A 57,671-nucleotide genomic window follows, 5' to 3' on the forward strand; every position below is an offset into this window, starting at 1 on the left:
GCCCCAGATGCCCCCTTGGAGCTTATACTGCCAACTGCGGTTCTCTCTTGTTCAATATCTACCTGATGAATCATAAATGCCCTGAGCACTTCCATATCTTTGGGTAAAATGATTTTCCCCTTATGAAGCAGCACATTGCCGCGCAAAGTCTGCACATCACTTCCCAATTTCAATCCTGGCTTGACTTCTGACAGGGTGATTAATCCCATATTGATTCCCCTCACTCACCGTTCTTCTTAAGATGATGACAATACAAGACCATAGTCCCGGTTTCTCATGTTATTTCCCATTATATTACTCAGAAAACAGGCTGTACATCTTAGATTTTGAGGCAATTCATCATTTCTTTATAGATATCAAAAAGACTCCCACTAAGGGAGCCTTCTGCATCCTGTTTTCCATCTTCTTAACCATGGGATAAACAACGATGTTTATATTATTCTTCTGAGCCTGAATCTTCATTTTGATCATCCGTTTCAACTTCAGACGCCATACCTTCTTCCAGACTTGACTCTGTACCAGGTAATACGCCGTTTTCGGATGTTTCAACACTATCTTCATCTGGTTCTTCTTCATTTTTATCAATTCGGCTAACGGTAGCCACAGCATCGTCCTCACGAATATGAATCAGTTTCACACCCTGTGTATATCGACCCATGGTAGAGATGCCGTCCATACTCATCCGAATCAATGTACCACTGGACGTGATAATCATGAGATCCTCTTCGGTTTTAACCATTTTGAGACTGACGACTGCACCGTTCTTCTCGGTAACATTGATCGTCTTGATCCCTTTACCACCACGGGTCTGCATCCGATAGTCACTGACCGGTGTACGTTTACCGTACCCTTTGGCCGTAACGATCAGAACATCCAGATCAGCATCTACAACGTCCATACCGATAACTGCATCCTGATCATCAAGTGTGATACCTTTAACCCCGGTAGCGCTGCGTCCCATAGAACGTACATTGCCTTCGGAGAAACGGATGGACATCCCATGAGCTGTACCCATGATAATCTCCTGCTGCCCATCCGTCAGCTTCACATCGATCAGGCTGTCATCATCACGCAGAGAAATACCGATGAGACCGCCCTTACGGATGTTCGTGTAATCCTCAAGCGGCGTCTTCTTCACCACGCCCTGACGTGTTGCAAAGAACAGATACTTGTCGCTCTCGAATTCCTGCACTGGAATTACGGCATTGACGGATTCTCCCTGCTCAATCTGAATCAGATTGATAATCGGTGTTCCACGTGCTGTCCGTCCAAGCTCAGGAATCTCGTAAGCTTTCAACCGGTATACCTTACCTTTATCCGTGAAGAACATCAGGTAATTGTGAGAATTGGTTACAAAAAGATGCTCGACAAAGTCGGTATCCTTCGTGTCCATCCCTACAACGCCGCGTCCTCCGCGTTTCTGGCTGCGGTATGTTGATACAGGAAGACGTTTCACGTAACCCGTATGGGTAATCGTAATGATAACCTCTTCACGTGGAATCAGATCCTCATCCAGAATGCTTTCTTCTCCCACCGTGATCTCGGTCCGGCGATCATCACCAAAACGCTCACGAATTTCCTGCAGCTCCGTACTGATAATCTCAAGTACAAGATGTTCATTAGCCAAAATTTCACGATACTCGCGGATTTTGACCATCAATTCATTGTATTCGTTCTCGATCCGTTCACGCTCCAGACCTGTCAGGCGCTGCAAACGCATATCCAGAATAGCCTGAGCCTGATCATGGCTGAGTGAGAAGCGCTCAATCAAACCTTCTCTAGCTGCATCTGTATTACTGGATGAACGGATTAATGCAATGATCTCATCGATGTGATCCAGAGCAATACGCAGACCTTCCAAAATGTGAGCACGAGCTTCCGCTTTCTTCAGCTCAAACTGAGTACGACGACGAATGACCTCAATCTGATGCTGCAGATAGTGATAGAGCACTTCACGCAGATTCAGAATCTTCGGTTCTTTATTCACAATCGCCAGCATGTTAATACCGAACGTAGACTGCATCGATGTATGCTTGTACAAATTATTCAGCACTACGCCTGGGTTAACATCACGGCGAAGCTCAATTACAATTCGCATACCATTTCGGTCAGATTCATCACGCAGGTCGGTGATACCGTCGATCTTTTTGTCACGAACCAGTTCAGCAATCTTCTCTACGAGCCTTGCCTTGTTCACCTGATACGGAAGTTCTGTAACGACGATACGTGCTTTGTTGTTGTTCTCTTCGATATTCGTTCTGGCACGCATCGTTACCGAGCCGCGTCCAGTCTGGTACGCTTGGCGGATGCCTGAACGGCCCAGAATATATCCGGATGTAGGGAAGTCTGGTCCCTGAATATAATCCATCAGTTCCATGGATGTAATGTCTGGATTTTTGATCATAGCCTGTACGCCGTCAATAACTTCTCCCAAATTATGAGGAGGAATATTGGTAGCCATACCTACGGCAATCCCGCCGACACCATTAACAAGCAAGTTAGGAAAACGAGACGGCAGAACAACCGGTTCATTCTCTTCACCATCGTAGTTCGGTTGGAAATCAATCGTATCCTTGTTGATATCTCTGAGCATTTCCATCGCAATTTTGGACAAACGTGCCTCGGTATAACGCATCGCTGCAGCCATGTCACCATCGACTGAACCGAAGTTACCATGACCATCCACATGCATATAACGCAGGGAGAAGTCTTGAGCCATCCGTACCATCGTCTCGTATACCGCAGAGTCACCATGAGGGTGATACTTACCGATAACTTCGCCGACGATTCTGGCTGATTTTTTATGTGGTTTATCAGGTGTCATGCCAAGCTCCGACATTGCATACAGAATGCGCCGGTGAACCGGCTTCAATCCATCACGCACATCCGGCAGGGCACGGCTCACAATGATGCTCATCGCATAATCCATAAACGATTCGCGCATCTCGACGCCAATATCCCGATCTTTAATCTGCGAGTTCATTTCTTCCGCCATGCTGGACCTCCTTCTTGTCCTTCAACAAACGTTCCCATTCAATCATTTCGAAAAAATTAATATATGTGAAAAGCCTAACAAGGCTAAAACCGCGCAAGAACGCTACTCTTTATTATATTACTTTCACAAAAGTTACACAATTAAACGTCCTCTGGGCAATAGCCTTTCTTCCGGGAACTTAAGCGTATCTGGGGATTCGCCCTGCCTTCCTCTCCAGTTGTACATACAATGCTATAAAAGCGGCATATGTACCTGTCCAATTAAGGCTAGAGCCGTTCCCGCCGGGCAATCAAACTACAGCCTTAACAGCTGGCAGCACAAATCGCCATATTCCTCTATTATACCACTGAAATCGTCTCTTGTCCTTTGATTTTCTACGTGCAGCCTCTCAGAATAAGCGATCAAATCAAGAAAGGACTGATGCATATTGGGTATCCAGCGCGTCTCCAGCAAATGGGCCAAAACAGCTGTTTTACAGCGCAGTCGCCATGTAAATGAATATATACCTGTGACCCGAAAGTACAGCCGGCAAACGCTGGAGCGAATGACCGAGTTATTCCCAGCGAATTATATCAAGCCGGACCGGGGAACGTATGGTAATGGAGTGATGCGGGTAAAAACAAATCGAACCACGCTTGCAGCTCCTCCATCTGAAGATACGCCCACAGATGCACAGAGTGATGAAGGGTCCGAAGGAGCAGCCTCATCCGATTCTGGCAAATCAGAACAAAATCATCCGGTTATGCTCGAAATTACGACCTATCATCTTCAACAAGGAACGGAAGAACGAGTCTTTCATTCGCTCGATGAACTTGAAAACGTATTGAACGAACGCATTGGGAAACGTGACTACATCATTCAACAAGGCATTCCACTGATGAAGCATGAGAACCTACCTTTTGACCTGCGTGTATTAACCCAGAAGAACCTGCAGAACAACTGGGAAACCACAGGTATCGTAGGACGGGTTGCTGCGCCGGGAAAAATTATCACCAATATTCACGGAGGCGGCCGTCTGGCGACATTCGAAGAACTTGTACTCCCGCATTTGAAAAGGGATGAATATAAGAAGCTAAAACATGAACTTTATCGCCTCGGCATTCATACTGCAGTGCAGCTGCAAAGCTCATTTCCAAGACTTAAAGAAATCGGGCTCGATATTGCTCTGGATGAACAAGGACGCCCCTGGATCTTGGAGGTGAATACACTGCCAGGCATCTATGCTTTCGGCCTGCTCCCGGATAAAGATGCCTACCGCAAGATCAAACGTTATGCCATTGCTTATGGGCGCCTGCCCTCCAAAAAAAGAAAATCGAAAAAAACAACTTCGAAAGTGCGTGCTTCTACAGCTAAACGCAGGACTGCCAAGTGATATCCAGCTGCAGACTCCCTAGCCTATAATATAAAAAGGCGCCCTCGCAGGCGCCTCTTCGCAACTCAATTAAATATCGAGGTTTTTCACGTATTTTGCATTTTCCTGAATAAAGTCACGGCGAGGTTCGACGTTATCTCCCATCAGTGTATCAAACATGGCATCTGCCAGCATCGCATCACTGATCGATACCTGCAGCATCGTGCGGCTTTCCGGATCCATAGTTGTTTCCCACAGCTGTCCGGCATTCATCTCGCCAAGACCTTTGTACCTCTGAATATTGAACTTGGCATTCTCACCCAGAGAAGCAATGATCTCGTCACGCTCTTTCTCGGAGCCTGCATAACGGATGACTTTGTTACGCTCAATCTTGAAGAGCGGCGGCTGTGCAATGTACACATAACCTGCTTCAATAATTTTGCGCATGTACCGATACAGGAATGTCAGCAGCAGTGTCCGAATGTGGGCACCATCGACATCGGCATCAGTCATCAGAATAATTTTGTGATAACGTGCTTTGGAAATATCGAAGTCATCGCCGATTCCTGTTCCCATCGCTGTGATGATCGCACGAATCTCGGCATTGCCGAGAATACGGTCAAGGCGTGCCTTTTCTACGTTCAGGATCTTACCCCGAAGCGGCAAAATTGCCTGGAAGTGACGATCACGACCCTGTTTGGCTGAACCGCCGGCAGAGTCCCCTTCGACGATGTATAGTTCACTGATCGAAGCATCCTTGGATGAACAGTCTGCCAGTTTCCCCGGGAGGGAGCTGACTTCAAGCGCACCTTTACGGCGTGTCAGTTCACGGGCTTTACGAGCTGCTTCACGAGCACGGGCAGCCTGAAGGCCTTTTTCCAAAATACGACGAGATACGGAAGGATTCTCTTCCAGGAACTCCTGCAGCTTCTCTGCAAACAAAGATTCCACAATACCGCGTACTTCACTGTTCCCCAGCTTCGTTTTGGTCTGTCCTTCGAATTGCGGTTCTGGAATTTTGACCGAAATAATAGCTGTTAATCCTTCCCGTACATCGTCACCAGACAGGTTGCCGGTACTATCCTTGATTACACCAGCTTTACGGGCATAGTCATTAATAATCCGTGTAAGTGCACTCTTGAAACCGGACTCGTGCGTTCCACCTTCGTGGGTATTAATGTTGTTGGCAAAAGAATAAATATTCTCGGTGTAGTTATCATTGTACTGCAGTGCAACCTCCACCTGAATATTATCCCTTGAACCTTCAACGTAGATCGGATTCTCATGCAGCACTTCACGCTTCTGGTTCAGGAAGGAAACATACTCAATGATCCCGCCTTCGTACATGAAGGAGTTGGTAGCACCTGTACGCTCATCCGTCAGAGTCAGGCCAATGCCCTTGTTCAGGAACGCCAGCTCGCGAACACGTGTCAGCAGTGTCTCGTAATCATATACTTTTGTTTCTGTAAAGATTTCGGGATCGGGATGGAACGTCACGGTTGTCCCTGTCTCATCGGTTGTACCGATCACTTTCAGGTCATACTGCGGAACACCACGGCGGTATTCCTGCTGGTGAATATGACCGTCCCGTTTAACGGTAACCACTACTTTTTCAGAAAGCGCGTTAACTACAGACACACCTACACCGTGCAAACCGCCGGATACCTTGTATCCGCCACCGCCAAATTTACCCCCTGCATGGAGAACAGTCATAACGACTTCCAGAGCTGGACGTTTCATTTTGGCATGTTCGCCAACCGGAATACCGCGTCCATTATCCACAACGGTTACACTGTTGTCTTCATGAATGCTGATCTCAATATGATCACAGTAACCCGCCAGCGCTTCATCGATACTGTTGTCCACTACTTCCCAGACCAGATGATGCAGACCTTTGGCACTGGTGGAACCGATGTACATCCCCGGACGTTTACGTACGGCTTCCAGTCCTTCAAGGACCTGAATTTCATTCGCATCATATGACGGTTGATTCATAGACATGCCTTTCACCTACTTCTATAGATTCAATATCTTGAATATGCGTTAACTTAAGAATATGAGCAGACATCGAAGTTCTCTCTTGACGTTCCGCTACAAATCAGGGAAATGGTGAGCCCGCTTCTTCAGCGTGGCCGAGGAAATGGGTGAATAATACACGATGTTTTTCGTCACCACGATGGACTTTGCTTCCTCTTCACCGATATGTTCGACTGTTTTTTCCTGTTCTGCATGTGTAACATACTGCTTGGATATTTTAGAGGATTTTTCAATCGATATATCAAAAATAGCAACTAACTCGGAAGAACGGATGATCTTCTCACCGCCCAGATGAATGTACATAAGCCCTCACTCCTTAGCGTTCCACCTGTCCGGCATGAACGTGATAGATACTGGCGTCTTTAAGCTTGTCAACGTTCAGGCTCTCAATTCCCGTAGCGGTAATAAAGGTTTGTACCTTGCTTTGGAATGTTTCAATCAGCTGGGTCTGACGAAAAGGGTCAAGTTCGGATAATACGTCATCCAGCAGCAGCACCGGATATTCTCCGATCTCTTCATGAATCAGTTCGATCTCCGCAAGCTTAAGAGACAACGCCGTTGTGCGCTGCTGCCCCTGAGAGCCATACGTTTGTACTTCCCGTTCGTTAATGAAAAAGGACAGGTCATCCCGATGCGGCCCACTCAGCGTTGTGCCTCGGCGAATCTCCTGCTCTTTCATTTGTGATAATTTTATCATAAATTGCTCCATTAAGACAGCTTCATCTTCCTCAGCGGCTTCGCTGAACGAGGGAAGATAGGCCAGGCGCAGGACTTCTCCGCCTCCGGTAATGCCCTGATGGATCGTTTCGGCCCACTTTTGCAGTTTCTTTATGAATTGTTTCCTTTTTTTGACGATTTTAACACCGTGTTCTGCAAGCTGCTCGTTCCAGATCTCCAGCATTGCTTGGGATGAATCTCCTTTTCCCCACAGCTGCTTGAGCAGATTATTCCGCTGCACCAGTACTTTCTGATACTGCTGCAGATGATAAAGATAACCCGGAGCTACCTGTCCGATCTCCATGTCAAGAAACCGGCGGCGAACCCCCGGTGTGCCTTTGACAATCTCCAAATCCTCGGGGGCAAACATCACCACATTGAGCGATCCGACAAAATCACTTAATTTTCGCTGCTCCAGGCCGTTAATCTTGGCTTTTTTGCCCTGCTGCGACAAGGATAGTTCCAGCTTGACCGCTCCGTACTTTTTGTCGACTTCGGCCATAAGCCTTGACCGTTCTTCACCAAAGTGAATCAATTCCTTATCTCGGGAGGTGCGGTGGCTCTTGGTGAGTGCAAGCACAAAAATAGCCTCGGCCAGATTGGTCTTGCCTTGTGCATTTTGTCCAATCAACAGATTGACAGGACCAAATGAATCCAGCTTCAGATGTTCATAATTGCGGAATTGCTGCAGCTCTATGCTGTTTACAAACACGCGGTAACCTCCCTTTTATCCCGTTCGTCAGGAGGCAGCAGGACTGCACCTTGGTTTTCTACTCTGCAACCACTTCAAACGTGCCTTCTCCGTCTACCTCAACGATATCCCCAGGGTATAACTTTCTTCCACGGCGTTCCTCAGACTCTTTATTCACACGTACAAGCCCTTCTTGCAGGATGGCTTTGGCCATACCTCCAGTAGGGATGCAGTCTGCCAGTTTCAAAAATTGGTCAAGCTTAATATATTCCGTACGAATCGATACTTGCTTCATCGTATGATCTTCCTTTCGTTAGTTGGTCGTCCGGTAAGGCAGGATGACGTACAGGCTGTGGCTGTCGTCCAGCGGTTTCAGAATGATCGGGCTCATAACGCCGGTAAAAGCAATCATCAGCTGCTCACTTTCCACCACTTTCAGCACATCCAGCATGTATTTGGAGTTAAACGAGATCTTGAGCGGATCACCTGTAAATTCAGCTGGCTCAATCTCTTCTCTAACTTTACCCAGTTCGGAGGAACTGGAGGATATTTCAATCGTGCCGGAGTCCATCGTCTGCATACGCACAATATTTGTTTTTTCCTCACGCGACAGCAAATAAGCCCGGTCAATCGATTCACTTAATTTTTTAGTGTCCAAAACAAGTTCTGTTTTGTATGACGTCGGAATAATTCTAGAAGTATCCGGATATGTCCCATCCAAAATACGAGAGTAAAACAACACCCGGTCTATTTTGAACAATACCTGATTGTCTGCGACTACGATATCCACAAGTGTATTTTGATCGGGAACAATTTTGCTTAATTCGTTCAGCGTTTTACCAGAGATAACAACGTTGTTGAAACGAATACCCTCTGCATTATCCAGCATTGCCGAACGAGTAGCAAGACGGTGGCGGTCCGTTGCCACAAATTTCAACTCATTATCTGCAAGGCTCCACAGTACACCTGTCAGAATTGGTGTCGTTTCATGAGTGGAAATGGAGAACACCGTTTGTTTAATCATATTTTTCAGTAAATCTCCTGGAATGGAGACCGTTTGATTCTCTTCAATGCTTGGCAGTACCGGAAACTCTTCCGGATCCAGACCAACCAGTTGGATTTCCGTTGCACCTGCGGAGATAAAGGTGTTGAAGTTCTCTTTAACCTCCATGTGCACTTCCTGCGAAGGCAGTTTCTTGATGATCTCCACGAAAAACTTGGCTGGCAGAACAACACTGCCTGGCTGATCGATCTGCACAACACTTTTATCTCCCTCTTCAAGCGGGATAAAGGATTGAATGGAAATATCGGTGTCACTTGCTGTCAACGTCACACCTTGGTGATTCACGTCGAACTTGATACCGCTCAGAATGGGAATCGTCGTACGACTGGAAATGGCTTTGGATACTTGCTGAATGGATTCGTTGAGATAACTTTTCATTATGCTGATTTTCATGATTTCACTCCTAGCGGATTTTTTGGACGTTCACTGGTTTGGATATGGTATTCAAAAGGTGTTTTTAGAAAGGCCGAAGGCTGAGCTTTGCAACGGCTTTTTGGAGAAGATATCTTTAGATCTTTATAGTAATAATAGTAATAGGGGCACTGAATATGTGGATAACTGGGGTTAAACCCATAAAATTAAGCCTATCCACATGTGTACACGTTGTGCATAGGCTTGGGACTTGTTCAGGTTGGATTCTTAATTTTTTCGGTTAAGTTGTTGATAACTTTATAGAGATCCTGATCGTTTTTGATCGCTTGGGAGATTTTTTCATGGGCATGAATGACCGTGGTATGATCTCGTCCTCCAAAAGCATCCCCGATCTTGGGCAGAGAAAAGTCTGTCAGTTCACGAGAGAGATACATGGCAATCTGTCTCGGAAAAGCAACAGCCTTTGTCCGTTTCCGTGCTTTGAAATCTTCAAGCTTCAAGCTGTAGTACTCGCCGACCTTTTGTTGGATGTCTTGAATCGTGATCATTTTGGGACGGCTGGAAGGAATGATATCCTTCAGAGCTTCAGCAGCCAGATGAGAACTTACGTCCTGATTGGTCAGTGAAGAATAAGCAACGACACGAATCAGGGCCCCTTCGAGTTCCCGAATGTTTGTATCGATCTGGTTTGCGATATACATCATCGCTTCATTCGGAATATCCAGGTTCTCCGCACGCGCCTTTTTACGCAAAATCGCGATCCGCGTCTCCAGATCCGGAGGCTGAATATCCGTAATTAATCCCCATTCAAACCGGGAGCGCAGTCGCTCCTCCAGGGTTGGAATTTCCTTTGGTGGTCTATCGCTGGAGATGATGATCTGCTTCCGTTCCTCATGCAGCGCATTAAACGTATGGAAAAATTCCTCTTGTGTTGATTCTTTTCCGGCCAGGAACTGAATATCATCAATTAGCAGAATATCTACGCTCCGGTATTTATTGCGAAAACTTTCCCCGCGATTATCACGAATGGAGTTGATAAATTCGTTCGTGAATTTCTCAGATGACAAATAAACAACCTTGCTGCTCGGATTATGTTCCAAAATGTAATGTCCGATCGCATGCATCAAGTGGGTCTTGCCGAGTCCTACGCCTCCATATAGAAAAAGAGGGTTGTAGGCTTTGGCGGGCGCTTCAGCGACCGCCAGCGATGCGGCATGGGCAAAACGGTTGCCCGGCCCGATGACAAAGGTATCGAACGTATATTTTGGATTCAGCATGCTGAGCACGGCTTCTTCCTGAACGACCGTCGGCGTCGGCGCCGGCAGCTGCGGGTCAGGCTCTACAGGTTTGTTCTCCTCAATGACAAATTTCACATCGACCTGTTTGCCAAGCAGCTCATAGACCGTCGAACCGACCAGTTTGGTGTAACGGCTCTCCAGCCATTCGACGGCAAACGTGGTTGGGGCGGAGATGACGATGGTCTGATCATTCAGCTTGGTTGCCTTGGTTGCTTTGAACCAGGTGTCGAAGCTGGGTTTGCTGAGTTTGTTTTGTATGATTGATAAAATTTGCTGCCATAAATCAGAAGTATGGCTGTCCACAGACTGTCACTCCTTTTACATGTTCCAAGTGTGGCTTAAGCCATGATGCAGTGTCGAAATTCGAGATATATTGCCGGAATTTATCCCCAAACCCCCGCAGTTCAAAAACAAAAAAAGAAGGAACAACGGAAAATTGTTCACAACTTTATCCACAGGCTGTTGATAATATTATGGGTCAGATCACATATTCACATCCAAAAGTAATACAATCATAGCAAAAGAAGCCCCGCATTTCAACGTATGGCGAGATTTTATCCACAAATTCAATAACTTGTGTATAATTTTTAGTCACAACACAATATATTGTTTATAAATTGTTTAATTTTCGACAGCATGACCTAAGGGGGCCAAATATTTTATACACAGGATATCCGTCGAAAGCTGCTAAATTGTGTGCAAAAGTGATCCCGGAATGTGAATAACCTTGCTGTGGATAACAGAAACTGAAATCAAAGTAGATAGGTGGAGAAATGAGCAGATGCAAGGGATGGGTATCTACCTCATGAGGTGCTGCGGTGTAGTAGAGGGAGATTGATTTTACAGGGTGCTGTTCTTGCGAGCTTCATCATAATAGGTTGAGGAATAGGAATGAATAGGTGGCGTGGAAGTGTCAGAGGTGCTTATATAGAAGCAGATGTGTCTTTGTACATACAGTTAGACGGGAAATGTGATCAAAAAGAGGAAGGCCCCGCAGCCGATTTTGGGCTGCGGGGCCTTCCTCTGCTTACAGAAGATGTTTAGACACTTTACGTTGGAAAGCTGCGATATCAGCATATTCCTCTTCCAGTTTGCGTGAAATACGAATGTAGATCGGCAGCAGTTCCTGGTAGAGGGTGGCATGTCCTTTGACTGGTTTATGCCGATGAGTTGTACCTACCATAGAAGAAACAGCATCAAGGGACTTGATTCGTCCTGTGGCATAAAGACCCAGAACTACCGCGCCGAGACAAGAGCTTTCGAAGCTTTCAGGCACAACTACTTCCTGATTAAAGATATCGGACATCATCTGCCGCCATAACGGTGAGCGTGCAAAACCACCCGTAGCTTGAATGGAGGTGGGCTGTCCGATCTGTTCTTCCATTGCGAGCAGAACGGTATAAAGATTGAAAATAACCCCTTCAAGTACTGCACGAATCATGTGTTCCTTCTTGTGGTGAAGGGTCAGGCCAAAAAAGGACCCGCGTGCATCCGGATTCCAGAGAGGAGCACGTTCGCCCGAAAGGTACGGATGGAACAGCAGCCCTTCCGAACCGGGCGGAACACGTTCGGCTATTTTGGTCAATACATCATAGGAGTTGATGCCAAGGCGCTTGGCTGTTTCCACTTCGGAAGCCGCGAACTCATCCCGGACCCAGCGGAAAAGCATGCCGCCGTTATTGACAGGTCCGCCGACGACCCAGAGTTTTTCGGTCAGCGCGTAACAAAACGTTCGTCCTTTCGGGTCTGTTATCGGTCGATCAACCACGGTACGAATAGCTCCGCTGGTACCGATGGTTGCTGCAACAACACCTGGCTGGATGGCGTTAACACCAAGGTTGGACAGCACCCCGTCACTTGCGCCGATCACAAAGGGCGTAGAAGGGGAGAGTGCCATTTTTTCAGCCCATTCGGGATGCATTCCCTCTATTGTATAAGTAGTCGGTACAAGCTTCGACAATTGATTCGGTGTAATGCCTGCAATGTCCAGCGCTTCCTCATCCCAGTCCAGCTTTTCGAGATTGAGCAGCCCAGTGCAGGAAGCAATGGAATGATCGACAACATATTGTCCAAATAGACGGAAGAACAGGTACTCTTTAATCGAAATAAATTTAGCCGTGCGCTGAAACAGTTCAGGTTCGTCATGGCGCATCCACATCAATTTGGTCAGGGGTGACATGGGATGAATGGGGGTGCCTGTTCGCAGGTAGATCCGATGGCCGACACCGTTTTCCTGCAGTTTAGCTGACCAGGGAGCACTTCGATTGTCTGCCCAAGTGATACAGCGCGTAAGCGGATGGCCCTGTTGATCCATGGCAATGACACTGTGCATGGCTGAGCTGCAGGAGACAAAGAGAATCTGGTCAGCGGAAACTCCACTCTGAATCATTACTCCGTATACAGAGCGTACGGCTGCTTGTAAAATCTCTTCGGGGTCTTGTTCTGCAACATCCGGTGCAGGAGTATAGAGCGGATATTCCTGAGTAGATGTGGTGATTACTTCGCCCTGCTCTGTGAATAACACGGATTTGGTACTGGTTGTGCCGATATCGATTCCAATCATATAGTTGGCCATTACATCGATCCTTCTTTCTTTAACACTTTTTTATCATGAGAAAATGATGAGAGCTTTCATTTATACGACTGTACTCAACAGCAAAATAAAAATCAGTCCGACCACAGAAAGTAGTGTTTCCATAACGGTCCACGTCTTGAGGGTCTGTGCCACACTCATATTGAAAAATTCCTTGATCATCCAGAAGCCCGCATCGTTCACATGAGACAGAACAAGTGACCCTGCGCCTGTAGCAAGTACAACCAGCTCAATGTTAGCTCCTGGTGTAAGAGCGAGTACCGGAGCAACGATTCCAGCAGCTGTAGTCATGGCAACCGTAGCTGAACCCGTGGCAACACGAATGAGGGCAGCTACAAGCCAAGCAAACAGAATGACGTTAATGTGTGCATTTGTGGCGAATGCTGCAATGGCATCACCAACCCCGCTGTTAATCAGCACCTGCTTGAAAGCTCCACCGCCACCAATAATGAGAATAATGGTAGCTGTAGGTGCCAAACACTCGCTGGTGAAGCGGGAAATATCATGTTTGGTGAACCCACGGGCAAAGCCGAGTGAAAAGAGGGCAAAGACAACAGAGATCAAGAGCGCAATAATCTCATTGCCGATAAATGCACTAAAGACAGTAAAGCCACTTACTGCATCAGGATCAACAATGTTCGCAATCGAGCCGATCAGCATCAGAATGACTGGCAGCAGAATAGTAAACAGCGTAATACCAAATCCGGGCAAACTGCTGTTTTTCGCAGCCGAGAACTGTTCAGCGAGTTCAGCTGGTGGTTCGGTGTGAATTCTTTTGCCAATAAATTTACCAAATACAGGTCCAGCAATAATTGCAGTAGGGATACCTACAACTAAAGAGTACAGAATTGTTTTCCCCAGATCCGCGTTGAAGGCTTCAATCGCAATCATCGGTGCCGGATGCGGCGGAACAAGTCCATGTACCGTTGATAAACCAGCCAGAATAGGTATTCCAATCTGTAGTAAGGACATGTTGGTTTTACGGGCCACGGTAAAAATAATGGGAATCATGAGGATAACGCCTACTTCGAAGAACACGGGTATACCCACAATAAATCCAACAATCATCATCGCCCAGTGCACTCGCTTCACACCAAACCGGTCTACAAGGGTGGTTGCAATTTGCTCCGCTCCTCCAGATTCAGCCATCATTTTACCAAGCATGGTACCTAGTCCGATGACGATGGCGATCGTGCCTAATGTGCCGCCTAATCCGCTGGTAATAGATGAAATCACATCAGCAGGTTTCATTCCAGCAAGTAAACCAAGCATTAATGCAGATAATAAAAGGGTAATGAACGGGTTCCACTTATATTTGGAGATTAATAGGATCAGGAAGATGATGGTGATCAATGTCCAAACCAGCAGTGAGGTATTATGGGATAATCCGAAAATAGTGCTCATGATGTAATTACTCCTTTTTGATGGATATAAACGCTTACATGTAATAGAAAATTTAAGATTTCCGTACTGCATGCAGCTCTCAGCACGCAGTGTCCTGCTTCAACAATGGTGGTCTGCTTATCAAGACTGTAGACTAACATGAAATAGGAGAAATCAGCTTTAGCTTGCCCCAAAATAAAAGAAATCGCATTTTGTATACTTGTCGACAAGTTGGACGGCAATCATTCACTCTGGATTGATTGCGAGCTGTATGGTCACCAAACTGCTGCTTCAAATTATAAACCTGATGCCGGCTAAGGGCTGCAATTTCAACTCCACTTCACAGGCTGTCAGCAGTGATGTGCTCATTTACATGACTTCTTCAGAGCTCAAAGCTTTCATGCAGCGTCTGACCCGAGTCTTTAAAATAGGTACGTACACCGGCTTGGATCAGAAGCTTATCGCCCGATTGCAGGGCTGCAGCAAGTGAGCGATGCTTATCGATTACAGCGCTTACTTTAGAATCACCTTGAGCGAACACTCTGCGTGTGGTGAGCAGCATAACCGTCATGACTACATATCGAATGCTCTTCCATAGATGCGATATGCGGGAATGTCCTGCTGCCTCGACGATCGTCTCATGAAACGTGAGATCCTGATAGGCGAATTCGACAGCGTCCTGATGTTTCCCCGCAAGCTGCATTTTGTCGATAATATTGCCCAGCTGTGTGATTAACAATGGAGGCACATCAGCCGCCAGCCGCTGCTGCACGAAGCTCTCAATAAGAAAACGGACATCATAGAGTTCTTCGACATCCTTCATATTCAGGCCAAGGATCACAACACCCATCCGTTCAAGGCGAATCAGCCCTTCATTAGACAATGTTCTTAGCGCTTCGCGAACAGGCGAGCGACTGCTGTCGAAATCGGCAGCAATTCGATTTTCGGACAATATTTCTCCAGGCTTGAGTGTCCCGTTAATAATTCTCAGCCTTAACTCGCATGCGATGGCTTCACCGCGAGATGCCCCTTGAAGCCAGGAAGATGGAAACTGCATATGGCTAACGCTCCTAATTAAATATTCCTTACAGTATGATCATAGCATAATGTTTGTCAGCCCAGCACTGCCGCCTATTCATTGCAGTATCAGATCTGTATCAGGATGCGGCTGAAGCTTAAGCGCTGCGCTCAGGTTCAAGTTTACAACTTGATGTTGTGACCAGTTCATCGACGAATCGTGTTCTATTCTTGATACGATTAAGCCCAATAGTTACTTAAGTACACTGTACGAAAATAAAGACAAGGTCCATAAATGCAGTAGGTATACTTGTATACAAGATATTTTTCATCCTACACCTTTCTTAAAATCTTGTAAACCTTCACATTAAAGCGGATACAATGCCCAGCGTTTTTTACTAAACCTAATCTAATATTTTTTATCCACATGTGAATAACTTCAAACAGATATAGAAGAATTACAGTCTGATGCCCGAATGTGGATAACCCGAAATGGATGAATGGAACAAGAGTGAATTGAAAAATTGGGGATAACTTTTTTGTTTTTTTGGGTCGTGTCGGGGAGAAAAGAGCCGTGCTGGATCAGGATTAATGTAGGACGCTGGAAAGCATATGAAAAAGAGGGAGAGTGGCGGAGCTTTACAGTTGACTTTTCCAAATGAACATGATTAAATATATAAAGGTGTTTTCTGTGAAGATGAAAAGGATTCATCACATAAGTATTTCCTTGTAAGGAGGTGCAATACATTGAGACCTACATTCAAACCGAACGTTAGCAAACGTAAAAAAGTTCATGGTTTCCGTAAAAGAATGAGCACGAAAAACGGCCGTAAAGTTTTGGCTGCACGTCGCCTGAAAGGCCGTAAAGTCCTGAGTGCTTAATGCATCTGAAGACCACCGAGGTGGTCTTTTTTTTCTTAAGTCGGGATGATTCAAACTTTTTACTGTGCGATTCATCCCTAGTCAGGCTCTAAAGAAGCTGGTCAGCCAGCCAGTCGTTAGTGTTGATGATGTTTCCCTTTTTCGGAAACTTACCTTATATATATTTGTCAGCCGGGCGGTTTACCGTCGATCAAGAAAGTCTATACTAAATCAGTAATGAGGCCTCCGTCAACTACGTGGATGGGGGACAGCAAGGAGAAGCGCCGTGTATAAAAGATTGCGTCTGCGAAACCGGGCGGATTTTAGCCGCGTATATCGGTATGGAAAATCGTTTGCCAATCATCAATTCGTGGTGTATGGCTGCCGCCGTAAAGATACGGAACAATTCCGGGTGGGCGTATCATGCAGCAAAAAAATCGGAAACGCTGTCGTGCGTAACCGGATGAGACGCATGATCAAGGAAATTGTACGTCATCATGAGCAGGAGATTGTTACGCAGATGGATTTAATTTTCATTGTTCGCAAAGGGGCACTCAACATGTCCTATAAGGAAATGGAAAAAAGTCTGCTGCATGTGCTGCGTAAAGCCTCACTTTTGAAGTCGTGCAAGCGGTAAGCTTCGGTTTATTTGTCCTCCTAATTATGGTATGATTTACGGTGGAATGGAATGGTTAAGAGAGGGGTTATGAAGTGTCGCGATTGAAGACATCTAAGGGGAAGTGGATTCTCCTCATTGCAATCCTTGCAATGGTCACTGTACTCGCCGGGTGTACTCCGCAAGGTGCCGGGGTTACAACGGAAGATCTGAAGAATAGTGATTCTTTTTGGCAGGCCAATGTTGTGTACTGGTTCTCACTGGCGCTCGATACATTTGCCAATTGGTTTAGCGGTGAATATGGACTAGCTGTCCTTGTGATGGTGCTTATTGTCCGGACTTTGATTTTGCCACTAACAATGAAACAGGTCCGCAGCTCCAAAGCAATGCAGGCCATTCAGCCGCAGCTGAAGGAGATTCAAGCCAAGTATAAAGATACACCTGAGAAAGTCCAGCAAGAAACGATGAAGCTGTTTCAGGAGAACAAAGTTAATCCGATGGCGGGTTGTCTGCCGCTTCTGATTCAGATGCCGATTTACATCGCACTTTATAACTCCATTTACGGAAACTCCAGTCTAAGAACCCATGATTTCTTATGGCTTCAGCTTGGAGCACCGGACCACCTGTTTATTTTGCCAGTGCTGGCCGCCATCACAACATTTATCCAAACGTGGATGATGATGCGTATGAATCCTTCACAGCAAATTGGTCCAATGCAGTTCATGCTGTGGGTGTATCCGATTTTGATTTTCGTTATGTCGTATCAGTTCCCATCAGCCCTGCCGCTTTACTGGTTCTACAGTAATATCTACACGATCGTGCAAAACTATTTCCTTTACCGGAATAATGATAAAGTTGTGGCCGAGGTCAACGTGAAGCAGAGCAGCTCTTCCAAAAATGGAGCTAAACGCAAAAACGGTGGCAGAGCAACTGTCTCTGGGAAAGGGTCGAAAGGGGCCAAAAAATCGAAATGACCAAAGTCATTACGTCAGGAAAAACCGTTGAAGATGCTGTAAACCAAGGATTGGCTGAGCTTGGCGTAAGCCGGGACAAGGTCGAGATACAAGTGTTAGAGCAGCCGTCAAAAGGATTCCTGGGTTTGTTCGGGGTGAAGGCTGCCAAAGTTGAAGTAAAGCTGCTGCCAGTACCTGAAGCTGTAATACAGCCGATCAAACCAGCCGCACCTGAAGCCGAGATTGATGCAGTACTTGAGGGTGCAGCAGTCCATAATCCCTATGAAGAAGCGGCTGCATTTTTGAAAGAAGTTGCGGCAGGTATGGGGTTGGATGTAGAAGTGCATATCAAAAAGCAGCGGGATGGCCATCTTTTCAATATTTCCGGAGAAGACCTCGGTATGATTATTGGACGACGTGGACAAACGCTGGATGCTCTTCAATATCTGACCAATATCGTGGCTAACCGCTACTCGGAAAGCTTCGTACGCATCGTACTTGACGCCGAAAATTTCCGTCAGCGCCGGCGGAAAACGCTGGAGGATTTAGCTGAACGATTAGCTGGACAAGCCATCCGCACAGGCAAGGAAGTTGTTCTTGAACCGATGCCGCCGCTTGAACGTAAAGTGATTCATGCCAAGCTGCAAAATCACCCGCAGATTAAGACATTAAGTAAGGGCGAGGAGCCCAATCGGCGTGTGGTTATTACGTTGAAATAACACGCAATTGAAGACGCAATGGCTTCCTGCACGATGCAGAAGCCATTGCTTTTTTCGTACAGAAGCTAAGTTTCTACATTATATTTGTTGTTCCTTAACATTTGACACAAGTCATAATTATAAAAAAACGATGAAAGAATCATCTGTACCTTTAACTAGAGATAATGGATTTCAATGAATAAATGCAGGTTAGGATTAAGCTGAAAATTTTAAATTTAATTTGCTGCTGTCCTATTAGAATTGAATACATGTTGGCATTCGCCAGAACAAAGGCTGGATGACCATTGATTATAGAGAAGTCAGGAGAGATCATAATGATTAGCGATACGATTACCGCGATATCTACAGCGGTCGGTGAAGCCGGCATTGCTGTTATTCGGGTCAGCGGGCCGGATGCAGTAGCAGAGACGGAGAAAATTTTTCGCAGCAAAACACCGTTGAGCCAGGCATCATCCCATACAGTCCATTACGGCCACATTATCGATCCCGTCAGTGGAGAAAAAGTAGAAGAGGTGCTGGTAACGGTGATGCGTGCGCCTCGTTCATTCACCACAGAGGATGTAGTCGAGATTAGTGCACATGGTGGGGTCGTATCCGTTAAACGGGTAATGGACCTGCTGCTGCAGCTCAATATCCGTCTCGCTGAACCGGGTGAATTCACCAAGCGGGCCTTTCTGAATGGGCGAATTGACTTGTCTCAGGCGGAAGGCGTCATGGATCTTATTCGTTCAAAATCGGATCGTGCATTCTCGGTAGCGCTGAAGCAGGTAGAAGGCAAGCTCTCCTCCAAACTGCGTGATCTGAGACATACACTGGTTGAGACGCTGGCTCACATTGAAGTCAATATCGATTACCCCGAACATGATGTGGAATCCTTGACATCCGATTTTATTAAGGAAAAATCCAGCGAAGTTATGACTGAAATCGATAAATTGCTGACGACGGCGGAACAAGGTAAAATCTTACGCGAAGGTATTACAACTGCTATTGTCGGAAGGCCTAATGTCGGTAAATCTTCTCTAATGAATACACTTGCACAAGATAATCGGGCCATTGTCACGGATATTCCGGGCACAACGCGGGATGTTATCGAAGAGTTTATTACCATTAACAATATCCCTTTGAAGCTGCTCGATACTGCAGGTATTCGGGAGACGATGGACGTCGTTGAGAAGATCGGGGTAGAACGTTCGCGCTCTGCTGTGAACGATGCAGATTTAATTCTGATGGTCGTCAATGCGGCTGAGCCGCTCCACCAGGATGAGATCGAATTACTGGAACAAATCCGCGGTAGACAATCAATTATCATTATGAATAAAATGGACTTAACGCCTCAGATTGACCGAGACATCCTGCTTCGTTATGTTCCTGAGGAGCGGCTTGTTCCGATGTCAGTAAAGGATGATCAGGGTGTTGATCGATTGGAAGAAGCCATCTCAACACTGTTCTTCAGTGGAAAGTTGGAATCTGCAGATTTGACATATGTCAGCAATGTTCGTCATATAGCCCTGCTGAAGAAGGCGAAGCAATCACTGATCGATGCGTATGAAGCAGCCGATCAGTTTGTTCCGATTGATATGATTCAGATTGATGTTCGGTTGGCATGGGAGCAGCTGGGAGAGATTGTGGGAGATACAGCTCATGATGCTTTAATTGATCAAATTTTCTCCCAGTTCTGTCTAGGAAAGTAAATCATATACCGTACAATCATGGGATTTGTCGTGTATGATGGAAAGGTACAATTTCTGCCCGTTGTCAAAGGATGGAATGATGTTGTTGCCAGGAAGTTTGGTTTTATATAGATAAAAGCAAAATAAGGAGGAAATAAACATGGCTTTTGATGGCGGCAGTTATGATGTCATCGTCGTTGGTGCAGGACACGCCGGTGTAGAGTCGGCGCTTGCAGCAGCCCGGATGGGCTCCAAGACGCTGATGATTACGATCAACCTTGACATGGTGGCATTCATGCCTTGTAACCCATCCATAGGGGGACCGGCAAAAGGACACGTTGTACGGGAAATTGATGCACTTGGCGGAGAAATGGGACGGAATATCGATAAAACGTTTATCCAGATGCGAATGCTGAATACGGGGAAAGGACCCGCAGTTCATGCACTGCGTGCACAGGCTGACAAATTCTCTTATCAGCATACAATGAAGGAAACGATGGAGAAAGAACCAAATCTGACAATGCGTCAGGGCATGGTGGATCGCCTCCTTGTTGAAAATGATCAGTGCGTTGGTGTTGTTACCCAAACAGGTACAGAGTATCGTGCCAAAGCAGTAGTTCTGACAACCGGCACATACCTGCGGGGTAAAGTCATTATGGGTGAGCTGATGTACGAGAGCGGACCTAATAATCAGCAGCCATCGCTTAAATTGTCGGAGCATCTGCGTGAGCTGGGCTTCGAGCTTGTGCGTTTCAAAACAGGCACACCCCCGCGTGTGCATAAGGATACGATTGATTTTAGCAAAACCGAAATCCAGCCCGGCGATGACGAGCCGAAATTCTTTTCCTATGAGACAAAATCCTCCACGAATGAGCAGCTACCCTGCTGGCTGACCTATACTTCAGTAGAGACACATCAGATTATTAATGATAACCTGCATCGTGCGCCGATGTTCTCTGGGGTGATCGAAGGAACAGGGCCGCGTTACTGCCCATCCATTGAGGACAAAATTGTGCGTTTCAGCGATAAGCCGAAACATCAAATCTTCCTGGAGCCGGAAGGCAAAAATACATCCGAGTATTATGTACAAGGTCTATCTACAAGTCTGCCAGAGGACGTACAGCTTGCTGTTCTTCGCTCAATTCCAGGTATGGAGAAGGTCGAAATGATGCGTAATGGTTACGCGATCGAATATGATGCGATGGTTCCCACGCAGCTGTGGCCATCTCTCGAGACTAAACGCCTGCCAGGACTGTTCACAGCAGGTCAGATTAATGGTACATCGGGATATGAGGAAGCAGCGGGTCAAGGGGTCATGGCTGGTATCAATGCAGCACGTAAAGTACAGGGCAAAGAGGCTATTGTGCTTGATCGTTCCCAAGGTTACATTGGTGTACTCATCGATGATCTCGTTACAAAAGGTACGAATGAACCGTATCGTCTGCTGACATCTCGCGCCGAGTATCGTCTGCTGCTCCGTCACGACAATGCAGATATGCGTCTTACAGAGATTGGTCATGACATTGGACTGATTACCGAAGAACGTTATGCGGCTTTCCTGGATAAAAAAGCAAAAGTGGAGCAGGAGATTGTACGTCTCAAAGAGGCAAAGGTTCGCCCTGTTGAGGTTAACGCCAAACTGGAGGAGATCGGTTCAACTCCGATTCAGGACGGAAGCACACTTCTCAATCTGATGCGCCGCCCGGAGATCGGCTATGACTGGATCGAGCAGGTATCTCCTTCCGAAGTGGAACTGACTGCGGATATGAAGGAACAAGTTGAGATTCAAATTAAATATGCCGGTTATATCGAGAAACAGTTGATCCACGTGGAACGTTTGCTGAAAATGGAGAAAAAGAAAATTCCAGATACGATCGTATACGATGAGATTCATGGACTTGCGATGGAAGCCAAGCAGAAGCTGGCAAAGATTCGCCCGATTTCAATTGGTCAGGCATCCCGTATTGCAGGCGTTACACCAGCGGATATCTCCATTTTGCTCGTCTATCTGGAGCATTATAATCGCGTTACCGCAGCAAGGGGACAATAATGGACGATATTCAACAGCAGCTGCAGCTGCGCTTGAAGGAGCATGGTTTGGAAGTTGGCGAGCTCCAACTGGAACAGTTCGAACTGTATTATAAAGAGCTGGTATCCTGGAATGAAAAAATGAATCTTACCGGTATCACCGATCGTGAGCAGGTTTATACGAAGCATTTTTATGATTCGGTATCGCTGGCATTTTATACGGATATGACCAAAGTGAACAAACTGGCAGACATTGGGTCGGGTGCTGGATTCCCAGGGCTGCCGCTGAAGATTTGTTTTCCTCATATCCAGCTTACGATTATTGACTCATTGAATAAACGGATTGGTTTTCTGCAGCATGTGGTCGATACACTTGGTCTTGAACAGGTAGAGTTGATCCATGGCCGTGCGGAGGAATTGGGACGTAAAGAAGGATATCGGGACAGCTATGATCTGGTTACTGCTCGTGCGGTAGCCAAGCTGGCTGTGCTGAATGAATTCTGTCTTCCTTTTGTACGTAAAAGCGGTATGTTCGCTGCCATGAAGGGTGGAGACCCGCGTGATGAAATGAAGGAAGCAGAATACAGCTTTAATCAGCTGAAAGGAAGGGTGAAGGCAGTTCATCCATTCCAGCTACCGGTAGAGGAATCGGAACGTCATATCATTTTGATACAGAAATTTGATAAGACACCCCATAAGTATCCCCGTAAACCAGGGACTCCGCTTAAAACGCCACTTGTTTAGGGGCATTATGGACAACTGGATAAGGGATCAAATCATGTTTTAAAGTATAAGGATCAGAAAAAAGGGATGTTTCACGTGAAACATCCCTTTTTTTGTTTTACCACAAAATAATTAAATTTGAGCAGATCAGGGTGGAGAGAAGATTAGAATCAGAACTATAAATATGATGATATGAATTTTCTAAATTGAATGGTTCATTCTTTTTGCACCAAAGTAAAGAGGACTTATACCTAAATAAAGCGGAACTTTCTGAGCGCAAGCTTTCTAAATTCGTGAAGAATAGTTTTAATCAAAGGCATATAACTATCTCTCTCTAGCAAAACAAGAAATCTATCAAAACTCAATAAACAGAAGTGTCCGAGTTGTATTATCACAGAATATCTAAAGCGGACGTCCAGATTCCAATTTGCGTAAAATAATATAGGTATAAACTTCCGGATATTCATCAAAGAAAGCAGGAAAATTAGGAGACTTTAAAGAATAGGTAAACATAGGATTATGGAGAAAAAGATGATAGAATAGAAGTATCAGATCCTGCGTAAACAGCGATCAACGATTAGTTCATATAAATAGATACTTAAGCTTTTAATGCTGCTCAGCAGCAGGACATACAAAATGGCATAACTTATTTCAGGAACGATGAATGTGAAGCCTCGCTTATGGAATAAGAAGCACCTGCTGACCATGCAGGAGCTATTACGAAACTAGGTGGTAATCTACGGAATGAAAGAACAATTTTCGAAGTTGTTTGGTTTGGCGGAGCGCAATAACGGAGATGAGATTAAACAGGTCCCGGTTAATGAAATTGTGAGCAGCCCATACCAACCCCGTACTATTTTTGATGATGATAAAATTGATGAACTGCTGCAGACGATCAAAACACACGGTGTCATTCAACCCATTGTTGTGCGTGTTCGGAATGGATCTTATGAGATCATTGCAGGGGAACGCAGGTGGCGTGCTGTTCGCAAATTGGGCCTTGAGCATATTCCGGCTATTGTACGCGAATTTAATGATTCTCAGGCAGCATCCATTGCTCTGATTGAGAACCTGCAGCGTGAAGGCTTAACATCGATTGAGGAAGCAGTTGCTTACCAAAAGCTGATTGACCTGCATCAACTGACTCAGGAGAGCCTTGCTCAGCGGCTTGGCAAAAGTCAGTCCACGATCGCCAATAAAATTCGGCTGCTGCAGCTTCCTGAAGGTGTGAAGACAGCATTGATGGAACGGAAAATATCCGAACGCCATGCAAGAGCCTTGTTATCCCTGGATACGGAGGAGCTTCAATTAAAGCTGCTGGGCGAGATTATCGACAAGGAATTGAATGTGAAGCAGACGGAGGCACGTGTTGCCTTTTATAAAGAAGCTTCCAAAATCAAAAAATCCAAACGGATTTCATTCACTAAAGATGTAAGACTGGCACTTAATACGATTCGTCAATCAATTGATATGGTGACAGGTTCGGGTATGGATATCAAAACGAAAGAAGCCGATCATGAGGATCACTACGAGATCGTTATTCATATTCCAAAACGCAAATAATTGAAGCTTCAGGCGGCAATGGGCCGCTTTTTCTGTCTAAACAGTATGTATGTCATGTGACATGAACTAAACATATCGTTTGGATCTGGAAACGGTAATTGTTGTTCGTGTGCGGATGGCCGCCTGCTTTTTGTTAACTGCAACTCACAACCTACAAGAAAAGACTCCTATTTTATTTGAGGTGAAGGTATTGTCTAAGATTATGGCCGTAGCAAATCAAAAGGGCGGTGTGGGGAAAACAACGACATCGGTTAACTTGGGTGCAGGGCTTGCTTCACTCGGGAAGCGGGTACTGCTTGTCGATATCGACCCCCAAGGGAATACAACGAGCGGAGTCGGAATTAATAAAGCAGATGTGGCGAATTGTATATATGATGTCATTATTAATGATGTGCCTCCCCAGGAAGCGATTGTGGAGACTCAGATTGAGGGCCTTCATATCATACCTGCAACGATTCAACTTGCCGGAGCCGAAATCGAATTGGTATCCACGATATCGCGAGAAGTTCGTCTGAAAAAGTCACTCGCCTTGGTTAAAAATAATTATGATTATATATTGATTGATTGTCCGCCCTCCCTTGGCATGTTAACGATTAATTCGTTAACGGCTTCCGATTCGGTGATTATTCCTATTCAATGTGAATACTATGCACTGGAAGGATTAAGTCAGCTGCTGAATACCGTTCGATTAGTGCAAAAACATCTGAATACATCACTTCAGATTGAAGGCGTGTTACTGACGATGTTTGATGCTCGTACGAATCTCGGTATTCAGGTTATTGAAGAAGTAAAGAAGTATTTCCAGCAAAAAGTGTATCAGACTATTATTCCGCGCAATGTACGGCTTAGTGAGGCACCATCTCACGGTCAATCCATCATTACGTATGATCCCCGTTCCCGAGGAGCGGAAGTGTATTTAGAGCTCGCAAAGGAAGTGATTTCTTATGAGTAAGCGGCTCGGAAAAGGACTTGATGCCCTCATTCCTTCGCTTTCAATTAATGACGACGATAAAGTCGTAGAAATCCCGATTAGCCAACTGCGGGCTAACCCTTATCAGCCGCGCAAAGCATTTGATGAGGAAGCAATACATGAACTGGCGGAATCCATTCGCCAACATGGTGTAATTCAACCCATTATCGTTCGTCCTGTGCTGCGTGGATATGAGATTATTGCAGGCGAGCGCAGGTTCAGAGCATCACAGTACTGCGGAAACGCTACTGTTCCGGCTGTTGTCCGTACATTCAATGACCAGCAGGTAATGGAGATTGCGCTGATTGAGAACCTGCAGCGGGAGAATCTGAATGCGATGGAAGTGGCAGTAGCCTATCAAGGATTAATGGATCAATTCTCATTGACTCAGGAAGAGCTGTCAGTCAAGGTAGGTAAGTCACGCTCCCACATTGCTAATTTCCTGCGATTGCTGGCTCTGCCCGACGAAGTGAAAGAATATGTTTCACGTGGAACATTATCGATGGGGCATGCACGGGCAATTGTAGGGATCAAAGATGAAAATCTGGTCAAACAACTGGCTAAACAGACCATTGATCAGCAGTGGAGTGTACGTGAGCTGGAAGAGGCTGTTCAACAGCTGGATCGTTCCAAAACAGGTGAGGCAAAGGCCAAAACCAAGTTGAAAAAGAAAGATCCTTTTATCGATACCTTGGAGGAATCACTTCGGGAGCGGTTCAAAACGACAGTGAAGATTAAACACAGCCAAAAAGACAAAGGTAAAATCGAGCTCAATTACTACAGCAAGCAGGATCTCGAACGGTTATTGGAACTGTTACAGTAACAGCTTAGGTGGATCATTAACAACATGCAGAGCTAAACATGTCATGACATATCGCCTCTGTATTCTGGAGAAACGATATGTCATTCTTTGTTTGTGTGTAACCCTGTAATTATTCCTTAATAGCAGAGGTGATAGGAAGATGGGAGAAATCATCTATCTGGATCATGCAGCAACATCTTGGCCGAAGCCACCTGCTGTTGGGGAGGCCATGATGAATGCGCTCGAGTTTGCCGGAGCTAATCCAGGCAGAGGAAGCCACCGTATGGCTGTACAAGCCAGCAGGGTATTGTTTGAAACGAGAAAAGATCTAGCTGCCTTGTTTGGGATAAAAAATCCTAATGATATCGCTTTTGGCTCGAATACGACTGAGGCTCTTAATCTTGCTATTCAGGGAATTCTCCAAGATGGCGACCATGTCATAGCAACTATGGCGGAGCATAATTCAGTTCGACGGCCGCTTGAGTTTCTACGCAGCCAGGGAAAAATAGAGGTTGATTATGTATCCGTAGATGCTGCCGGTCTTATAAACTTGAAGGCGATGGAACAGATATTTCGCAAAAATACCCGTTTGGTTGTGTGCACACACAGCTCTAATCTGCTGGGAAGCATTCTGCCAATCAGCGATATTGCACAGCTGTGCCGAAAATATAAGGCGCTGCTGCTGGTAGATGCTGCTCAAAGTGCAGGAGTAATGCCATTAGAAGTAGGGCAGATGGGCATTGATATGCTTGCGTTTCCAGGACATAAGGGCTTGCTGGGGCCACAGGGAACGGGTGGTTTGTACATTGCCCCCAATCTTGATGTACAGCCGCTGCTGCATGGAGGAACAGGAAGCCAATCGGAAGCTGTGGAACAGCCGAAAGTGCGTCCTGATCGCTATGAAGCAGGAACCCCGAATACAATAGGTATTGCAGGATTAGGTGCAGGAGTCAAACATGTGCTTGCTGTGAACCCTGCTGTAATCTACAAGCATGAGTGGGAACTGACACAGCATATACTGGAGGGACTTTCCTTCATTAACGGATTTCAAAAGCTGGGTCCGGATATTGGACAGCCGCGTACAGGATTAGTATCCTTTGTCATTGAAGGATATGATCCGGCTCAGCTCGCGTTCAAATTGGATCGGAATTATGGCATTGCGGTCCGATCGGGATTCCACTGCACACCGCTTGCACATGAATCCGCCGGTACGACAACGACTGGAGCTGTTCGAGCGAGCGTAGGGTACAGTTCTACCAAACAAGAAGCGGATGAACTCATTAGGGCAGTAATTGAACTAACTACGTGAAGAAATAAGTACATCGATGGACAGTATTTAAATTGGAAACATATGATTAATTTCTTGCTTAACAGGTTGATTTATAATAAAAGCTAAGAACTGCGGACAGACATGAATCTGATCAAAAACATAGAGGGGTAGTTGCACTTACATGGCTGAATTAAATGAGCTGATTCTGGAACAGCTGTTATGGATTATTGGCGGGTTGGCACTGCTTACGGTGGTACTGCTGATCGTAAGTATTGTTCAAGGAGCAAAGTTACGGAAATTCAAACGTAAATACGAAGCCATGATGGCTGGCAGTGGAGTGGAAGACCTGGAGTCCTTGTTGATCAATCTGAAAATTCAGATGGACAGTATTGAGGATGAACACCAACTGCAAACGGAACAGCTGCAAACCGCACTGCAGAAGCTGGCTCGTATTCAGGGCAAGATCGGCGTCAAGAGGTATAATGCTTACGGGGAGCACGGCAGCGATCTGAGTTTCTCAATAGCCATGATTAATGAAAGTCAGGATGGAATGATTCTTACTGGGTTATTCAACCGTGATGGATCATATGTATATGCAAAACCTCTAAAAGGGGGAGAGTCAACGTATACACTATCCCCAGAGGAGAAGGAAGCTATTACTCTGGCACAGCAAACAGAGTAGACCGGGTATGCCATTCCCGAATGGCTGAATACAGACTGCTTGCTATAATCTCAGACATACGCATGACAAGACTGAGCCGTGTGTTCTGAAGTACAAAGTATTCCATAAAACCGCCGACGTTAACGATACCTGTCAGATGGATATCGCCGACCGGCGGTAATTCTTTATTTACCCCTGCGCCAGGCTTAAGTGGTCCGTTAACTACTTGAATGCAGCCAACACTGGAAGACTGGCCAAGACAAGCATCGATACCAATGACATATGGATTGTGATGGGTGCTGTGAATTTTATGGAGTGTGTCCTGCAGATTTACAGCATGAACGGGCTCATCCAGCGTGCCGTACAGATGGAACAGGGGGCTGTCCCATTTGGCAAGAGACGTACCTACCAGTGGTCCGAGACAGTCTCCCGTGGAGCGGTCTGTACCGATGCAGACAATCACTACATTTTGCAGGGAATGAGCTTTGTAAAGATGAAACATTAATCGATGTACAATGGCGGAATGTACGCCTGGATCGGTATGAGGAACCTTCAGACTGGTCATATCTTTTGACGAAAAGGAACGCGAAACAGGGTTCATAGGATCTATCCTTTCCTTGGAATAGTAGTATCAGTATATGGAAAGGTAGAGTGTTTTATACTTCGCAGGGACAGGCTTTTTGCCTGAGTGCCGCCGAAGCGTGAAAGGAGCAGGACATGGACGAATGGATGGACAATTGGATGCTGATTGCTTTTGATTCAACACAGCAGGCACTGCGTGCGGAGATGCTGCTGGAGTTTGCCGAGATTGAGATTGATCTGTTTCCGACACCTAAGGAGATTACGGCGGGCTGTGCACTGTGTATTCAATTTCCGAAAGAGGATCTGCAGCGAGTGCAGCAAATTATCCGTGATGAGTTTGTTGAGATCCGCGGCCTCTATTTCAAAACCGAAGACAGCTATGATAACATACCGATGTAGAGGAGTGATCCGTCTTGATGCCGTTTTATTTTGCAAAGGGAAACGATGAAAATGGTGCAGCTGATGCTGTAAATGAAGCTATTCGTTGGACTGATAAAGTATGGGCTAAAATTTCCGATACGGATATGTGGCTTAATATTATGTTCAGTTCGATCCGCATCCTCATTATTTTTATTATTACCCGTATTGTCATTAAAGTAGTTTCCCGAATTATCGATCGGTCGATGGCACGAAAGCAGGAAGGTAAAATTCGTGTTAATCCTCGGAGATTCGTAACCATCGGTGAGCTGATGAAAAATGCGACGTCAATCACATGTAACTTTATTATGATTCTGTTACTGTTATCGGAGATCAATGTCCAAGTTGGCCCGCTGCTGGCCAGTGCTGGTGTTCTGGGACTAGCCATTGGTTTTGGCGCACAGGGATTGGTGAAGGATGTAATCACCGGATTCTTCATTATATTAGAGGATCAGTTTGCCGTAGGAGATGTGATTCAGACAGGTACGTTCAAAGGAACTGTCGAAGTCATTGGCCTCCGAACCACCAAACTGGTAAGCTGGCAGGGGGAAGTGCACATCATTCCGAACGGTACGATTGCAAGTGTGACGAACTATTCGATGTCGAATTCTCTTGCTGTGGTGGATATCCCGATGAAGGCTGATCTGACACTGGACGAGTCCGTCCATCTGGTCAAACAATCGCTTGCCGGCATAGAAGAACGCGATTTGAATATTGTAAAGGTACCTGATGTGCTGGGAATCCAGTCCATGTCAACTTCGGATTATGTCATACGTGTTGTAGCGGAGTGCATGCCAAACTCCCGGGCTTCTGTGGAACGCCAGATTCAAGGGGATGTTAAAAAAATTCTGGAGTATCATGAGCGAAGCAAGCAGGCTGCGTTGGAACAGGCGGCTGCGCTTGATAATGATGAGGGGAATGGTGCAGGTGGAGCGTAAAAGTTTTCAGTTAGGGGATATTGTGCAGATGAAGAAGCAGCATCCCTGCGGCAGCAACGAGATGGAAGTCATTCGTATGGGAATGGATATCCGGATCAAGTGTGTTGGCTGCAAACACAGTGTACTGATTCCACGGGCCAAGTTTGAGAAAAACCTAAAAAAAGTACTACGTTCAGCTGAGGAAGAGCCAGAATCCCAAGATTAGGTGATTGATTCTGCTATACACTCAGCGCTTATCGCTGAGACAAATACACATACAATCCGTGATAAAATACAGCAAGGTATCTCAGCAAAATAGCGTTTACATGTAGGTGGGATGCAGGTATTGCTTTCCTCCTGCAGTCATGATATAATCAATTTTGCTGCGGAAAGGTACCCAAGAGGCCCAAGGGGGCTGACTCGAAATCAGCTAGGCGTGTCACAGCGTGCGTGGGTTCGAATCCCACCCTTTCCGCCACTTAAAATGCGAAGTATAACATAGCTCCATGATTGGAGTTTTTATAAAGAATGAGGAAAGGGTTCTCCAGTAGGAGAGCCCCTTTTTTGTGCTTAATTTAGTTCGGTTATTTGTATTAGATGTGCTGCTGCCTGTGACAATACAAAGAAATAAAGAGCCCCGAAGGGCTCTTTATCCGGCGGTACATGTTTAGTTAGATCACAATCGGTCGTAACGGCAGAAACGCTGGCTGTACTGCTTGCAGCAATACCTGTGCTTCAGACAAAGGTCTTACACAACCACAAGCTTCTTATATTACGTGATGCATCTCCAACAGCGAAAAATCGGCTTCGTTGTCCAACGGAACCACACCTCTCTCAAGTACCGCCTGATTGTATTATGTGCAATTTCACGTTTTATATACGCTGCTAAACAAAAAATCTTTCACTTAGTGGACGCGGGCTTTGGTCAGCTTTTTCCATTTACGGTTCTGATTACTGGTTTCCGGAAAGGCTTCGCCCTTCTTCAAAGTTACTCGCTTCGGATCATTAATCTCTGTGTGAAAGCTTTTCTCGCCCACCTCCGTGTACTCTCCATCATTTGGCGCTTTGTCACCTGGTTCAAACTCGGTTCTTTCACCCACAATAAGCAGCCTCCTCTACAGAATGCAGATCGTAATTACTTCTATAGTGTGTTCCGGCAAGGAGCTGATCATGTTAGTGATTATGTACCAATATGTACAGGGAACGTTTGCTTGCATTCGGTCTCCGTATTTGTTATATTAATATAGTTCGAGTTTGTGCTCGTTCCTTGCTCTCAACCTGGATTGAGGGCCAGAGTCCATAAGGAGGTGAAAATTATGCGCAAATATGAAGTGATGTACATTATTCGTCCTGACGTTGAGCAAGAAGTTGTTCAAGCTACAGTCGATAAATTCCAAGGCATCATCTCCAACGGCGGTGGTGAGGTTACAGCTCACGACGTTATGGGTAAACGCCGTCTTGCGTATGAGATCAAGAAATTCCGTGATGGTGTTTATGTTCTGGTACACTTCACTGCTGAACCAGCAGTAGTTACTGAGCTTGAGCGTCTCATGAAGATTTCTGACGAAGTTATTCGTTATCTCATTACTAACGACGTTAAGTCTGCCTAAGACGACACTCGTGATTAACGCACCAAATACGCTCAGAAGGAGGGGATTACATTGTTGAACCGTGTCATTCTGATCGGCCGGTTAACCCGGGATCCTGAATTGCGTTACACTCCAGCTGGAGTAGCCGTAACACAGTTTACTTTGGCCGTAGACAGACCGTTTACAAGCCAAGGGGGAGAGCGGGAAGCAGATTTCATTCCGGTCGTAACCTGGAGACAGCTTGCCGAGACTTGTGCAAATTATTTGCGCAAAGGACGTCTGGCTGCAGTCGAAGGACGCATTCAAGTAAGGAACTACGAAAATAACGAAGGAAAGCGTGTATACGTGACCGAAGTCATTGCCGATAATGTTCGTTTCTTGGAGTCAGCTAACCGTGAAGGCGGTGGCGGCGGGGGACAACCTATGCGTGAAGAGCCTTCTTATGGAGGCGGCGGCGGACGTGCAAGCAGCAGCAATGCTTCGCGCAGCAACAATCAGGATCCTTTTTCCGATGACGGAAAACCGATTGATATATCGGATGATGATTTGCCATTTTAACGTGAGCCGATACTCGTTACGAGATATGGGTTACATGATAGGAAAGGACTGAAAAGCATGGGCTTCAAGCAAAGAGAAGGCGGAGACAACGATAAAAGACCGGCACGTCGTGGTGGTCGCAACAAACGTCGTAAAGTGTGCTTCTTCACAGCGAACAAAATTACTCACATCGATTATAAAGATACGGACTTGCTTCGTAAATTTATCAGCGAACGTGGAAAAATTTTGCCACGCCGTGTAACAGGTACTAGCGCTAAATATCAACGCATGCTGACGATTGCCATCAAACGCTCCCGTCAAATCGCATTGCTGCCATACACAACTGAGTAGTCTATACTCAGTTTGCATACAAGAACAGTCGGCTTACAGCCGGCTGTTTTTTTGTGTTTTCAGGCTTTATTTATGTATGCATCATTATGAAAAATTCGAGAAAATGTAAACGTATAATCATGTAATGTTTACAGAGGAAGCTTTCAGAGCGGAGATGAATTATAATAGAGGTTAGCCTGCCCGAGATATGTCAGATCGTATACCTATGCTGTTCATTCCAATAGATTAAACCTGGGAGAGTATATGAATTCATCACAACGTAAAGAAAGACAGCGAAGAAGAAAAAGATTGAGAAACTGGATGTTTGCAACCCTTATCGTGTCTATTCTATATTTTTGGCTGCAGCAAAAGGGGGACATAGGAGGGTTGTGGCCGAATGAGGAGGTTCCTGAGCCTTTACCCATTACAGGCCTGCACCCAGTTGTTGCGGAGAATGAAGGCATATTAGTCCGTATGGCCGCCAGACGAGGTATTGAAGTTGTAATTACCCACGGTTACAGAAGTGTAGAGGATCAGGATGCCCTATTTGCACAAGGGCGGTCGTCTTCTGGGCGTATTGTTACGAACGCCCGAGGAGGAGAATCTTATCATAATTATGGGCTTGCCATTGATTTTGCCTTGAGAACACCTAAGGGAGAGATTGTGTGGGATATGGAACGTGACGATAACGGCAATGGTAAAGCCGACTGGTTAGAGGTAGTTGATTTAGCTAAAGAGCTGGGCTTTACCTGGGGCGGGGACTGGGCTAACTTTCCTGACTACCCACATCTTCAGATGGACTTTGGATTAAGCATCCGTGATTTAAAGCGTGGGAAAAGGCCAGCGACAGCTCCATAAATTTGATATTTTATATACGTAATATTGAATAAATATTAGAAAAGTCCTGCTTGTTGCAGGACTTTTTTCTTTCTTTTGTAAAAAAAATGTGTAAAAGATACAATTAACTCTTTACAGCAGCAAATAAATAAAACTATACTATAATAACTAGATTTTTACGTTTACCTTACAAACCTTGAGAAAATAAGTCTGATCTGCTCCATAGGACTCATGAATTTAAGCAGTTTTTAAACGACAAAATCCCCCTAAATATGACATAGTGCTCACATAAAACATTCTGATTTTGTATAATGGCTTGCTAAAAGTTTTAATATGTTACTTATATGTCATATATATAAAATCTAAGAGCTAAGTTGTGACACCTCACATTACTGTAAATTACACCCAAGTAAGTTATCATCCCATACAAAAACCACGTTACATATACCTTTTAGCTAAAACTATTACCCAAAACTGTAGCATTAAAAACAATTATTCCAAAAATCCCAAAATAATGATTGACGTTAACTAAAATTACACGTATGATTACAATAATTATTTGTATATATAATTCCGCTAGGAATTATAAACATTAATTGACCAATGGTTTAAATTGAAGTCTATAATCTTGATTCTGTTAAAGATAAGGTAATTTGTATACACTTTTGTTCAATTTAATGAAGAACATGGAAATATACAGTGGATGCATTCTTCTACTCACGAATACAGTCTGCGGAAATTACGGGGTTAGGGTGATTGATTTGAATAAAGAGCTATTGGAAGTCAGAGATCTTACGACATCATTCAGAATTGAAGATGATTATTATGCAGCAGTTGATCACGTTAATCTTAAGGTTAAGAAGAACGAAGTGTTGGCTATTGTAGGTGAATCAGGCTCAGGCAAAAGTGCGTTTGCATTCTCTCTAATGGGTCTGCATAACAAAGCTAGAATTGAAGGCCAGATTCTCTATAAAGGGCAGGATATTGCCAACATCTCCCCTAACAAATTGAACAAACTGCGCGGAAAAGAAATGGCCATGATCTTTCAGGACCCATTGTCCGCACTCAATCCTCTAATGATCATAGGTGAACAGATTGAAGAGATCCTTACGCTTCATCAACCGAAGTTGTCTTCCAGGGAGAAGCGCGACAGGGTTATTCACTTATTGAACCAGGTAGGGATTCCACGTCCCGAGCAAATATATAAACAATATCCCCACGAATTATCTGGCGGTATGAGACAGAGAATTGTCATCGCAATCGCGATTGCCAACAAACCAGAACTATTGATAGCTGACGAGCCGACAACTGCACTTGACGTTACGATCCAGCTGCAGATCCTCGAACTGATTCGAGATCTCAAGAAAGAGATTAATGCAGGCATTATCCTGATCACACATGATCTGGGTGTAGTTGCAGAGATGGCAGATCGCGTGGCCGTCATGTATGCAGGTGAGATTGTTGAAATTGCGGATATCTTTACGCTGATGACCGATGCGAAACATCCGTATACACGTTCACTGCTGAATTCTATTCCTACTATTACAGAAGAAAAATCAAAACTGCATGTCATTCAAGGCATTGTGCCTTCTCTTAAAAATCTTCCTCGGCAGGGGTGCCGATTCAAGGCTCGTATTCCATGGATCAGCGACTCGGCTCATGAAGAAAACCCGCAGATGCATGAAATTGCACCAGGGCACTTTGTACGGTGTACCTGTTATCAGCACTTTCATTTCCCTGATCAAGCGGAGGAGGAATAACATAATGGCACTACTCGAAGTAGAAGGACTGAAAATACATTTTCCGATTCGCGGAGGGCTGCTCAAACGGGAAATTGGCAGCGTCAAGGCCGTTGACGATGTCAGCTTTACCATCGAAGAAGGCCAGACCTATGGGCTTGTTGGAGAATCAGGCTCAGGCAAGACAACAACAGGCAGAGCTGTTATTGGTCTGAATCACGTAACGGCTGGTAAAATTTTGTTTAACGGCAGGGATTTAACGAAGGAACGACGCAAAGATCGTCAGCTCCAGCGGGATGTCCAGATGATATTCCAAGACCCCTACTCCTCTCTTAATCCGAAGAAGCGTGTTATGGATATCATTGCTGAGCCGCTCCGAAACTATGAACGGTTGACAGCAGCGGAAGAAAAGAGGCAGGTCGGCAGCTTGCTAGAAAAAGTAGGACTGAGTCCGGAATCGATCTACAAATACCCGCATGAGTTTTCCGGGGGACAGCGGCAGCGGATCGGAATTGCCCGTGCGATTGCACTCAAGCCAAAGCTGATCATAGCAGATGAACCTGTATCTGCGCTCGACGTATCTGTTCAAGCCCAGGTGCTTAACTTCATGCAGGAGATTCAGAAGGAACTGAATCTGACCTATCTGTTTATTAGCCATGATCTAGGCATTATTCGCCATATGTGCGATCAGATCGGAATTATGTATAAAGGTAGATATGTAGAGCAGGGAACTACCGATGATATTTTTGAAAATCCTCAGCATATTTACACCAAACGTCTTATTGCAGCGATTCCGGATATGGACCCGACCAAACGTGAGGACATGATAGCTTTCCGACAGCAGATCAAATCCGAGTATGAAAACTCATACCGCAATTTCTTCGATGAGGAAGGGCTTGCTTATTCGCTCCAATCCATTTCCGACTCTCACCGGGTAGCTTTACCTCAGAAAGGTTGAAGGCCATATGTGGAAAACTATTGTACGCCGAATATTCATAATGATACCTCAAATCATTTTACTTAGCATTTTGGTCTTCCTGATGGCCAAAGCCATGCCAGGGGACGCATTGACAGGATTGCTCGATCCGAGTGTTGATCCCAAAGCGTTAGAAGAACAGCGTGAGCGGCTGGGGCTGAACAATCCATGGTACATACAGTATTGGGACTGGATCAGCCATGCTGCTTTAGGTGATTTTGGACAGTCCTTCCGTTTCAAAATGCCAGTCACAGATCTCATTGGTCAGCGTATCGCAAATACGTTCTGGCTTGCCCTAGCGACACTTGTCCTCACGTATCTTATCGCTATTCCACTCGGTATTATCAGTGGTCGTTATAATGATACTTGGTCTGACCGCTTGATTACTGGATATACGTATCTGGGTTTTGCAGCACCGCTGTTTATTTTCGCTCTGGTTATGGTTTGGATCTTTGGTTTCCGTTTTGGCTGGTTCCCGACCGGAGGAAGTGTAGCACCGGGGCTTACACCAGGGACTTTTGAATACGTGATAAGTAAAATTCACCACTTGCTGCTGCCAGCGTTATCAATGGCGTTAATCTCCACCGTATCAACTGTACAGTATCTGCGCAGTGAGATCATTGATATCAAACATAAGGAATTCGTACTTACGGCGAGAGCCAAAGGTGCTTCGGAATCCCGAATCTACAACAGACATATTTTGCGAAACTCCCTACTCCCAATTGCTGCCTTTTTCGGTTATGAGATCACGGGACTGATTGGCGGTACCATCTTTATTGAAAGTATATTCAGCTATCCGGGCATGGGACAGCTGTTCCTAAATTCAATCTCGTTACGGGATTTTAGTGTAGTTACAGCACTCGTATTACTATACGGGATCGCTACTATTTTAGGATCGCTGCTGTCTGATATTATTCTGGGATTGGTTGATCCGCGTATTCGCATTAAGTAAGAACTTGAAGATTTTGGGGTGAAAACAGATGAGCAGTGCCAATGATGTTGTTATAACTTCACAGAAGATTGATAAGAGCCCTTCCAGCTTGAAAATATTATGGCGTGAGCTGGTCAGGGATAAAGTAGCCCTCATTTCGCTTATATTTTTGGGGTTGATCATCGTCTTAGTATACGGGGCCTCCATGATCCTAGATCAGGACGAAATTGTCAAAGTTGATTTGTTTGCATTATATGAGAAGCCTTCTGCACAATATTGGCTCGGCACCGATTATGGTGGACGCGATGTATTTGGACAGCTGGTTATTGGAACAAGAAACTCATTAACTATCGGCATCTTGGTTACCTTGATGACTGGATTTATCGGAATTCTGGTCGGAGTACTATCCGGATACTTCGGAGGCATGATTGATAATATGTTCATGCGTGTGGTGGATTTCTTCATGATCCTTCCATTTCTGATGCTGGTTATTGCTTTTGTCACCGCAGTTCCCAAATATAATATCGTTTCATTTTCACTAATTATGACTGCCTTCTTGTGGATGGGGATTGCAAGGCTGATTCGCTCGAAGGCTCTTCAAGAGGGTGAACTGGAGTATATTAAAGCATCCAAAACACTTGGTTCTTCTCACTTTAAAATTATTGTATCTCAGCTTCTTCCCAACCTGAGTTCAATTATCATCGTAACGATGACGTTGAATCTGGCAGCGAATATCGGCCTTGAATCCGGACTGTCTTTCTTGGGATTCGGTTTCCCGGAAAGCACGCCAAGTCTTGGAACACTCGTAAGTTATGCACGTAATCCGCAAACTTTGGAATACAGATGGTGGATATGGCTACCTGCATCACTACTGATCCTAGTATTGATGTTGAGTATAAATAATGTCGGACAGGCCTTGAAGCGTGCGACGGATGCAAGACAAAGAAGAGGTTAAAAAAAGGGAGGAAAGGTTCATGAAAAAGGGATTGTTTTCACGAGGACTATTTTTCACGATGATGCTGGTCTTTGTATTGGCGCTTGCGGCGTGCTCCGAAAAAGAGGCGGCAACTCCTGCACCGGGAGCAAAAACAGAAGAAGGAAAAACGGAGGAAAAACCCGCGAATGAAGAGGGTGTATATTCCATCGAAGACTTCAGCAATGTGAAAACAAATGAGGGTACAGCGATTGAAGGCGGATCAATTACATTTGGTCTCGTATCGGATACAGCTTTCGAAGGTACATTGAACTACAACTTTTATTCCGGCGCACCAGATTCAGCTGTATTAGGCTGGTTCGACGAAGGTTTGCTGACTTGGGATAAAGACTATGTTTACACGAATGATGGTGCAGCAACCTATGAAACTTCCGAAGACGGCAAAACGTTTACACTCACGATTCGTGACAACGTAAACTGGCATGACGGCAAACCTGTAACGGCAGAAGATCTGCAGTTTGCTTATGAAGTGATTGGAAGCAAAGGCTATGATGGCCCACGTTATGATGGTAACTTTACAAGCGTAGTAGGTATGGATGAATTCCATGCTGGAAAAGCAAAAACGATCTCGGGTATCAAAGTGCTGAGCGACAAAAAGATCAGCATTACGTATAAAGAAGCGACTCCATCCCTCCTGACAGGTGGCGTATGGACGTATCCTCTCGCGAAACATATCTTTGGCGGCATGGATGTAGCCAAAATGTCTTCTTCCAAAGAAGTACGTGAAAAACCTATCGGTTTTGGTCCATTCAAAGTAGAAACAATTACTCCAGGTGAGTCTGTGACTTATGTGAAAAACGAAGACTACTGGCGTGGTGTTCCAAAATTGGATAAAGTGACACTGAAAGTAATCAACCCGACAACGGTTGTTCAAGAACTGAAATCTGGCGGTGTAGATCTGGTAGACTCCTTCCCGACAGATCAGTATAAAGATAATGCAAACATGTCTAATGTTGAATTCCTGGGTGCCATTGACCGTGCTTATACGTACATCGGCTTCAAGCTGGGATCATGGGACGCAGAAAATGGTAAAGTAGCTACCAATCCGGACGCTAAAATGGCAGATAAAAATCTGCGTAAAGCAATGTGGATGGCTGTAGACAATGATCAAGTAGGTAAACGTTTCTATAATGGTCTCCGCTGGAATGCAACAACACTGATTCCACCGTCCCACCCTGAGTTCCATGATTCAAACAATCCAGGTGTGAAGTATGATCCGGAAGCAGCGAAGAAATTGCTTGATGAGGCTGGTTACAAAATGGACGGTGAATTCCGTACTAAACCGGATGGTTCACCACTCGAAATTAACTTTGCTTCAATGACAGGTAGTGATATTGCTGAGCCATTGGCACGTTATTATGTTCAATCCTGGGCAGCAATCGGTTTGAAAGTAAACCTGGAAATGGTTGAATTCAACAGCTTCTACGATCGTGTTGGTAATAATGGTAAGGATGATCCTAACCTTGACGTGTATCAAGCAGCATGGACCGTGGCTATCGATGTAGACCCTGCTGGTCTGTATGGTCGTGACGCATTGTATAACTTCTCCCGCTTCTCCAGTGAAGAGAACGACAAGCTGCTTGCACGTGGTATCTCTGCTGAAGCATTTGACGTAGAGAAACGTAAAGAAATCTACAATGAATGGCAGCAGTATATGGTAGACGAGGTCCCTGTCTTCCCTACACTGTACCGCGCAGAAATTGTACCTGTTAACAAACGTGTTATGAATTATGCAATTGGTGATGGAACAGGCATATACCTGAGCGATCTGGCTGTCAATGCAGACAAGCCAATGGCTGCTCAGTAATCATTAAATTTCTTCATCTGACTTATGTTAAAGTGCCTTCCATTCAGAAAAAGGTTACTTTAAATTGATGAACTAAACATGGATTTCAACACTCAGATATGGGGTAGTTGGAGTCCATGTTTTTTTTGTAACCAAAATATAAAAAAAATTTAACTTTTTTTCAAAAAAGTGCAGACAAAATGCCTCTTCGCTTCGTCTATATAAGTAAGAGGTGATGAATCGATGAAAATATGGTGGAAACGGGCAGGAATGCTGTTCACTTTACTATTTATAATATATCTGGGAGTAAAACCGGACATGCTGGTCGGTAAACCAGGGATCAAAGCGGAATCGGCTGTCCTCATGGATATGAATTCGGAACAGGTGCTGATGGATTATAACGGCTCTGAAGAGATTGCCCCGGCAGGGGTGAGCAAATTAATGACCGAGCTTCTTGTTATGGAGGCTGCCATGAAAGGGGATATTCTTTGGGATGATCCCGTTAACGTAAGCAGGTATGCCAGTTCTGTGGGCGGAAACCAACTTGCACTCAAACAGGGAGATCGATTCACTGTTCGGGAGCTGTTCCAAGTTGTGGCGGTTTACTCCGCAAATGATGCTGCAGTTGCATTGGCAGAGCACATTAGTGGTTCGGAGCATCAATTTGTACAGCGGATGAATCAAAAGGCTGCTGAGATTGGACTATCAGGGGATACACACTTCACCAATTCTACCGGTTTAAGCGAGGCTATGCTTGGTCCACACCGTCCGGAGGATGTTAAGGGTCAGACGTTAATGACTGCAATGGATGCCTGCAAGCTGGCCCGCTATTTACTTAACCATCATCCTGAGATTCTGAAAACCTCCAGCCAAATGCAGGTGTCGATGCATCATAAAGGGATCTACATGAGCAATACAAACTGGATGTTATCTTCAATCAGCGGCCCTTATGCATATGACGGAAACGACGGATTAAAGACGGGATATGATAAGGGCAGCGGATATCATTTCGTTGGAACGGCTGAGCGGGATGGCAAGCGTCTGATTTCGGTTGTATTTGGAACAGATACACGGGAAGGTCGATTCATTGAGACGCGTAAGCTGTTGAATTATGGGTTCTCCAGCACAAAGTTGAACTAGATATCTGTCAAGTAGGGCTGTCGCTGTCACTGGATGGATGATCATGGTAAAATGAAATACGGATAATTCCATATTATTCTGTAATTCACTTTTAAGGGGGAAAACCTTTGAACTCGATTAGCAAAAAAGTATATGCACTAACGCTGTCCATGGCAATGTCGATTGCCTTGATTCAGCCGGCGGTGCAGGCAGCCGAAGCTGTCAAACCTACAGCATCTGTCTCGGAATCCATCGTTTCCAAGGCAACCAAGACACTAGAGCAGCTGGGATACATAGATGGTACTACCGATGGAATGAAAGAAGAAGCGGCACCCATTACGCGTGCAGAGGCAGCAATGATTCTGCAGCGGGTGCTTGATCTCGATGCTCCGGCAGCACTTACAGGTTTTGCAGATGTTCATTCCGGTGATGCTGCAGCACCCGCAATTTACGCGCTGAAACAATCCGGCCTCATTCAAGGTCAAACGAAAGGTTATGCACCGGATGCTCCACTTACACGGGCTCAGATGGCTTCTTTATTCACACGTGCTTTTGATCTGAAAGATAACGGGATACAGGTGGTCTACAGCGATGCTGACCAGATTCCAGCCGTACATGCGGATGATGCAGTTCGGGTGAAACAGCATTTTATTATTGAAGGCAGCGCATTTAACGCCAAACAGGCGGTGACACATGGTGAGTTCGCAAGTGCACTGTACCTGGCACTAGGCCTTGATGTGAAGAAAGAAGGGGCTATACCGCTTGAAGACTTCTTCAAACAGCCAGCTCAGGCAGGCTTCCAAATGTCACCGGACGGTAAACATCTGGCTTATATGGAGCCATGGAAGGACCGTATGAACATTGTAGTCAAGGCGAACGATCAGGATAAGCCTGTACGTATTACAAGTGAAACAGAACGCAGTATTGCAGGTTTTTCGTGGATAACGAGTGATAAGCTTTTATATGTAAAGGATGCTGCTGGAGATGAGAATTATCATCTATTTATAACCGATATCGATGGTAAAAATAGCAAGGATCTGACTCCTTATCCGAACACAAGAGCGATGCTTGTCGATCCTCTGGAGAGTAATCCAGATGAGATTCTGGTGAGTATGAACAAACGTGACCCAAGAATTTTTGATGTATACCGTATAAACATCAAAACAGGAGAAGCCGTACTTGCTGCCGAGAACCCAGGTGACATTACAGGCTGGATGACAGACCATGAGGGGAAAATTCGGGTGGCGGTATCGAGTGATGGCAATGTATCTTCCCTGATGTACCGTGAAACGGAGGATCAACCTTTCCAGCCGCTGCTGACAACAAAGCTTGGTGATACATTTACTCCGGTCATGTTCACAAGTGATAACAAAAACCTGTATGCCGTCTCCAACCTGGAACAGGATAAAATGGCTATTGTGGAGTACAGCCTCGCAGGTAAAAAAGTGACTAGAACGGTGTTTGAGAACAAGGATGTCGATGTCAGCAGTGTTATACCTTCCAAAGAAAAAGGAAAGATTCTTGCAGCCGTCTATGTGACGGACAAGGTGAAGTACGAGTATTTTGATAATGAGTTCAAGAAATTAATGCAGGATATTCAAGCCAAGGTACCCGGTAAAGAGGTCAGCATTTTAAGTACAAGTGATGATGGACAGGTACTATTTATATCCTACAGTGACAAAGAGATGGGAACGTACTACTTCTACGATTCCAAAACAGGCAAGCTGGATAAGCTGGCAGACACGGCTCCATGGATCGACGAGTCCAAGATGGCAGATATGAAGCCTATTACATTTAAATCTCGTGATGGTCTGGACATTTCCGGTTATCTGACGCTGCCGAAGGGTGCACAGACTGCGGATCTTCCACTTGTTGTACTTCCTCATGGCGGACCGTGGGCTCGAGATTCGTGGGGGTTCAGTCCAGAAGTTCAATTCCTGGCCAGTCGCGGATATGCAGTACTCCAAGTCAATTTCCGCGGATCAGCCGGTTACGGGAAGGCGTTTTTGGAAGCGGGAAATAAACAGTGGGGCAGAGCAATGCAGGATGATCTCACTGATGGTGTAAACTGGCTGGTAAAAGAGGGTACAGTTGATCCGAAGCGGGTAGCTATCTATGGTGGATCATACGGAGGTTATGCGGCTCTGGCAGGCTTGGCCTTCACCCCTGAAGTCTATGCTGCCGGTATCAGTTACGTCGGTCCTTCCAATATCTTTACACTGCTTGATTCGCTGCCGCCTTATTGGGAATCCGAGCGCAACTTGTTCTATGACCGTGTAGGTGATCCTGTGAAGGATAAAGAACTGCTCACAGCAATCTCACCGCTGTTTCACGTTGATCAGATGAAGGCACCGCTGTTTGTCGTTCAGGGTGCAAATGATCCGCGTGTGAAACAGGCAGAGTCCGATCAGATTGTTGAAGCGCTGCGCAAACGTGGGGTGGATGTACCTTATATGCTGAAATTGAATGAAGGTCACGGCTTCGCTAATGTAGATAACCAGCTTGATCTGTATCGTGCCATGGAGAGGTTCCTGAATCGCCACCTTATGCAGTAATCAAAATGGAGGTTGTACTCTGATTCCTATACGGAATGGGGCACAGCCTCCTTTTGAGTTGAATTTCATGAAATCAGGATTTCAGCAGTCACCGGCTCCATAAAATCCATTTCAAACATTATTCATCAATTGACATATAGCTGTCATTTATTTTAAAATGACCAGTGAGTCATTCTTAGTCATTTCAGTTTATATATAGATATCAATACGGACGGTACAAGGGTAAATACAGAAGTTTAGTTCAAGGAGGAGTTACAAAATGCAAAAAGAAATGAAATGGCCGCTAATTCTCTTTGCTGTGGGTGTATTTATGGCTGCGCTGGATAACGGAATCATTACATCGTCGCTGACGACATTAAATGCTTCGTTTGGTGTATCCCCAACATGGGGAGCCTGGACCATTACACTTTACACACTTGGACTTGCGATTAGTGTACCGATTGCAGGCAAGCTGTCGGACCGGTTTGGACGCAAAAAACTGTTCCTGATTGAAGTTGCTTTATTCGGATTGGGATCACTTCTTGTAGCGTTAAGTACTTCGTTTACGTTTTTCCTGATTGCCCGCGTCATTCAGGCACTGGGTGGCGGTGGGATATTCATCATTGCAAGCTCTTATGTACTTAGTAAGTTTCCTGCACAGCGGCAGGGCACAGCTCTTGGTCTTCTGGGAGGTATGAACGGTATTGCTGCCATTTTGGGACCAAATATCGGTGCATTTATCCTTGATATTACCGGAAACTGGCACTGGTTGTTTCTCATCAATGTACCGATTGCCATACTGCTGTTTATCGCCGGGCTCAAGTTTATTCAGGAGGAGCAGGAGTTGAACCGTGCAGCAGTCGATTGGAGTGGCATTGCGGTTCTGACAGTAGGTGTACTGAGTTTGATGTACAGTTTCAGCAACCTCGACGGTGTGAATATGCTTCAAAGTTTGACTTCACCGATGTTCTATAGTTTCTTTCTGGCTGGTGCGGCTGTACTGGTTGTCTTTTATTGGATGGAAAAAAGGTTGGAAGGGTCAGACCGTGAACCGGTCATTTCCACACAACTGCTAAACATTGCATCCTTCCGCTGGACGCTGCTCATTGCCTTTTTCTCTGGAGCCATTCTGGCCTCCGTCATTTTCATTCCAGGTTTTGTCGAGCAGTATCTAGGTGTATCCAGCACTGCCTCGGGGTATTGGTTTACACCGCTTGCACTGGCTTCAGGTATTGGGGCAGGAGGAGGTGGCTACCTTGTTGACCGTAAAGGGCCAATCTGGACGTTATCGGTGGCTGGCCTGCTCTCTGCCATTGGCTTCCTGTTATTCCCGCTGTGGGTAGAGCATATCTGGCAGTTTGTCATTGCGAGTACGCTTGTCGGCATTGGTTTTGGCATGATGCTGGGTGCGCCGGTCAATGTGTTAGTCACCGAGCAGGCAGGAGAGAACAACAAGGGTATTGCAGTAGCAACCAGCTCCCTGTTCCGTCAGATGGCGATGGCGATTGCGCCAACGATCTTTGCCGGGTTTTTGGCTCGGTCCTTTTCAAACCTTGGTTCGAACATTCAGTCTGGTTTGGCAGAGCGTGGGATTCAGGTACCTCAAGCGATGCTGGAGCAGTATGCTTCAGGTGGGGCAGCTGGAAATGATGTTTCCGGCCTGATGGCAGGACTATCCAAGATTCCCGATTCCAATATCCGGGAAACGCTGCTCCAGGCTGTACATCAAACGACAGGCCAAGGTTACAGCGGGCTTTTCTGGTCAGCAGTTATTTTTAGTATACTCACCTTGATCGCGGCTCTTGTTACAGGACGTCTCCGTCAAAAAGAAAAGCAGCAGCAGAAAATGAATGAGTCACTGGGAACATTATCATAAGAAAAAGAAGGGAGAACAGTGAACCTTTTGTAACCAAAAAAGGCGTCGCTGTTCTTTTCAATTTAACCCGATTGTAACTTTTCACAGTGCAGGAATGATTACAATAGAACGAGCATTAGCGCTGCTCCGCCTCTAGAGAAAGAAAAGTTCGGAGAACTGCGTGTCATCTGACGTTATCAGCGTTTAATGAGTAGTAATGGATTTCAATTTTGATAGTGAAGAAGGAATCGATGAATGAAAAGCAGAACTAAAGAGAAGAAGAAGAAAAGTCGCAAAGGCCTATATATAACGCTCTTATCGCTTGTCGTTTTGCTCATTGGCGGTTATGTTTTTCGTCAGCAGCTGGCTGTGGCAGCTTTTGACCTGTTTCTGGCTGATACGGTGGAAGCACAGCTTACACATTCTTATGTGCCGCAGGAGGGTAATAAAACGCCTGATCCAACGGTATATCGTAAAGAGCCGTTCTCTGTACTGCTTCTGGGCTCGGATAAACGTGACTATGAGAAGTCTCGTGGGCGTTCGGATGCAATCATCTATGCTGTAGTTCGGCCTAAGGAATCCCGGGTGCTGCTGGTATCTATTCCACGTGATACGTATGTGCAGATTGCAGGGCGGGATGCTGATAAGGACGGGGTAGACGATTATGATAAGATTGCGCATGCTTATGCCTTCGGCGGGGAGAATATGTCCATCAATACGGTGGAAAATTTCCTTGAGGCCGACGTAGGATATTACGCAACCATTAACTTTCAGGGAATTAAAAAGGTTGTTGATGCTCTCGGTGGTATAGAGCTGCCGATTGATAAGGATATCGTGAACAAAGATCCTAATCATGAAAAGTTCACCATTAAGGGCGGCAAGCCGATCTACGACGGGCAGGAAGCACTATATTACGTGCGATATCGGGAAGACAGTGACTTCAACCGTACGAATCGGCAGCAAATTTTCTTGAACGCTTTTGCCAACAAAATGTTGAATCTGAATCAGATCGCGAAGATCCCTGAACTGTTCCAGATCATGGGGGACAATTTTCAGACCGACATGCAGCCAACCTTCATTATCGATTTGGCGAAGCAGGTACTGACACAGGAGAAACCACAGGTTTCCAGCTTCACGATTTTGAGTGAAGGTATGCGTAAAAACGGAGTATACTACGGTCGCGCTGACAAGAAAGATGTTCAATACGCCAAAGAGCTGATTAAAAACTGGATGGATCAATCGACCCCAGCCGGTGAAGTCATGATTCCTGACCGGCAGAAGATTGAATAGTTAATTCCATACAGATGGGTGTCTACACATAAATCAGCAGTACGACGATGGGCGGGCTGCTGTTTTTTTTTCTTTGTGTGGGGGTCTTCATCGTGTACGCTCTTCATCTTTTGGAACATCATTCGTTCTATAACGTATAATATAAGTTGAGCGAACCAGTTGAACGAGAAATCCACAAGGAGGATATATAAGGGGATGAACATCGCATTTTTTTTGCTGCCCAAACAAGAGGTTACATGTGTAACGTCGGACTCTACGCTGCGGCAAACGCTGGAACGGATGGAGTATCATCGGTTTACAGCTGTGCCTATTTTGAATAAGGAAGGCAAGTACATTGGTACGGTCACGGAAGGCGATCTGTTATGGTATATGAAAAATGCGGAGGGAAAGATAACATTTGAAAACGCTTCAAAATTTCTACTCAAAGATGTTCCGCTAAGGCTTGATATGAAACCTGTTTCCATTAACGCCAATATGGAAGATCTGATTAATCTTGCCAAGGTGCAGAACTTTGTGCCGGTAGTGGATGATATGGAGCGTTTTATTGGCATTGTGAGACGCAGTCAGATTATCGAATACTGTGAGGGGATCGTTGCCAAGGAGTCCATGAAGGCCAAAAGTTGATTTTTTTTCAAAAATTAGTGAAGCCAGCAGGGATAATCACAGCGATTATTACTAATATATATGAATAAGACGTACGGGGCTTCGCATCGTACCTGACATTGAGTTTCGGAGAATTTCTCCGCTTTTTGGGGTAATTTTGCGGGCCCCCTTTTTATGTTATAATCGAGAATAAAGCTTTTTCGGGGGAGAGTGACTTTCGCCAAATGCCTAAAGAACTGGATGTGGCCAAGCGGGCTAAAGTGATTGAATGGCTGAAAACCGAAGTACTTGATCAGGTATCCCGATTATTCAAAGCATTGTGGGAAGGCAGCACGATTCGAATCGGAGATAGTCTTGCCAGTTTAATGATGAGCAGTTACATATTGGGCCGGCGGCTCGGTATTCCGTTTAAGGATCTGGATGCACTGCTTGTTGAGAAGTTGAAAAAGCATAAACAGGAAGGCCACCAGCTCGAAGACTGGTACCAGGATATTTCCGCGCTCGAAGATCATATGCGTAAGAGGTGAATTTGTTGAAATTTAGCTTTAAATCAGCTGTCTGGAGTGGAGTGCTGTTACTTTTGCTGCTTTCACTGCTAACTCCTTTATCGGTACTCTCCATATTTTTTATGTTGATACCCGGAGTTATTTTGTATGCTTCATTACCTGTAACATCATTTGTTTTTCATCTCATACCCGTTGCTATTATTTTAGTCATGGTTAACCCGATTTATCTGTTATTGATGTTGATCTTAATTTTGCCGGCAATTGTTATGGGCAGAGCGTACAAAAAACAGAAGTCGGCGCTGTTTGCCATCATGACAGGTGCCGGAACGATGCTGGCAGAGTATTTGTTGTTACTGCTGATCGGCAGTCTTATTTTTCAATTCGACCTGTCCAGTTACATCAGAGACGTGGTGCAGCTGACCATTGAACCGCTCACCAACCAATCGAATCAGATGATTAACGGTTTTGTGTGGACACCTGAGATGACGGAAGACGTTGCTAAACAGACCCAATTGATGATTCCTTTTGCACTCGTGGTTACATCAATGGTTATGGCATTTATTACACATGTTATTGCTCGTCCGATCCTAAGTGTGATGGGTTTAAATGTGTCCAAGCTTCCGCCTGCTAGAGAATGGCGTATGCCGCGTGCATTGATCTGGTATTACTTCCTGGCATTGATCATTGAAGTGGTCTCCAGACAAAGCGATGGATCATACTGGAAAATGATTGCTATGAACTTGTCGCCGTTAATTAACCTTGGTTTCATGATTCAAGCTATCGGATTCTTCTTCTTCCTCTCACATATAAAAAGATGGAACCCGGTTATTCCATTTTTACTGGGAGCGGCCGTGTTTTTCATTGGTCCGCTTCGCATTGTCGGAATTATCGATCTGGCGTTCCCGCTCCGTGAGGCAATATCGAAATCAAAACGATAGGGTGATGAGTCATGCCTAAATTTCTGAAGAAACGCTGGCACGGCTATTATACCGTATGGGCGTTCATACTGCTGCTGCTGCTCGTGATGTTTGTAACCATCTATAACTGGACGCTTGGTTTGATTAGTCTGATAATGGCTTCGGCGCTGGGGATCGTCATGATTAAGGCAGAACTTGCGTTCCGCCGGGAGCTTAACGATTACATTAACGGCCTCACCATTCGTATCAAACGTATGGAGGGAGAAGCAGTCAGCATGCTTCCATTCGGAATTGTGCTGTACAGCGAGGATCGTACGGTAGAGTGGCATAACCGCTTCGTTGCAGAGATGTTTCATGAGAAAACAGTGGTTGGCAGTTCACTGCCTAATCTGTTTCCCAATCTCCCCCAACCGAAGGAGAAGAAGGATAAGGACGGGTCAAAGGAACCTTCATCCAAGGAGTTTCATGATGAATTTCAACTAGATGATCGGTATTATGGTGTCATTCACAACCCGCAGGAACGCTATGTATATGTGTACGAAATTACAGAGCTGGCTGTGCTGCGGGACAAATATGAAAATGAACGCATTGCGCTGGGTATTCTCGTTCTGGATAATCTGGACGAGGCAGCCCAAGGCATGGATGACCAGCAGCGTACGGCACTGATTGCAAGAGTCACCAGTGAAATTACAGCTTGGGCAAAACAGTATGGAGTATATCTGCGCCGTCTTTCATCCGATCGCTACTTGATGATGCTCAACCATAAAGCGCTGCAGGAACTCGAACAGAGCCGATTTGTCATTCTGGATGAAGTTCGGGAGATGACGGCAGATCTGAAAGTGCCAATGACATTGAGCATCGGACTTGCATTTGGTTCGGACAGCATCAGTGAGATGGGAGAGCTGGCACAGTCAAGTCTGGACATGGCCCTAGGACGAGGCGGGGATCAGGCGGCTGTGAAGTCGGGCCAGCGCTTATCTTTTTATGGCGGAAAGTCAAATGCGGTGGAGAAACGTACCCGGGTTAGAGCCAGGGTTATCGCACATGCACTGCGCGACCTGATGCAGGAAAGTGACCGAGTACTCATTATGGGGCACAAAATGCCGGATATGGACGCGATTGGTGCATCCATAGGGGTCTGGAAGGCCGCGAGTCTGTATAACGTTGAGGCCCGGATTGTGCTGGACGGGGTGAATCCGTCTATTGAACGGTTAATGGAACAGGTGCACAAAGACGAGAGGCTTACGAAAGCTTTTGTCTCGCCAGAGCAGGCCACTCAGATGATGACAGAGCACACCCTGCTGGTGGTTGTAGATACGCATAAAGCGTCTATGACGATGGAACCTAAACTTGTTCAGGCTGCAACCCGAGTGGTTGTAGTCGATCACCATCGTCGGGGCGAAGAATTTATTAATGACGCGGTACTGATTTATCTGGAGCCTTACGCGTCATCTGCAGCTGAACTTGTGACAGAGCTTCTGCAGTATATTCACGAGAAGGTGCAGTTTACTCCGCTTGAGGCAACGGCGCTGCTTGCTGGCATAACACTGGATACGAAGCATTTTGCGCTGCATACCGGCTCCAGAACGTTCGAAGCAGCAGGCTTCCTTCGGCGCAGTGGTGCAGACACCATTATGGTCCAGCGATTGATGAAAGAGGATTTGTCAGAATATATTGCTAAGGCAGAAATCATAAAGCATGCTAAAATGGTATATGGGAACATTGCGCTGGCGGTCACAGACCCCGGTAGCAGAATTTCACAGATGATGATCGCCCAGGTGGCGGACACATTGTTAAACATGACCGACGTGGCTGCTTCATTTGTCATTAGTGAGCGCACGGATGGACTGATTGGCATCAGTGCGAGATCACTGGGGCGCATGAATGTTCAGGTGGTCATGGAACGGCTTGGCGGCGGCGGCCATCTAACTAATGCTGCTGTACAGCTTGAAGGAACGCTGGGAGAAGCGGAGAAACGGCTGATGAACGTTCTGGCTGAAATCGAAAAGGAAGAGGGGTTGTTCGAATGAAAGTCATTTTTATAAAAGATATGAAGGGTCAAGGCAAGAAAGGGCAGGTAAAGGAAGTATCTGAAGGGTACGCTCAGAACTTCCTGCTGCCGCGGGGAATTGTACGTCTGGCAACCGAAGGCAACATGAAGACACTCGATAACCAGAATGCTGCGGAAGAAAGACGCAAACAGGAAGAAAAGGCTGAAGCAGAAGTTCTAGCGAAAAAGCTGGAAGCGGAAGTGACAGAGTTGAAAGCAAAATCCGGCGAAGGCGGCCGTTTGTTCGGTGCAATTACAAGTAAACAAATTGCTGAAGCTTTGTCTAAAAAGGGCTTGAAAGTAGACAAACGCAAAATCGAGCTGGATGAGCCGATCCGTACACTTGGTGTTACACAAGTGACAGTCAAGGTTCACCCTGAAGTGAAAGCTGCTCTGAAGGTACAGGTAACGGAGGAGTAAGATGGGCGGCGAAATGTTATTCGACCGGATTCCCCCGCAGAACCTGGAAGCCGAACAGGCAGTGCTGGGTGCAATCCTACTGCAGGGCGAAGCCCTGATTACAGCGATGGAACGGGTGCAAACCGAGGATTTCTACGATAAGCCCCATCAACTGATCTATGAAGCAATGATCCAGCTGGGTGAGGAAAATCAACCGATTGACCTTGTTACGCTGACATCGCGTCTGAAGGATAAAGGTGAGCTGGAAGACATTGGTGGCGTCAGCTACCTTGCCAAGCTAGCACACGGTGTGCCTACAGCAGCCAATGTGGATTATTATGCACAGATTATTGAAGAAAAATCGATGCTTCGTCGTCTGATCCGTACAGCAACACAGATTGTGAGTGAAGGATACACAGGCGGAGAAGACGTGGCAGCCATGCTCGGCGAAGCGGAACGACGCATACTGGAGATTTCCAACCGGCGTTCCAGCAGCGGCTTTATCGCCATCCAGGACGTACTCATGGAAGTGTTCGATAAAGTTGAAACGCTGCATCAAAACCGAGGAACTACGACCGGGATTCCATCGGGCTTTATTGACTTGGACAAGATGACCGCCGGATTTCAGCGCAGTGACTTGATCATTGTAGCTGCGCGTCCATCCGTAGGTAAGACAGCCTTCGCTTTGAACATCGCTCAGAACGTAGGCATTCGTGCACAGGAAACGGTCGCTATCTTTAGTCTCGAGATGTCCGCAGCACAGCTTGTGCAGCGTATGATCTGTGCGGAAGCCAATCTGGATGCGGGAGTTCTTCGTACTGGGGAATTCAAAGGAGACGAGGACTGGCAGAAGCTGACGATGGGTATTGCTGCTCTCAACGAAGCCAATATCTATATCGATGATACGCCTGGTATTACGGTGGCAGATATTCGTGCGAAATGCCGTCGTCTCAAAAAGGAGAAGGGCCTCGGCATGATCCTGATTGACTATCTCCAATTGATCAGTGGACGCGGCAAAGCCGGGGAGAACCGTCAGCAAGAGGTATCCGAGATTTCACGTACACTGAAACAAATTGGCCGGGAACTGGAAGTTCCGGTTATCGCTCTGTCCCAGCTCAGCCGGGGTGTAGAGCAGCGTCAGGACAAACGTCCGATGATGAGTGACTTGCGGGAATCGGGTTCGATTGAGCAGGATGCGGATATCGTGGCGTTCCTGTACCGGGATGACTACTATAACCAGGAAACCGAGAAAAAGAACATTATCGAGATCATTATCGCCAAGCAGCGTAATGGTCCGGTAGGAACGGTAGAGCTGGTCTTCCTTAAAAACTTTAACAAATTCGTCAACTATGAGAGGGCGCATAATGATGCCTTTGCGATGTAAGGATAGACTGTGATGGCCCCGAAAAGGGAAATACATTCTATCCGAAACCATCTGCAGCAGGATGCTCAGATAGTTGAATATCAGGATTTATACCATATACAGCGTGAAAATAAGCAGGTGTAGAAATGCCGGTGAATGCAGTCGAGGTAACTAAGACTGGGATCACCGGTTTTTTGCGGTGAAATACAGGTTCAATTCCGAACATTAAAGATACACCAATTATAATTGTTCGCCATTTCATTTGACTTTGAAAATGGGTACTGGTACACTAATACTGCTGCGTTAAAGCAGTGTAAACCTTCCCTTCAATGTAAAGGAAGGAAATCTTTACTGTCCGTTAGCACGCTTCTCAGTCGGTTTACTGCGCAACATGCCTGCCGGGATAGAGGACGGACAGACCAATACAAAGGTGCGCAAGGCACCCACGGAGGTATGTTAACTATGTCAACGGTAGTTGTAGTGGGAACGCAATGGGGAGACGAAGGTAAAGGTAAGATTACGGATTATTTGGCGGAAAGCGCAGATGTGGTTGCTCGTTACCAAGGTGGTAACAATGCAGGCCATACGATCCTGATCGACAATAAAAAATATAAATTGACGATGATTCCATCGGGTATCTTTTACACGGACAAAGCCTGTGTCATTGGTAACGGTATGGTGATCAACCCGAAGGCACTTATTGAAGAAATTAATTATATTCATGATAATGGCTTTACAACGAAAAACCTGTCCATCAGTGAACGTGCACACATCATTCTGCCATATCACATGGTCCTGGATGCACTGGAGGAAGAGAGCAAAGGTCCAAACAAAATCGGTACAACCGGCAAAGGGATTGGCCCTTGTTACATGGACAAATCTGCACGGATCGGTATCCGTATGGTAGATCTGATGGATGCAGAAGATTTCGAATTGAAACTGCGTCATCTGGTTAAAGAGAAAAATCGTGTCATTGAGCAGGTGTACAACGGCACGCCAGTGGATGTAGAAGAGATTCTGAAGGATTACCTCGGCTATGCAGAAGTCCTTCGCCCTTATGTGAAGGACACATCCGTTGTGCTGAATGATGCTATTGATGAGAACAAAAAAGTGCTGTTTGAAGGTGCACAGGGCGTAATGCTGGACCTTGACCAAGGTACGTATCCTTATGTTACATCATCCAACCCGTCAGCTGGCGGTGTATGTATCGGTTCAGGTGTTGGTCCGGCTCGTATTCAACAAGTGATCGGAGTAGCCAAAGCTTACACAACACGTGTCGGTGATGGTCCATTCCCGACAGAACTGCATGATGCGATTGGCGACCAGATCCGTGAGACGGGTCATGAGTACGGAACAGTAACCGGGCGTCCACGCCGTGTGGGCTGGTTTGACAGTGTTGTTGTTCGTCATGCTCGCCGCGTGAGCGGTATTACAGGTCTGTCTCTGAACTCGTTGGACGTTATGACAGGTCTTGAGACAGTGAAAATCTGCACAGGTTACAAATTCCGGGGCGAGGTTATTACTCACTATCCCGCAAGCCTGAAAATGCTGGCCGAGTGTGAAGCGGTATATGAAGAAATGCCTGGTTGGAGCGAAGATATTACAGGAGCGAAGAAGCTGGAGGATCTTCCAGCGAATACGCAAAACTATGTAAAACGTGTATCCGAGCTGACAGGCATTCCGATTGCCATCTTCTCTGTAGGTCGTAACCGTGAGCAGACAAATCCGGTTTTGCCGATCTATGTATAAAATAATAACGGGTTAATATATTCACCTCCAGCTGCTGCTTATATAGGGGCAGCCGGAGGTTTTTTTGTGTCTGTTTCGGATATAATCCCGAGATTTCCGTCAATACTGGCTAACAGGATATAAGTTGAACGAAAGACATGTATACGAGCAATAGGTGACAGTGTCTCAGCTTATAAAATTCGCATATTCCAATTCTATGTGGATGAAGTGGACAAAATGGAGGGAGAGAAACAGAAGATGAAGCTGCTGATGTGGTTTGTCAAAATGGTGCTCACCGTGATGCTGGTCAGTTCACTGACCCTGCTTACGACAGGACTAATCGTACAATCGTATGCCAAATCATTGCTTGCCAGTTTTAATATAGAGTGGGAAGGCCAGCCTACGGGCCTAATGGGCATGTTCCAAGGTGCTTTAGGCAGCAAGCAGTCCAGTGAGGGAGAAAAGTCCGGAAATACGTCAACGGATGAACCAGCCGGAACAGAAGAGGAAAAGGTCCCGGAGAATTCAATTTCCGTTATGGGTAATGGAACCTCAAGTGGAGAAGCCGGTAATCCAGAGTCATCTGGCAGTGGTAAAACATACGAAGCAGATACAGGTAAAACTTCTGGAACCGTGAATGGGGATGAAACAGCTGCCGGAAGCGGACCCGAAGGTGGCAATGCTGCAAACAGCGGCAATCCGCCAGGAAGTGATGCAATTGTTGTTTCGCCAGATGATATTACGGGAGCTAAAAACAAGCTGCCGACGGAGGAAAAAGAACGTATTTTTACGCTGCTGATGAACAAGCTGCCCCAGAAGGAAATGCAGCAGATATCCGGAGCAATGGAGGGCGGGCTGACGGAGCAGGAACTGCGGGATATTGAGCAAGTGATCTCCAAATATCTTACGAGTGAGGAATATGACGATCTTATGGAAGTGCTTCAGGCGGAATAAAAGAGACCAGACATATGCTGTACGGGCCAGTTTCTCGACAAAGGGGCATCACGCCCCTATGGTTAGACTTGACTGCATATTTCTCATATAATGGTATGAAACACTAAACTTTATAGGGTCCGGCAGGATACAACATCTAACCGTAGACTGATATAGAACGTAAACAAGATACGGCAGAGATGTTTCCGGTGCAGTATGAGTCTTGGAGCTGCCGCTCGATTCAGGAGGAACAAGACATGAAAATGAATGTTAAAGAGCACGATATATAACAACCTTCTCCCGCTTCAATACTGTTTTCCCGGCCGCGGGTCCGTGGTCCTCCATTCAGGTCTCAGTACATGAGGTACGTTATACCCAATGAGAACATGAGTAGAGAAAACGGGAGGAATTATAGATGGATACTATAAATTTTAAGTACACAATGTCAAAGATTTCGGCGGGACATCCTGCCGCAATTATGAAGCGTTTTGAGCAGGGACTGCAGGAAGCAGAACAGCCATTTCACGGCTGGGATTTTGGCTATATTACAGGTAGTGGGCGTATGCAGAGCGGTGTGCTGCCTTGGTCCTATGGAACGATGGCACGGAGATGTATAAAAGGCGCGAAGCGCATGCTGGATATGGGTACAGGCGGAGGAGAGCTGCTGTCGAGCATGCTCCCCCTCCCTGCATATACCTGTGCGACCGAAGGATACATTCCAAACATAGCAGCTGCCAGGGAGCGTCTGCTGCCTTTGGGTGTAGACGTGTTTCCTGTGACGGATGACACGCAGCTCCCTTTTGCGGATGGGGCATTTGATCTAATTCTCAATCGGCATGAATCTTATGATCCACAGGAAGTATGGCGTGTACTCTCGGAAGAAGGAGTTTTCCTGACACAGCAGGTGGGCTGGTCTGATTGCCGGGAGATTAACGATCGGTTAGGCATTCCCCTGCCAACGGATTATGCCGAGTGGGAGCTGGAATTTGCTGCAGACCAGTTACGGGAGCATGGATTCCACATCTGGGAGCAGCATGAAGCTGCACCCGCCCAGCGTTTCTATGATATTGGTGCACTCGTTTATTATCTAAAGACGATTCCATGGCAGGTGCCTGATTTTGAAACGGAACGATTCCGTGAACCTTTATGGCAGATTCATCTGGAGATCGAGCAGCATGGATTTTGGGAAGTGCAGCAGAAACGGTTCATCATAGGTGCAGCTAAGAGATCGAATGGTGCAGGGAAAGAATGAATCATTATTAAGGGAATGACGAGTCTGCCATAGACATAAACAAAGTTATTACTAAAACCTTCATTAGAGTTGAACTGATGGAGGTTTTTTTTATATCTTTTTTTGGTTTCCTTTTTGTATTTACATGAAAATGGCTTGTAATTAAGTAGGTCTTAGAACCTAGTCTTAGATTGAGAGAAAAAGTACATAGTACAGCAGAGGTTGAGGCATAATGTTTGATGGAACAAAAGCCCCAATGGGTGGATATATCAGGAAAAGCAGTCGGGACGCGGATTTATGATGTGAGGGTAAGAGTTGAAATGACTGTAAAACCTGTGTTAAAGTATACGGGTGTGATAAAAGGTTAAAATTTTGACACTTTTGTGCACACAGCTAAAGTCCTGATTTTACGAAATTCCATATTATATAACTTACTTGCATAAGACGCCTATATAAGTTGAACTATTCATTTACACAAAAACGGAGAGGACAGAAAAAAACTGAAAAAGCGAAGCGGTCGCCTTTATCACCGGATTTTCCCCTTTGGAAGAGGGCATCTAAAAAAATCTGGGGATAACAGCGATTGGAAGGTTATTCTGTCATCGGAGTGTTCCGTGTAAAAACTTCTAATTCAACTTATATAAAGGTGATGTCTGATCGAAAATGCGGATGAACAAGTGCTGAAAAGGAGAGAATCATGAAAGGTTTCAGAGGCAAGCGCCAACCGGATCAACACCGGGTACACGAACAATCCGGAGAACACCGGACGGCCGAAGACAAAAACAGCATGAGCATGTCCAACTTCAGTTCAAATAAGAAGAAAATTCTGTTGTCGCGTAAATGGATCATTACCACAGCGTGCGGCATTCTGATTGCAGCATCGGTTGGATTCGGAGTAAAGCAATACGTAGCTTCTAACACGGTCCCTTATTATAAAGTTATGGTCAAAGGCACCGAGGTGGGCACCATTGCAGATGAGGCACAGCTGCAGCAGCTGTTTGCCAAAAAAACCGAGGAATACCGAAATAAGTATCCGGATGCAGAGATGGTGCTGAACACAGACGGGATCACAACGGAGACGGTACGGGCATATAAACCGAAAGTGAACAGCGAGGAAACGCTGGATAAACTGGGGAATATGTTAACGGCTTACGC

Annotated in this window: 52 protein-coding genes and 1 tRNA gene (2 of these 53 cut by a window edge); 40 read left to right on the forward strand and 13 right to left on the reverse strand. The window is 45.7% G+C overall.

Annotated features, from left to right (window positions below):
* Positions 1-209, reverse strand: the 5' portion of a protein-coding gene (locus ABXS70_RS26105) for an HD-GYP domain-containing protein (protein ID WP_342553580.1). The gene continues 910 nt to the left of window position 1, outside the view; 209 of the gene's 1,119 nt are visible here — the first part of the coding sequence; it begins with the start codon at positions 207-209; its stop codon lies off the left edge, out of view.
* Positions 210-436: 227 nt separating this feature from the next.
* Entirely contained in the window at positions 437-2,995 is a 2,559-nt protein-coding gene (gene gyrA, locus ABXS70_RS26110) for a DNA gyrase subunit A (RefSeq protein WP_342553579.1), read from the reverse strand.
* 427 nt (positions 2,996-3,422) lie between these two features.
* Here gyrA and ABXS70_RS26115 point away from each other — a divergent pair, with 427 nt between their 5' ends.
* Entirely contained in the window at positions 3,423-4,367 is a 945-nt protein-coding gene (locus ABXS70_RS26115) for a YheC/YheD family protein (RefSeq protein WP_342553578.1), read from the forward strand.
* Positions 4,368-4,436: 69 nt separating this feature from the next.
* Here ABXS70_RS26115 and gyrB read toward each other — a convergent pair whose 3' ends face one another.
* From gyrB to ABXS70_RS26160, 9 genes are all read right to left on the reverse strand, one after another.
* Positions 4,437-6,347: a DNA topoisomerase (ATP-hydrolyzing) subunit B gene (gene gyrB, locus ABXS70_RS26120; RefSeq protein WP_342553577.1), complete on the reverse strand. Its 1,911-nt coding sequence runs from the start codon at positions 6,345-6,347 to the stop codon at positions 4,437-4,439.
* A 90-nt stretch (positions 6,348-6,437) separates the two neighbouring features.
* Positions 6,438-6,686 carry an extracellular matrix regulator RemB gene (gene remB / locus ABXS70_RS26125; protein ID WP_090923610.1) on the reverse strand — a complete coding sequence of 83 codons (249 nt, stop codon included), beginning with the start codon at positions 6,684-6,686 and terminating at the stop codon, positions 6,438-6,440.
* A 13-nt stretch (positions 6,687-6,699) separates the two neighbouring features.
* Positions 6,700-7,812 (reverse strand): DNA replication/repair protein RecF, encoded by a 1,113-nt coding sequence (recF, locus tag ABXS70_RS26130; RefSeq protein WP_342553576.1) that lies wholly within the window; start codon positions 7,810-7,812, stop codon positions 6,700-6,702.
* Positions 7,813-7,870: 58 nt separating this feature from the next.
* Positions 7,871-8,086: a S4 domain-containing protein YaaA gene (yaaA, locus tag ABXS70_RS26135; protein ID WP_272038174.1), complete on the reverse strand. Its 216-nt coding sequence runs from the start codon at positions 8,084-8,086 to the stop codon at positions 7,871-7,873.
* Between the two features lie 18 nt (positions 8,087-8,104).
* A complete protein-coding gene (gene dnaN, locus ABXS70_RS26140; protein ID WP_342553575.1) occupies positions 8,105-9,247 on the reverse strand; it encodes a DNA polymerase III subunit beta in 1,143 nt (380 codons plus the stop codon).
* A gap of 233 nt (positions 9,248-9,480) precedes the next feature.
* Positions 9,481-10,827, reverse strand: a complete 1,347-nt coding sequence (gene dnaA / locus ABXS70_RS26145; protein WP_342553574.1) for a chromosomal replication initiator protein DnaA — start codon at positions 10,825-10,827, stop codon at positions 9,481-9,483.
* A gap of 724 nt (positions 10,828-11,551) precedes the next feature.
* Positions 11,552-13,099 carry a gluconokinase gene (gene gntK, locus ABXS70_RS26150; protein ID WP_342553573.1) on the reverse strand — a complete coding sequence of 516 codons (1,548 nt, stop codon included), beginning with the start codon at positions 13,097-13,099 and terminating at the stop codon, positions 11,552-11,554.
* 60 nt (positions 13,100-13,159) lie between these two features.
* Positions 13,160-14,521: a gluconate:H+ symporter gene (locus ABXS70_RS26155; protein ID WP_366292027.1), complete on the reverse strand. Its 1,362-nt coding sequence runs from the start codon at positions 14,519-14,521 to the stop codon at positions 13,160-13,162.
* A gap of 361 nt (positions 14,522-14,882) precedes the next feature.
* Positions 14,883-15,557, reverse strand: coding sequence for a GntR family transcriptional regulator (locus tag ABXS70_RS26160; RefSeq protein ID WP_342553571.1), 675 nt, complete (start codon positions 15,555-15,557; stop codon positions 14,883-14,885).
* A gap of 707 nt (positions 15,558-16,264) precedes the next feature.
* Between ABXS70_RS26160 and rpmH the strand changes: the two genes are divergently transcribed.
* The 12 genes from rpmH to ABXS70_RS26220 all read left to right on the forward strand — a co-directional run bounded on the left by rpmH (position 16,265) and on the right by ABXS70_RS26220 (position 28,374).
* A complete protein-coding gene (gene rpmH, locus ABXS70_RS26165; protein WP_019914530.1) occupies positions 16,265-16,399 on the forward strand; it encodes a 50S ribosomal protein L34 in 135 nt (44 codons plus the stop codon).
* 265 nt (positions 16,400-16,664) lie between these two features.
* A complete protein-coding gene (gene rnpA / locus ABXS70_RS26170) occupies positions 16,665-17,015 on the forward strand; it encodes a ribonuclease P protein component (protein ID WP_342553570.1) in 351 nt (116 codons plus the stop codon).
* Positions 17,016-17,089: 74 nt separating this feature from the next.
* Positions 17,090-17,968, forward strand: coding sequence for a YidC/Oxa1 family membrane protein insertase (locus ABXS70_RS26175; RefSeq protein WP_342553569.1), 879 nt, complete (start codon positions 17,090-17,092; stop codon positions 17,966-17,968).
* Positions 17,965-18,666 carry an RNA-binding cell elongation regulator Jag/EloR gene (gene jag / locus ABXS70_RS26180; protein WP_342553568.1) on the forward strand — a complete coding sequence of 234 codons (702 nt, stop codon included), beginning with the start codon at positions 17,965-17,967 and terminating at the stop codon, positions 18,664-18,666. Before ABXS70_RS26175 ends, jag begins: the two co-directional genes overlap by 4 nt.
* Before the next feature lie 314 nt (positions 18,667-18,980).
* Positions 18,981-20,357 carry a tRNA uridine-5-carboxymethylaminomethyl(34) synthesis GTPase MnmE gene (mnmE, locus tag ABXS70_RS26185; protein ID WP_342553567.1) on the forward strand — a complete coding sequence of 459 codons (1,377 nt, stop codon included), beginning with the start codon at positions 18,981-18,983 and terminating at the stop codon, positions 20,355-20,357.
* 139 nt (positions 20,358-20,496) lie between these two features.
* Positions 20,497-22,386, forward strand: a complete 1,890-nt coding sequence (mnmG, locus tag ABXS70_RS26190) for a tRNA uridine-5-carboxymethylaminomethyl(34) synthesis enzyme MnmG (RefSeq protein WP_342553566.1) — start codon at positions 20,497-20,499, stop codon at positions 22,384-22,386.
* Complete coding sequence (rsmG, locus tag ABXS70_RS26195; RefSeq protein WP_342553565.1) at positions 22,386-23,108, forward strand: 16S rRNA (guanine(527)-N(7))-methyltransferase RsmG; 723 nt, start codon at positions 22,386-22,388, stop codon at positions 23,106-23,108. The genes mnmG and rsmG overlap by 1 nt, the downstream gene beginning before the upstream one ends.
* Positions 23,109-23,831: 723 nt before the next feature.
* A complete protein-coding gene (gene noc / locus ABXS70_RS26200) occupies positions 23,832-24,650 on the forward strand; it encodes a nucleoid occlusion protein (RefSeq protein WP_342553564.1) in 819 nt (272 codons plus the stop codon).
* A gap of 190 nt (positions 24,651-24,840) precedes the next feature.
* Positions 24,841-25,602, forward strand: coding sequence for an AAA family ATPase (locus ABXS70_RS26205; RefSeq protein WP_342553563.1), 762 nt, complete (start codon positions 24,841-24,843; stop codon positions 25,600-25,602).
* Positions 25,595-26,443 (forward strand): ParB/RepB/Spo0J family partition protein, encoded by an 849-nt coding sequence (locus ABXS70_RS26210; protein ID WP_342553562.1) that lies wholly within the window; start codon positions 25,595-25,597, stop codon positions 26,441-26,443. Before ABXS70_RS26205 ends, ABXS70_RS26210 begins: the two co-directional genes overlap by 8 nt.
* Before the next feature lie 139 nt (positions 26,444-26,582).
* Positions 26,583-27,731 (forward strand): aminotransferase class V-fold PLP-dependent enzyme, encoded by a 1,149-nt coding sequence (locus ABXS70_RS26215; protein WP_342553561.1) that lies wholly within the window; start codon positions 26,583-26,585, stop codon positions 27,729-27,731.
* A 142-nt stretch (positions 27,732-27,873) separates the two neighbouring features.
* The gene (locus tag ABXS70_RS26220; protein WP_342553560.1) at positions 27,874-28,374 is read left to right on the forward strand and encodes a DUF4446 family protein; all 501 of its coding nucleotides are present in this window, start codon (positions 27,874-27,876) and stop codon (positions 28,372-28,374) included.
* On the opposite strand, the gene yyaC is transcribed toward ABXS70_RS26220, so the two are convergent.
* Positions 28,349-28,954 (reverse strand): spore protease YyaC, encoded by a 606-nt coding sequence (gene yyaC, locus ABXS70_RS26225; RefSeq protein WP_342553559.1) that lies wholly within the window; start codon positions 28,952-28,954, stop codon positions 28,349-28,351. The two genes, ABXS70_RS26220 and yyaC, sit on opposite strands and share 26 nt — an antisense overlap.
* Positions 28,955-29,082: 128 nt before the next feature.
* Between yyaC and ABXS70_RS26230 the strand changes: the two genes are divergently transcribed.
* The 4 genes from ABXS70_RS26230 to ABXS70_RS26245 all read left to right on the forward strand — a co-directional run bounded on the left by ABXS70_RS26230 (position 29,083) and on the right by ABXS70_RS26245 (position 30,747).
* Positions 29,083-29,334 carry a DUF3343 domain-containing protein gene (locus ABXS70_RS26230; RefSeq protein WP_342556490.1) on the forward strand — a complete coding sequence of 84 codons (252 nt, stop codon included), beginning with the start codon at positions 29,083-29,085 and terminating at the stop codon, positions 29,332-29,334.
* A gap of 17 nt (positions 29,335-29,351) precedes the next feature.
* On the forward strand, positions 29,352-30,290 hold the full coding sequence (locus ABXS70_RS26235) for a mechanosensitive ion channel family protein (RefSeq protein ID WP_342556489.1): 939 nt from the start codon (positions 29,352-29,354) through the stop codon (positions 30,288-30,290).
* A complete protein-coding gene (locus ABXS70_RS26240) occupies positions 30,280-30,495 on the forward strand; it encodes a DUF951 domain-containing protein (protein ID WP_342553558.1) in 216 nt (71 codons plus the stop codon). The genes ABXS70_RS26235 and ABXS70_RS26240 overlap by 11 nt, the downstream gene beginning before the upstream one ends.
* 161 nt (positions 30,496-30,656) lie before the next feature.
* Positions 30,657-30,747: transfer RNA gene (locus tag ABXS70_RS26245), tRNA-Ser, on the forward strand.
* Positions 30,748-31,174: 427 nt separating this feature from the next.
* Here ABXS70_RS26245 and ABXS70_RS26250 read toward each other — a convergent pair.
* Positions 31,175-31,369, reverse strand: coding sequence for a YjzC family protein (locus ABXS70_RS26250; protein WP_342553557.1), 195 nt, complete (start codon positions 31,367-31,369; stop codon positions 31,175-31,177).
* 216 nt (positions 31,370-31,585) lie between these two features.
* Between ABXS70_RS26250 and rpsF the strand changes: the two genes are divergently transcribed.
* From rpsF to ABXS70_RS26365, 23 genes are all read left to right on the forward strand, one after another.
* Positions 31,586-31,879 carry a 30S ribosomal protein S6 gene (gene rpsF / locus ABXS70_RS26255; RefSeq protein WP_024629534.1) on the forward strand — a complete coding sequence of 98 codons (294 nt, stop codon included), beginning with the start codon at positions 31,586-31,588 and terminating at the stop codon, positions 31,877-31,879.
* Positions 31,880-31,930: 51 nt separating this feature from the next.
* Positions 31,931-32,416 carry a single-stranded DNA-binding protein gene (gene ssb / locus ABXS70_RS26260; protein ID WP_342553556.1) on the forward strand — a complete coding sequence of 162 codons (486 nt, stop codon included), beginning with the start codon at positions 31,931-31,933 and terminating at the stop codon, positions 32,414-32,416.
* Positions 32,417-32,473: 57 nt separating this feature from the next.
* Positions 32,474-32,746 carry a 30S ribosomal protein S18 gene (gene rpsR, locus ABXS70_RS26265; RefSeq protein WP_017691433.1) on the forward strand — a complete coding sequence of 91 codons (273 nt, stop codon included), beginning with the start codon at positions 32,474-32,476 and terminating at the stop codon, positions 32,744-32,746.
* Between the two features lie 243 nt (positions 32,747-32,989).
* Positions 32,990-33,583, forward strand: coding sequence for a M15 family metallopeptidase (locus ABXS70_RS26270; protein WP_342553555.1), 594 nt, complete (start codon positions 32,990-32,992; stop codon positions 33,581-33,583).
* A 740-nt stretch (positions 33,584-34,323) separates the two neighbouring features.
* Entirely contained in the window at positions 34,324-35,322 is a 999-nt protein-coding gene (locus ABXS70_RS26275) for an ABC transporter ATP-binding protein (RefSeq protein WP_342553554.1), read from the forward strand.
* 4 nt (positions 35,323-35,326) lie between these two features.
* Positions 35,327-36,259, forward strand: coding sequence for an ATP-binding cassette domain-containing protein (locus ABXS70_RS26280; protein ID WP_366292045.1), 933 nt, complete (start codon positions 35,327-35,329; stop codon positions 36,257-36,259).
* A gap of 7 nt (positions 36,260-36,266) precedes the next feature.
* A complete protein-coding gene (opp4B, locus tag ABXS70_RS26285; protein ID WP_342553552.1) occupies positions 36,267-37,229 on the forward strand; it encodes an oligopeptide ABC transporter permease in 963 nt (320 codons plus the stop codon).
* A 28-nt stretch (positions 37,230-37,257) separates the two neighbouring features.
* Positions 37,258-38,163 carry an ABC transporter permease gene (locus ABXS70_RS26290; protein WP_342553551.1) on the forward strand — a complete coding sequence of 302 codons (906 nt, stop codon included), beginning with the start codon at positions 37,258-37,260 and terminating at the stop codon, positions 38,161-38,163.
* Between the two features lie 19 nt (positions 38,164-38,182).
* Complete coding sequence (locus tag ABXS70_RS26295; RefSeq protein ID WP_366292049.1) at positions 38,183-40,009, forward strand: oligopeptide ABC transporter substrate-binding protein; 1,827 nt, start codon at positions 38,183-38,185, stop codon at positions 40,007-40,009.
* A gap of 222 nt (positions 40,010-40,231) precedes the next feature.
* Positions 40,232-41,128: a D-alanyl-D-alanine carboxypeptidase family protein gene (locus tag ABXS70_RS26300; protein ID WP_366292052.1), complete on the forward strand. Its 897-nt coding sequence runs from the start codon at positions 40,232-40,234 to the stop codon at positions 41,126-41,128.
* Positions 41,129-41,235: 107 nt separating this feature from the next.
* Positions 41,236-43,662 carry an alpha/beta fold hydrolase gene (locus ABXS70_RS26305; protein ID WP_342553548.1) on the forward strand — a complete coding sequence of 809 codons (2,427 nt, stop codon included), beginning with the start codon at positions 41,236-41,238 and terminating at the stop codon, positions 43,660-43,662.
* A gap of 259 nt (positions 43,663-43,921) precedes the next feature.
* A complete protein-coding gene (locus ABXS70_RS26310; RefSeq protein WP_366292055.1) occupies positions 43,922-45,517 on the forward strand; it encodes an MFS transporter in 1,596 nt (531 codons plus the stop codon).
* A gap of 234 nt (positions 45,518-45,751) precedes the next feature.
* Entirely contained in the window at positions 45,752-46,786 is a 1,035-nt protein-coding gene (locus tag ABXS70_RS26315) for an LCP family protein (RefSeq protein WP_342553546.1), read from the forward strand.
* A 195-nt stretch (positions 46,787-46,981) separates the two neighbouring features.
* On the forward strand, positions 46,982-47,410 hold the full coding sequence (locus tag ABXS70_RS26320; RefSeq protein ID WP_342553545.1) for a CBS domain-containing protein: 429 nt from the start codon (positions 46,982-46,984) through the stop codon (positions 47,408-47,410).
* A 203-nt stretch (positions 47,411-47,613) separates the two neighbouring features.
* Positions 47,614-47,916 (forward strand): MazG-like family protein, encoded by a 303-nt coding sequence (locus ABXS70_RS26325; protein ID WP_090923575.1) that lies wholly within the window; start codon positions 47,614-47,616, stop codon positions 47,914-47,916.
* Positions 47,913-48,833, forward strand: coding sequence for a DUF2232 domain-containing protein (locus ABXS70_RS26330; protein WP_366292060.1), 921 nt, complete (start codon positions 47,913-47,915; stop codon positions 48,831-48,833). Before ABXS70_RS26325 ends, ABXS70_RS26330 begins: the two co-directional genes overlap by 4 nt.
* A gap of 11 nt (positions 48,834-48,844) precedes the next feature.
* Positions 48,845-50,842 (forward strand): DHH family phosphoesterase, encoded by a 1,998-nt coding sequence (locus ABXS70_RS26335; protein WP_342553543.1) that lies wholly within the window; start codon positions 48,845-48,847, stop codon positions 50,840-50,842.
* On the forward strand, positions 50,839-51,282 hold the full coding sequence (gene rplI / locus ABXS70_RS26340; RefSeq protein ID WP_342553542.1) for a 50S ribosomal protein L9: 444 nt from the start codon (positions 50,839-50,841) through the stop codon (positions 51,280-51,282). The genes ABXS70_RS26335 and rplI overlap by 4 nt, the downstream gene beginning before the upstream one ends.
* 1 nt (position 51,283) lies before the next feature.
* On the forward strand, positions 51,284-52,645 hold the full coding sequence (dnaB, locus tag ABXS70_RS26345; protein WP_342553541.1) for a replicative DNA helicase: 1,362 nt from the start codon (positions 51,284-51,286) through the stop codon (positions 52,643-52,645).
* Positions 52,646-53,086: 441 nt separating this feature from the next.
* On the forward strand, positions 53,087-54,373 hold the full coding sequence (locus tag ABXS70_RS26350) for an adenylosuccinate synthase (RefSeq protein ID WP_366292065.1): 1,287 nt from the start codon (positions 53,087-53,089) through the stop codon (positions 54,371-54,373).
* A gap of 237 nt (positions 54,374-54,610) precedes the next feature.
* The gene (locus ABXS70_RS26355; protein WP_366292068.1) at positions 54,611-55,306 is read left to right on the forward strand and encodes a hypothetical protein; all 696 of its coding nucleotides are present in this window, start codon (positions 54,611-54,613) and stop codon (positions 55,304-55,306) included.
* A 457-nt stretch (positions 55,307-55,763) separates the two neighbouring features.
* Positions 55,764-56,537 (forward strand): methyltransferase domain-containing protein, encoded by a 774-nt coding sequence (locus ABXS70_RS26360; protein ID WP_342556488.1) that lies wholly within the window; start codon positions 55,764-55,766, stop codon positions 56,535-56,537.
* Between the two features lie 676 nt (positions 56,538-57,213).
* Positions 57,214-57,671, forward strand: the beginning of a protein-coding gene (locus tag ABXS70_RS26365) for a peptidoglycan DD-metalloendopeptidase family protein (RefSeq protein WP_366292071.1). The gene runs 1,075 nt beyond the window's last position; the window shows 458 of its 1,533 coding nt (coding positions 1-458); it begins with the start codon at positions 57,214-57,216; its stop codon lies beyond the right edge, outside the window.

This window comes from Paenibacillus sp. AN1007 (genome assembly GCF_040702995.1).
In the GTDB taxonomy this organism is placed as follows: domain Bacteria; phylum Bacillota; class Bacilli; order Paenibacillales; family Paenibacillaceae; genus Paenibacillus.

Excerpts from the sequence above, each read along its gene's own strand:
- gyrA (WP_342553579.1), bottom strand. The coding sequence starts at position 2,995 with ATGGCGGAAGAAATGAACTCGCAGATTAAAGATCGGGATATTGGCGTC.
- gyrB (WP_342553577.1), bottom strand. The coding sequence starts at position 6,347 with ATGTCTATGAATCAACCGTCATATGATGCGAATGAAATTCAGGTCCTT.
- remB (WP_090923610.1), bottom strand. The coding sequence starts at position 6,686 with ATGTACATTCATCTGGGCGGTGAGAAGATCATCCGTTCTTCCGAGTTA.
- yaaA (WP_272038174.1), bottom strand. The coding sequence starts at position 8,086 with ATGAAGCAAGTATCGATTCGTACGGAATATATTAAGCTTGACCAATTT.
- dnaN (WP_342553575.1), bottom strand. The coding sequence starts at position 9,247 with ATGAAAATCAGCATAATGAAAAGTTATCTCAACGAATCCATTCAGCAA.
- gntK (WP_342553573.1), bottom strand. The coding sequence starts at position 13,099 with ATGGCCAACTATATGATTGGAATCGATATCGGCACAACCAGTACCAAA.
- ABXS70_RS26155 (WP_366292027.1), bottom strand. The coding sequence starts at position 14,521 with ATGAGCACTATTTTCGGATTATCCCATAATACCTCACTGCTGGTTTGG.
- ABXS70_RS26160 (WP_342553571.1), bottom strand. The coding sequence starts at position 15,557 with ATGCAGTTTCCATCTTCCTGGCTTCAAGGGGCATCTCGCGGTGAAGCC.
- jag (WP_342553568.1), top strand. The coding sequence starts at position 17,965 with ATGACCAAAGTCATTACGTCAGGAAAAACCGTTGAAGATGCTGTAAAC.
- mnmE (WP_342553567.1), top strand. The coding sequence starts at position 18,981 with ATGATTAGCGATACGATTACCGCGATATCTACAGCGGTCGGTGAAGCC.
- mnmG (WP_342553566.1), top strand. The coding sequence starts at position 20,497 with ATGGCTTTTGATGGCGGCAGTTATGATGTCATCGTCGTTGGTGCAGGA.
- rsmG (WP_342553565.1), top strand. The coding sequence starts at position 22,386 with ATGGACGATATTCAACAGCAGCTGCAGCTGCGCTTGAAGGAGCATGGT.
- noc (WP_342553564.1), top strand. The coding sequence starts at position 23,832 with ATGAAAGAACAATTTTCGAAGTTGTTTGGTTTGGCGGAGCGCAATAAC.
- ABXS70_RS26210 (WP_342553562.1), top strand. The coding sequence starts at position 25,595 with ATGAGTAAGCGGCTCGGAAAAGGACTTGATGCCCTCATTCCTTCGCTT.
- ABXS70_RS26215 (WP_342553561.1), top strand. The coding sequence starts at position 26,583 with ATGGGAGAAATCATCTATCTGGATCATGCAGCAACATCTTGGCCGAAG.
- ABXS70_RS26220 (WP_342553560.1), top strand. The coding sequence starts at position 27,874 with ATGGCTGAATTAAATGAGCTGATTCTGGAACAGCTGTTATGGATTATT.
- yyaC (WP_342553559.1), bottom strand. The coding sequence starts at position 28,954 with ATGAACCCTGTTTCGCGTTCCTTTTCGTCAAAAGATATGACCAGTCTG.
- ABXS70_RS26230 (WP_342556490.1), top strand. The coding sequence starts at position 29,083 with ATGGACAATTGGATGCTGATTGCTTTTGATTCAACACAGCAGGCACTG.
- ABXS70_RS26235 (WP_342556489.1), top strand. The coding sequence starts at position 29,352 with ATGCCGTTTTATTTTGCAAAGGGAAACGATGAAAATGGTGCAGCTGAT.
- rpsF (WP_024629534.1), top strand. The coding sequence starts at position 31,586 with ATGCGCAAATATGAAGTGATGTACATTATTCGTCCTGACGTTGAGCAA.
- rpsR (WP_017691433.1), top strand. The coding sequence starts at position 32,474 with ATGGGCTTCAAGCAAAGAGAAGGCGGAGACAACGATAAAAGACCGGCA.
- ABXS70_RS26270 (WP_342553555.1), top strand. The coding sequence starts at position 32,990 with ATGAATTCATCACAACGTAAAGAAAGACAGCGAAGAAGAAAAAGATTG.
- ABXS70_RS26280 (WP_366292045.1), top strand. The coding sequence starts at position 35,327 with ATGGCACTACTCGAAGTAGAAGGACTGAAAATACATTTTCCGATTCGC.
- opp4B (WP_342553552.1), top strand. The coding sequence starts at position 36,267 with ATGTGGAAAACTATTGTACGCCGAATATTCATAATGATACCTCAAATC.
- ABXS70_RS26290 (WP_342553551.1), top strand. The coding sequence starts at position 37,258 with ATGAGCAGTGCCAATGATGTTGTTATAACTTCACAGAAGATTGATAAG.
- ABXS70_RS26295 (WP_366292049.1), top strand. The coding sequence starts at position 38,183 with ATGAAAAAGGGATTGTTTTCACGAGGACTATTTTTCACGATGATGCTG.
- ABXS70_RS26300 (WP_366292052.1), top strand. The coding sequence starts at position 40,232 with ATGAAAATATGGTGGAAACGGGCAGGAATGCTGTTCACTTTACTATTT.
- ABXS70_RS26310 (WP_366292055.1), top strand. The coding sequence starts at position 43,922 with ATGCAAAAAGAAATGAAATGGCCGCTAATTCTCTTTGCTGTGGGTGTA.
- ABXS70_RS26315 (WP_342553546.1), top strand. The coding sequence starts at position 45,752 with ATGAAAAGCAGAACTAAAGAGAAGAAGAAGAAAAGTCGCAAAGGCCTA.
- ABXS70_RS26320 (WP_342553545.1), top strand. The coding sequence starts at position 46,982 with ATGAACATCGCATTTTTTTTGCTGCCCAAACAAGAGGTTACATGTGTA.
- ABXS70_RS26325 (WP_090923575.1), top strand. The coding sequence starts at position 47,614 with ATGCCTAAAGAACTGGATGTGGCCAAGCGGGCTAAAGTGATTGAATGG.
- ABXS70_RS26335 (WP_342553543.1), top strand. The coding sequence starts at position 48,845 with ATGCCTAAATTTCTGAAGAAACGCTGGCACGGCTATTATACCGTATGG.
- rplI (WP_342553542.1), top strand. The coding sequence starts at position 50,839 with ATGAAAGTCATTTTTATAAAAGATATGAAGGGTCAAGGCAAGAAAGGG.
- dnaB (WP_342553541.1), top strand. The coding sequence starts at position 51,284 with ATGGGCGGCGAAATGTTATTCGACCGGATTCCCCCGCAGAACCTGGAA.
- ABXS70_RS26350 (WP_366292065.1), top strand. The coding sequence starts at position 53,087 with ATGTCAACGGTAGTTGTAGTGGGAACGCAATGGGGAGACGAAGGTAAA.
- ABXS70_RS26355 (WP_366292068.1), top strand. The coding sequence starts at position 54,611 with ATGAAGCTGCTGATGTGGTTTGTCAAAATGGTGCTCACCGTGATGCTG.
- ABXS70_RS26360 (WP_342556488.1), top strand. The coding sequence starts at position 55,764 with ATGAAGCGTTTTGAGCAGGGACTGCAGGAAGCAGAACAGCCATTTCAC.